Below are 46753 nucleotides of genomic sequence, written 5' to 3'. Positions count from 1 at the left end.
CCGACAGGCATTACTTCAGGTGGTCGACTGTCTCAGACCGTCGCCTGAGCACCTTCAAACCACGCGAGTTTTTCGCGCAACTGGACCACTTCACCCACGATCACCAGCGTCGGCGCATGGACCTCATGCTCCGCTACCATTCGCGGCAAATCGGCCAAGGTGCCGGTAAAGACTCGCTGACTGGAAGTGGTGCCCTGTTGAATCAACGCCGCCGGGGTATCAGCGGATCGACCGTGCTTGATCAGTTGCTCACAGATGATCGGCAGGCCGATCAGGCCCATGTAGAAAACTAGAGTCTGTGCGGGCGCTACAAGATCGCGCCACGGAAGATCACTGGTACCGTTTTTCAAGTGCCCGGTGATGAAGCGTACTGATTGCGCATGATCGCGGTGAGTCAGAGGAATACCCGCATAGGCCGCGCAACCACTGGCCGCAGTGATACCGGGTACGACCTGGAATGGAATGCCATGAGCAGCCAGTTCTTCAATCTCTTCACCGCCCCGCCCGAAGATGAACGGATCACCGCCCTTCAAACGTAGAACGCGCTTGCCCTGCTTCGCCAGATCAACCAGTTGCTGGTTGATCTGGTCTTGCGGAACCGCATGATCAGCACGGCGCTTGCCCACATAGACACGCTCGGCATCACGTCGGCACAGATCCAGGATCGCGGGCGCCACCAGACGATCGTAGAGCACCACGTCGGCTTGCTGCATCAGGCGCAGAGCACGGAACGTCAGCAAGTCCGGATCACCCGGCCCAGCGCCCACCAGATACACCTCACCGGGAGCATGCGGTGCATCGCCTTCGATCTTTGCGATCAGCAGACGCTCGGCTTCAGCGCCCTGCCCAGCCAATTGCCGGTCAGCAATCGGCCCCTGGAAAACCTCTTCCCAGAAGGCACGACGCTGCGTGACGTCCGGGAACAGGTTTTTAACCTGAGTCCGGAAACGTGCAGCCAGACCGGCCAATTGGCCGTAAGTGGAAGGAATCCAGGTTTCCAGCTTGGCGCGAATCAAGCGCGCCAGCACTGGAGCATCGCCACCACTTGACACGGCAATGACCAACGGAGAGCGGTCGACGATCGCCGGGAAGATCACGCTGCATAGAGCAGGCGCATCCACCACGTTAACCGGTACACAACGCTGCTTGGCATCCTGAGAGACCTGAGCGTTGAGCGGCTCGTCATCTGTGGCAGCGATGATCAGCACGCAGCCGTCCAGATCACTGACGTTGTAGCCACGCAAAATCAGGTGCCCGCCACTCGTCTCAACCAGTTCACGCAGTTGCGGCTCGATCTCGGGCGCAACAACGCGCAATACAGCACCGGCTTCGGCAATGAGGCGGGATTTGCGCAATGCAATCTCGCCACCGCCCACAACCAACACTTGGCTGCCACGCAGGTTATGGAACAGCGGCAGAAATTCCATTTAGCCGATGACCTCAAGCCCGCCCATGTAAGGCTTGAGCACTTCTGGAACACGGATGGAACCGTCGGCCTGCTGGTAGTTTTCCAGCACTGCAACCAGCGTCCGGCCAACGGCCAGGCCCGAGCCGTTCAGGGTATGCACCAGCTCGGGTTTGCCGGTTTCCGGGTTACGCCAGCGAGCCTGCATGCGGCGCGCCTGGAAATCACCACAGTTGGAGCACGACGAAATTTCGCGGAATTTGTCCTGGCTCGGAATCCACACTTCCAGGTCGTAGGTCTTGACCGCGCTGAAGCCCATGTCGCCGGTGCAAAGAGCCAACACGCGATAAGGCAACTCCAGCAACTGCAGAACGCGCTCAGCGTTGGCGGTCAGGCCTTCCAGGGCTTCCATGGATTTTTCAGGCTCGACGATCTGCACCATCTCGACTTTGTCGAACTGGTGCTGGCGGATCATACCGCGGGTATCACGCCCCGACGCGCCCGCTTCGCTGCGGAAGCAAGGTGTGTGAGCCACAAACTTCATCGGCATCTGTTTGGCGTCGATGATTTCACCGGAGACGATGTTGGTCAGCGACACTTCCGCGGTCGGGATCAGATACAGGTCTGCCTCGCCTTCACGGGAAATCTTGAACAAGTCTTCTTCGAACTTCGGCAACTGACCAGTGCCCTGCAGTGCAGGCGCCTGAACCAGATAAGGCGTGTAGGCCTCTTCGTAGCCATGCTCGTTGATGTGCAGGTTGATCATGAACTGCGCCAGCGCACGGTGCAGACGCGCGATAGGGCCACGCAACAAGGCGAAACGCGCACCGGACAGCTTGGCGGCGGTTTCAAAATCCAGCCAGCCGTATTTCTCGCCCAGCGCAACGTGATCCTGTACCTGAAAATCGAACGAAGCTGGTGTGCCCCAGGTACGAACTTCAACGTTGCCGTCTTCGTCAGCACCTACCGGCACCGATTCGTGAGGCAGGTTCGGCATGCTCAGCAGCATCGAGTCCAGCTCGGCCTGAATGCCGTCCAGTTCTTTCTTGCCGGTGTTGAGTTCTTCGGCCATACGGTCGATATCAGCCATCAGCGGAGCGATGTCTTCACCGCGCTGCTTGGCTTGCCCAATGGATTTGGAACGGGCATTACGCTCGGCCTGTAGCTGTTCAGTGCGGGTCTGGACGGTCTTGCGCTGGGCTTCCAGCGCTTCGATGCGGGCAACGTCCAGTGTAAAGCCACGGGAAGCCAGGCGATCCGCTACGTCCTGAAGTTGGGTACGTAACAGTTTGGAATCGAGCATATCGTTCTCTCGTTTATCAAAGTCTGGTCAGGGACAGGCCAACCCACGTAGCGAGCAGCCCGCCGAACACGCTGATACCGGCATAGCCAAGGGCTAACGGCATTTGCCCGCTTTCAAGCAGGCGCAGCGTATCCAGTGAAAAGGATGAAAAGGTCGTAAGACCGCCAACAAAGCCGACAATCAAGCCGGCCCGAATCTCAATGGGTACTTCCGGGCGCAACAGGAAAAGGCCGTAGAGGACACCGATAATCAGGCAACCGACGATATTTACCGCCAGAGTCGCCGCATAGAAATGCTTTGGCCAGTTCGCGCTGACCCAAGTGCCAGCAGCGAAGCGCAATAATGTACCAGCGATACCGGCAATCGACACCGCAAGAATGGTTTTGAGCACTACTTTCTCCGCTGACGAGGGCTGGCAGCGTCCAGCGCAGCCAGATGCTTGAGTTTTTCACCAATTTTCAGCTCCAGGCCACGGGGCACCGGCTGATAATACTGACGCGGATCCAGGTCTTCAGGGAAGTAATCTTCCCCGGCAGCATAGGCGTCCGGCTCGTCGTGAGCGTAGCGGTACTCTTCGCCATAGCCCAGTTGCTTCATCAGCTTGGTCGGCGCGTTGCGCAAATGCAGCGGGACTTCCAGCGAACCATGCTCGGTCGCTTCGCGCATCGCAGCCTTGAATCCCATGTAAACCGCGTTGCTTTTCGGCGCACAGGCCAGATAAACAATCGCCTGAGCCACAGCCAGCTCGCCTTCCGGGCTGCCCAGACGCTCCTGAACATCCCAGGCAGACATACACAGCGGCAGCGCGCGCGGATCAGCATTGCCAATATCTTCACTGGCCATACGCACCACGCGCCGGGCCAGGTACAAAGGGTCGCAACCGCCATCGATCATCCGGGCAAACCAGTACAGGGCTGCATCAGGGTTGGAGCCGCGAATGGATTTATGCAAGGCGGATATCTGGTCGTAAAACGCTTCGCCGCCCTTATCGAACCGACGACGGCTGTCCCCCATCAGGCTTTGCAGCAGCTCCAGACTGATTTCCGAGCCGTCTTCGGCCAGGTCCGACGCGTTTTCCAGCAGGTTCAGCATGCGCCGACCATCCCCGTCGGCAGCGGCCATCAGCATGGCAAAACCTTCATCGCTCAGGCTCAACTGATGCTTGCCCAGACCGCGCTCTTCGGTCAGCGCCCGATTCACCAGCTTGCGCAGCGCTGCTTCATCAAGGCTCTTGAGGACATAGACCCGGGCCCGCGACAGCAAAGCGTTGTTGAGTTCGAACGACGGGTTTTCAGTAGTGGCGCCAATGAAGATCAGCGTGCCGTCTTCGACATATGGCAGGAATGCATCCTGCTGGGACTTGTTGAAGCGGTGCACTTCGTCGACAAACAAAATGGTCCGGCGGCCGTATTGCCCGGCCTGTTGCCTGGCAACTTCTACCGCCTGACGAATCTCTTTGACCCCGGCCAGTACCGCAGAGACCGTCTCAAAGTGCGCATCCGAGACTTTCGCCAGGAGCCGGGCCAGCGTGGTCTTACCCACACCGGGAGGCCCCCAGAAAATCATCGAATGCAGAGCCCCCTGCTCCAGCGCCTCACGCAGAGGTTTGCCGTGAGCCAGCAGGTGCTCCTGACCGACGTACTCATCCAGATTGGTCGCACGCAAACGTGCGGCCAGCGGCTGAGCAATCGGTTCACTTCGAAACAGGTCCATGGACAACCGTTAAAACCTCTTATTCCTGAATGACGTCAGCGCCTTTCGGAATCTGGAACTGGAATTTGCTCGCCGGGATCGCCTCATTGGCTTTCACGCCGGTGAACAGGATATTGGTGCGCTGGCCGACGCTGTCGATCAACTGCATGTCATTGATGACGCCGTTGCGGAACGACAGGCGCAGGCTATCGAACAAGGTGTCCTTGGTTTTTGGCTTGAGGGTGAAATCAATCACGCCGCCCGCTTCCTTGGCAGTGATATCAAAACTTTCACTGATTTTGGAGACATCACCGGACAACAGCAATGCAGGGGTCTGGGTCAAACGCTGGTCGAGGGTCTTGATCGTGACCTGTTCCAGGTCCGGGTCCCACAGGGAAACCTTCTTGCCGTCGGAGACCATCAATTGCTCCTGAGGAGCATCGGTGTGCCAGTTGAACAAACCCGGACGCTGCAAAAACATCTCACCCGACGTTTCCTGCAACTGAGTACCGCCACCGTCCAGGGTCAACTGGGAGAAACGCGCGGTCAGGGTTTTGGACGTTTCCAGCAACTGGGTCAGGCGTGCGACGTCCTTGCTGTCGGCGTGCGCAGGAATCGCGGAGAAAGTCAGTGCTGTTACCAACAACATGCGGATTAGACGCATGGGAGCCCTCATAGAGTTCGGTGGAGTCCCGCCAGCATTGAAGCGCTGACGGGGCATTTATGGAAGTGCGCGATCAGTCGCGCATCGGGCCCGGCGCGATCACTTCACGCGAGCCGTTGGTGTTCATGGAGGTTACGACGCCAGCCATTTCCATCGCCTCGATCATCCGGGCGGCACGGTTGTAACCGATCTTCAGTTTACGCTGCACCGCAGAAATCGATGCGCGGCGGCTTTCCAGTACGAACTTGACCGCCTCGTCATAGAGCGCATCACTTTCGCTGTCTTCGCCCCCTTCACCGCTACCGCCTTCGAAGCCGCTACCGGCCTCCTCGACACCTGCCAGAATATCGTCGTTGTAATCCGGAGTGCCACGCAGCTTCCAGGCTTCCACCACGCGGTGTACTTCATCATCGGAAACAAAGGCGCCATGAACACGAATCGGCAAGCTGGTGCCCGGCGGCATGTACAGCATGTCACCGTGCCCCAACAGTTGTTCCGCGCCACCCTGATCGATGATGGTCCGCGAGTCGATCTTGCTCGACACCTGGAACGCCATACGCGTCGGGATGTTCGCCTTGATCAGGCCCGTGATCACATCGACCGAAGGACGCTGGGTGGCAAGAATCAAGTGGATACCTGCCGCACGTGCCTTCTGGGCAATACGCGCAATCAACTCTTCGACCTTCTTGCCGACGATCATCATCATGTCGGCAAACTCATCCACAACCACGACAATGGTCGGCAGCTTGGTCAACAGCGGTGCTTCGTCATGAATACTTTCACGCTTGTAGAGCGGGTCTGCCAGCGGCGTACCTGCGTCCTGAGCTTCCTTGACCTTCTGGTTGAAGCCGGAAAGGTTACGCACGCCCATCTTCGCCATCAGCTTGTAACGACGCTCCATCTCGGCAACGCTCCAGCGCAATGCGTTGGCAGCGTCTTTCATGTCGGTAACCACCGGGCAAAGCAGATGCGGGATGCCTTCGTAGATCGACAGTTCAAGCATCTTCGGGTCGATCATGATCAGCTTGGCGTCTTCCGGGCCGGACTTGAACAGGATCGAAAGAATCATCGCGTTAACGCCCACGGACTTACCGGAACCGGTTGTACCGGCCACCAGCAAGTGCGGCATTTTTGCCAGATCGGTGATCACCGGCTTGCCGCCGATGTCGTGCCCCAGAGCCAACGTGACGGGCGACTTTGCGTTGTCGTACTCGGGCGTCGACAGTACTTCAGAGAAACGTACGATCTGCCGGTCTTCGTTCGGAATCTCGATACCCACCGTGGTCTTGCCCGGGATGACCTCAACCACACGAACGCTCGTCACCGCCAGAGAACGTGCAAGGTCTTTGGCCAGGTTGGCAATACGACTGACCTTGACGCCGGCAGCGGGCTGAATTTCGTAACGGGTAATCACAGGGCCTGGGTGAATCGAATCCACCGACACCTCAACACCAAACTCCTTGAGCTTGATTTCCAGCAAATGGCCAACTGCGGCCAGTGATTCGGGCGAATAGTTGAGCTGTTTCTTTTCTGCCGGGTCGAGGATCGATATCGGCGGCAGCGTTCCTTCTACGGCGCTATCCACGAACAACGGCGCCTGTTTTTCCTTCATGACGCGCTTGCTGGGCTCGGGTGCCTTGGCCGGTGCAGGGGCGATAACCGCAGGAATATGCGTTTCACGCGCCGTCATGTGTTTGCTCAGCGCCTGCTCGCGCTCAATCAATCGCTCTTTGGCTTTGGCTTGCTCGCGACGATCAGTGGTGGCTGGTGCAACCACTTCGTTGACCCGCTCATCGACTTCGCGCAGTTGCGCAACCATCTGCTTGCGCTCGTTACGCGCCGCCCACCAATTGTTGACGGCATCGTAGAACAACTCGAACAAGTCGAGCGTGATCTTGCCCGTCACGTCCATGACCTTGAACCAGGACAGATCGGTAAACACCGTGAGGCCAAACAGGAACAAGGCGATGAACAGCAGCGTACTGCCCTGGATGTTCAGGGCTCTCTTGGCCATATCACCGAGAACTTCACCCAGCACACCACCTGCTGACCCCGGGAAGCCTGCCGCAAAATGGAAATGGATATGCGCCAGTGCTGCACCGGCGAGTACCAGAAACACAAGACCGATCAACCGCCACGAAAACAGCCAGCCGCTCCACTGCCACGGCTCATGGCGATGGCGGAACACCTGATACGCCTTGACCGCCAGCAACAGTGGAAAAATATAGGCAAAGTAACCCAACACCATGAACAGAATGTCGGCACAGAAGGCGCCAGCACGGCCGGCCGCGTTCTGAACCTCAACCGAACTGCTGGTATGACTCCAGCCGGGATCGTTCTGATCGTAAGTCAGCAACGCCATCATCAAATACAGGCACAGCGCGCCAAAGGCGATCAACGCACCTTCCTTGAGCCGGTAGTGCAATTGCTGCCGCCAGAGCGGAACGGTGCTGGATACTGCGGTGGATTTCTTCAAAACGCTTTTATTCCTGCGCTAGAGCGCGAACATCTGGTGATTGACTACCAACGACTGCAGTTGTGAAACCATTTGCCAAGCCATATAGCTTGAACGGCCGACTGCAAAGCGGGCATTGTACGGGTTTGTACGCCTGATGCCACGATAGCGTCCTGCCTTGTAAACCACTGGCTAGCCGGGTAGTTTCAGCCTGAATCGCAGGACTGAACTCACCCGTGGCCATTGAGCAAACCGGTACAAGCGACAAAACACTAGTCTGGCGTGGGCGAAGCCCTTCTTCAAGCACCGTCGCAAACGTTCAATTTGAGCATGCATTTTCTTTCGTGACAAAGACTTATGCCGCATCTTTAACCGAACGATCAGTTTTCGAAGGCAACCTCAGGCACTGCCCCGGCAAAGAACCGCTGCATGACGTGCCACCTGTTCAAACCCTTGGGGACATTTGCCTGTGACGGACGACCGTTTATGACCACGAGTGCCGCAGGGAGTTGCAGTAGCGCGACGCCCCCGCCCTCCCCTTCTGCAAAGTACCGACCTTATGCTGACTTGGCTAAACCGTGAAAACCTGAACTTCCCGCCATTGGAAAAAGCCTTGCGCGAACCCGACGGCCTGCTTGCTGCGGGCGGCGACCTTTCTCCAGAGCGGCTGGTTCAAGCCTATCGCCATGGCTGCTTCCCGTGGTTTCAGGATGAGCAGCCCATTCTCTGGTGGTCGCCAGACCCTAGAACCGTGATCTTCCCCGATGAGCTCCACGTTTCGCGCAGCCTGGCCAAGGTGATGCGTCAGGAACGTTTTCGCGTGACCTTCGATCAGGACTTCGCAGCAGTGATTCGCGCCTGCGCCGGACCACGCGCCTATGCAGACGGAACCTGGATTACCGGCTCGATACAGGCCGCGTATATGGAGTTGCATCAGCGTGGCTATGCTCACAGCGTTGAAGTCTGGGAGAACGACGTATTGGCAGGCGGGCTTTACGGACTGGCAATGGGTAAACTTTTTTTCGGTGAATCAATGTTCAGTCGGACCGACAACGCCTCCAAAGTCGGCTTCGCCACACTGGTCGAACGCTTGAAAGCCTGGGGCTTTGTTTTGATTGACTGCCAGATGCATACCAGCCACTTACAGAGCTTTGGTGCCCGCCCTATTCCGCGCAAGGAGTTCTCCGACTACCTGCGCCAGCATCTGGACCAGCCTAATGACGCCGACTGGCTGCCTAGGCGAGTTCAGCAGGCTGACATACACTCTTACTAAGGATTTATTTTTTGGCTACAGGGGGGGGCAATCATGACAGAGCTGGCACGGCTGAAGTTTTATGCCACTCAACCCCACTCGTGCAGCTACCTGCCGGAAGAGCAGGCTACGACGCTTTTTCTGGATCCCAGCCAGCCGATGGATGTGCAGGTTTACGCGGATCTTTCGGACATGGGATTCCGCCGCAGCGGTGATCACCTTTACCGGCCGCACTGCCAGAATTGCAGCGCCTGTGTGCCCGCGCGCGTCCCTGTCGATCTTTTTACACCCAACCGGCAGCAGAAACGCATCTTCAAACGCAATGCGGACATCGAAGTGCGCAGCGCCAAGCCGCGCTTCACTGAAGAATATTTTGACCTTTACCAGCGCTATATCGAACAAAGGCATGCCGATGGCGACATGTTCCCCCCCAGTCGCGATCAATTTTCGACTTTTTTGGTACGCGATCTTCCCTTCTGCAGATTCTATGAGTTCCGCGTGGATAAACGCCTGCTGGCGGTAGCGGTTACCGACATGCTGCCTAACGGACTTTCGGCCGTTTATACGTTCTACGAACCCGCCGAAGAGCGCCGCAGTCTGGGGCGCTACGCCATTTTGTGGCAGATCGCCGAAGCGGCACGCCTGCAACTGCACGCGGTGTATCTGGGCTACTGGATCAAGAACTGCCAAAAGATGAATTACAAGACCCAATATCGGCCCATCGAGCTGCTGACAAACCAAAGATGGATCACTCTTTATTGAAGACCTTGGCTTAACCGGCATTTTTCGGGCACAATGCACGCCGCTTTTGCCTGGCGCCACTTGCACCGGGCCACTCATTAGATACCGAGGGCTTTACTGCATGTCGAAAGAAGACAGCTTCGAAATGGAAGGCACTGTCGTCGACACCCTGCCCAACACCATGTTTCGTGTGGAGTTGGAAAACGGGCACGTCGTAACCGCGCATATCTCCGGCAAGATGCGCAAGAACTACATTCGTATTCTTACCGGTGACAAGGTGCGTGTTGAACTGACGCCCTACGACTTGAGCAAAGGGCGCATTACTTACCGCGCCCGTTAAGCAGGTCTTAACAAAAACGCCCGGCACCTGCCGGGCGTTTTTGTGTGCCCGGGTTTTGTGGAAAACTCGTCACTCTGTAGGAGCTGCCGAAGGCTGCGAAGCATTCATCCTGATACATTGCCATCGCAGCCTTCGGCAGCTCCTACAGACGTCAGACTTACCGCAAGACAGCGCGCGCCATCGACACCACCAATATGAACTCAACAAAAAACCCCGCACCTCTTTCGAGATGCGGGGCTTTTCATGAAGCGTAAGACTTAAGCCATTTCTGCGGTGGTTTCGAAGTCAAAGGTGATTTCACCATCCTTGAAGTCGATATGTACCACGCCACCATGCTCGGAGAGTTCGCCGAAGAGAATCTCCTCAGCCAGCGGACGCTTGATCTTGTCCTGAATCAAGCGCGCCATTGGACGGGCGCCCATTGCGGCATCGTAACCACTCTCGGCCAGATAACCTCTGGCGGCGTCGGTCACCTCAAGCAGCACGCGCTTGTCTTCCAACTGCGCCTGAAGCTCGGTGAGGAACTTGTCCACCACGCTTTTGATAACCTCATGGCTGAGGCGACCAAATTGAATGATGGTGTCCAGACGGTTACGGAACTCAGGCGTGAAGCTCTTCTTGATGACTTCCATCGCATCAGACGAGTGGTCCTGATGAGTGAAGCCGATCGAAGCCCGAGCCGCCGACTCAGCGCCCGCGTTAGTGGTCATGATCACGATCACGTTGCGGAAGTCCGCTTTACGCCCGTTGTTATCGGTCAGGGTACCGTGATCCATTACCTGCAACAGCAGGTTGAAGACTTCCGGATGCGCTTTCTCGATTTCATCGAGCAACAACACGCAATGTGGCTGCTTGGTGATTGCCTCGGTCAGCAGACCGCCCTGATCAAAGCCTACATAACCTGGCGGCGCACCAATCAAGCGTGAAACGGTATGCCGCTCCATGTACTCAGACATGTCGAAGCGCACCAGCTCGATCCCGAGAGCCTTGGCCAACTGACGAGCGGCTTCGGTCTTGCCGACGCCGGTAGGACCGGCGAACAAGAAGGAACCCACAGGTTTGTCAGGCGACTTCAAGCCGGCCCGGGACAATTTGATCGCAGTGGACAGCGAATCGATCGCCGCATCCTGACCAAATACCGTCAGCTTCAGGTCACGCTCCAGATTCCTCAGCAACTCCTTGTCGGAACTGTTGACGTGCTTAGGTGGAATCCGCGCGATTTTCGCCACGATGTCTTCAACCTGCGCCACCTCAATCCGTTTGACGCGCTTCTCGACAGGCTGCAGACGCTGATAAGCGCCCGCCTCGTCGATGACGTCAATGGCTTTGTCCGGCATGTGACGGTCGTTTATGTAACGCGATGCCAGCTCGGCAGCAGCGCGCAAGGCCTCATCGCTGTATTCGATACTGTGATGCTGCTCAAAGCGGCCTTTCAGGCCTCTGAGGATACCAATGGTGTCTTCAACGGACGGCTCCGACACATCAACCTTCTGGAAGCGACGTGCGAGAGCACGGTCTTTCTCGAAGATGCCGCGAAATTCCTGGAAAGTTGTCGAACCGATGCAACGAATATCGCCCGAGGACAGCAGCGGCTTGAGCAGATTCGAAGCATCCATCACGCCACCAGAAGCCGCACCGGCACCGATAATGGTGTGAATCTCGTCGATAAACAGGATAGCATGCGGACGTTTTTTCAGCTCATTGAGCAGGGCCTTGAAGCGCTTTTCGAAATCGCCACGGTATTTGGTACCTGCCAGCAATGCTCCCAGATCGAGAGAGTAAACAACGCTGCTGGCCAACAGATCAGGCACCTGATTATCGACGATACGCTTGGCCAGACCTTCGGCAATGGCGGTCTTGCCCACCCCTGCCTCGCCCACCAGAAGCGGGTTGTTCTTGCGACGACGGGCCAGAATCTGAGCAACCCGCTCAACTTCCTGCTCACGCCCGACAAGCGGATCTATGCGCCCCTGGCGTGCCAGTTCGTTAAGGTTGCTGGCATAGGCATCCAGAGGATTACCTGAAGCAGAAGACTCACCACCCTCGTCGTCCTGCATATCTTGCTCACCTTCAGAGTGATCGCCGTGCCCAGGCACCTTGGATATGCCATGAGCAATGTAGTTGACGACATCTATGCGGGCCACGCTCTGCTGCTTGAGCAGAAACACTGCCTGGCTTTCCTGCTCACTGAAAATAGCAACCAGCACGTTGGCGCCGGTCACTTCACGTTTGCCCGAGCTCTGTACATGGAAAACTGCACGTTGCAGAACGCGCTGGAAGCCCAGCGTAGGCTGGGTCTCGCGATCCTCGTCATGAACGGGGATCAACGGCGTGGTGGAGTCGATGAACTCCTGCAGATCATGCTTGAGCTTATCGAGGTTTGCGCCGCAGGCACGCAGAACAGTGGCGGCAGCCTCATTGTCCAATAGGGCCAGCAGAAGGTGCTCGACAGTCATGAACTCATGACGTTTCGAACGAGCCTCCTTGAAGGCCAGATTGAGGGTGACTTCGAGCTCACGGTTTAACATAGCTTCACCTCATACCCAAGTGGTCGGCGTTTAACCGTCCTTCTCGATCTCACAGAGTAGCGGATGCTGGCTTTCCCTGGCGTATTGGTTGACCTGCATTGCCTTGGTCTCGGCGATGTCGCGGGTAAACAATCCACATACTGCACGTCCCTCTGTATGGACGGCCAGCATGACCTTGGTCGCCAGCTCACGATTCAGGTTAAAGAACACCTCGAGCACTTCGACGACGAAATCCATCGGTGTGTAATCATCATTAAATAAAACCACCTTGTACATCGGTGGCGCCTGCAACGTCGGCTGGGCATCCTGAACCGCGATGCCCGCCGCGTCATCCTCATGGGAATCCGGATTGTCCTGACTTGATGTTAGTCGAATCTTGCTGATTGCATGCATGGAAAGAAAAGTTCGTAAAGGGGCGGATTGAATAATGAGTCGCAGTCTGACCGGTTTTCAAATGGACCGCCGCGTGACCTTGACTATCGGCTAAACGGTGTTACAAACAATAGAACCCACATTGGGTAAAAAGGGTCCGCGCAGTCAACCAAAATTTTTTTCGGTCCGGCGGATGAGGTGGATGATACTCCCAACGGAGTCCTTTGCAGAGGGATGTGACTATGCTCAGCGGTAAGGTCAAGTGGTTCAATAATGCAAAAGGTTATGGCTTTATCCTGGAAGATGGGAAAACCGAGGACCTGTTCGCCCATTTTTCTGCTATCGAAATGGATGGTTACAAGACCCTCAAGGCAGGCCAGGCGGTCATCTTCGAGATTATCCAGGGCCCTAAAGGGCTGCATGCTGTAAAAATCAAGGCGGCAACCTCGGTTGATGCAACTGCGTCGCCCACCACCGCCCGAAACTCTGCGGACGTGTCTGACAAGGTTACGGCCTGACCCGGACTGCCCCACCGCAATGCGCCAAGCTTGAAAAAACTGGCCAGCTCAGGGATCTGAGCCGGCCAGTTTTGTTTTGAGACCGAGACCGAACAATGGCTTCATCCATTGCACCAGTTGCAATTGACGCTCATTCGGCAAGCCATGGCGCCTGAAACACCGCCAGCCGCCAACCTCGACCAACGGCCAATACTCCGGATTACTTAGAACGCTTAGCATTAATGCTTAGCGCCAAGGGTTTGGTATACTCCCGCCGTGACTAACGGGTCATAGGGGCCGACCAGTCTGGAAAGAGACTTTGCGCCCTTGTATGTGTTGTGCAGCAACCGCCGCCCGACCGCTTGACGCTCGACTGATGCACCTACCATCATCATCGCGAATAAACCTCGACTCAGGCTCATGAAAGAGACTGCGAGCAAAGTGCATACCCTGCGCGCATCGAGATTTTGTGCATGCTCAGCAAAACAGAGAGTTCATACGAAATGTCCAACCGTTCGAAGATCATCTACACCTTTACCGACGAAGCTCCAGCCCTCGCCACCTACTCGCTTCTTCCTATCATCGAAGCCTTCACTGCCTCCTCTGATATCGACGTTGAAACGCGAGACATCTCTCTGGCGGGCCGCATTCTTTCCAGCTTCCCTGAATCCCTGAGCGCTGATCAGCAAATTGGCGACCACCTCGCCGAACTGGGCAAGCTGGCCACCACGCCAGAAGCCAACATCATCAAGCTGCCAAACATCAGCGCCTCGGTCCCTCAACTCAAGGCGACCATCAAAGAACTGCAAGAACTGGGTTTCAAGATCCCCGACTACCCTGAGTCGCCGAGCACAGACGCGGAAAAAGACGTCCGCGCACGCTACGACAAGACCAAAGGCAGCGCCGTGAACCCGGTTCTGCGTGAAGGCAACTCTGATCGCCGCGCGCCGTTGTCGGTCAAGAACTACGCTCGCAAGCACCCGCACAAGATGGGCGCCTGGGCTGCCGACTCGAAATCCCACATTGCCCACATGAGCAATGGCGACTTCTACGGCAGCGAAAAAGCCGCACTGATCGGCGCATCTGGCAATGTAAAAATTGAATTGATCGCCAAGGACGGTACTGCAACCGTCCTGAAAGAAAAGACCGCCGTCAAAGAAGGCGAGATCATTGACTCGTCGGTCATGAGCACCAAAGCCCTGCGCAGCTTCATCGCCTCGGCTATCGAAGATGCCAAGGCTCAAGGCGTGCTGCTTTCAGTTCACCTGAAAGCCACCATGATGAAGGTCTCGGACCCGATCATGTTCGGCCAGATCGTCGCTGAGTACTACAAGGACGCGCTGACCAAGCACGCCGATGCACTCAAGCAAGTTGGCTTCAACCTGAACAACGGTATCGGCGACCTGTACGACCGCATCAGCGCCCTGCCTGCTGAAAAACAAGCTGAAATCAAGGCTGACATCCAGGCCGTGTACGCCGAGCGCGCCCCGCTGGCGATGGTCAACTCGGACAAAGGCATCACCAACCTGCACGTGCCTAGCGACGTTATCGTCGACGCATCGATGCCGGCCATGATTCGTGACTCGGGCAAAATGTGGAACGCTGCTGGCGAACTGCAGGACACCAAGGCCGTGATCCCGGATCGTTGCTACGCAACCATCTATCAAGCTGTGATCGAAGACTGCAAGAAACACGGCGCCTTCGATCCGACCACCATGGGCAGCGTACCGAACGTCGGCCTGATGGCGCAAAAAGCCGAAGAATACGGTTCTCACGACAAGACCTTCCAGATCACGACACCTGGCGTTGTCCGCGTAACCGACAGCGACGGCAAAGTGCTGATGGAACAGAACGTCGAAGAAGGTGATATCTGGCGCATGTGCCAGGCCAAGGATGCGCCGATCCAGGACTGGGTCAAACTGGCCGTCAACCGCGCTCGCGCCAGCGATACCCCTGCCGTGTTCTGGCTGGACCCGGCTCGCGCCCATGACGCCGAGATGATCAAGAAGGTCAACAAGTACCTGGCCGATCACGACACTACCGGCCTGGACATTCGCGTCCTGTCGCCTGTGGAAGCCATGGCGTTCACCCTGGAGCGCACTCGCGCTGGCAAGGACACCATTTCGGTGACCGGCAACGTACTGCGCGACTACCTGACCGACCTGTTCCCGATCATGGAACTTGGCACAAGCGCCAAGATGCTGTCCATCGTGCCATTGATGAACGGTGGTGGCCTGTTTGAAACCGGCGCCGGTGGCTCTGCTCCGAAGCACGTTCAGCAACTGGTTGAAGAAAACTTCCTGCGCTGGGATTCCCTGGGTGAGTTCCTGGCGCTGGCCGCCTCTCTGGAGCATCTGGGCAACACCTACAACAACCCGAAAGCACTGGTTCTGTCCAAGACACTGGATCAGGCGACCGGTGAGTTCCTGGACCGCAACAAGTCGCCTTCGCGTAAAGTCGGCAACATCGACAACCGCGGCAGCCACTTCTATCTGGCGCTGTTCTGGGCTCAGGCCCTGGCTGCACAGAACGACGACGCGGCCCTCAAGGCTCAGTTCAGCCCATTGGCGAAAAACCTGGCTGACAACGAAGCAAAAATCGTTGCCGAACTGAACGCCGTACAAGGCAAGCCAGCGGAAATCGGCGGTTACTACTACCCGAACCCTGAGCTGACCAGCAAAGTCATGCGCCCAAGCGCAACCCTGAACGCAGCGATTGCTTCGCTGAACTAAGGTTTTGTGCCACACACAAACCCCGGCCTTGCGCCGGGGTTTGTGTATCTGCAACCCCAAATTCCTGTAGGAGTGAGCTTGCTCGCGATCGCGGTCCCTCATACGAAGCTTCTATTGCCTGTCAGGACGCTATCGCGAGCAAGCTCACTCCTACAGGAGAGCATTTCAAATCCCCCACCATGCAGGCCCCACCCTATGAACTGGCAAGCCCACGTCACCGTCGCCACGATCGTCGAAGATCAAGGCAAATTCCTGTTTGTAGAAGAACTCAAGGGTGGCAAAGCGGTACTCAACCAGCCTGCCGGTCATCTGGACCCAAATGAATCCCTGCAACGCGCCGCTATACGCGAAACCCTCGAAGAGACCGGCTGGGATGTCGAACTGACCAGCGTCATCGGCATCTATCTCTACACCGCGCCAAGCAACGGTGTGACCTATCAGCGCATCTGCTTTGCCGCCAAACCGCTACGCCACAATCCTGACTATCAACTGGATGACGGCATTATCGGCCCGCAATGGCTGACCCGTGACGAACTCATTGCTCAGCAGGACCGCTGGCGGAGCGAGCTGGTGCTGCGCTGCGTGGACGATTACCTGAACGGCGAACACTTCAGTCTCGACCTGCTGCGCGACAAGGCGTGAGACTCACGCGCCCGCTCCTGTTAGAATCGCGTCCTTTTCGAAGCTACCCATTGAATTCCTATGCCTGATTCAACCCTTTCCGATACTGCACAGAAGCGCGTCATCGTCGGCATGTCCGGCGGCGTAGACTCTTCGGTTTCTGCCGTTCTGCTCATGGAGCAGGGCTACCAGGTGGAAGGCCTGTTCATGAAGAACTGGGAAGAAGACGATGGAACGGAATACTGCACCGCCCGTGAAGACCTCGCCGACGCCCAGGCCGTGTGCGACAAGATCGGCATCAAACTGCATACCGCCAACTTCGCTGCTGAATACTGGGACAACGTGTTCGAGCACTTCCTGGCTGAATACAAAGCCGGTCGCACGCCGAACCCGGACATCCTGTGTAACCGCGAAATCAAGTTCAAGGCGTTTCTCGACTACGCCCTGATGCTCGGTGCCGACCTGATTGCCACCGGGCACTATGTGCGCCGTCGCGATATCGACGGCCGCACCGAACTGCTCAAGGGCCTGGACCCGAACAAAGACCAGAGCTACTTCCTGCATGCCGTCGGTGGCGATCAGATCGCGCGGACCCTGTTTCCGGTCGGTGAACTGGAGAAGCCCGAAGTGCGGGCGATTGCCGAGAAGCACGGCCTGGCGACGGCAAAAAAGAAAGACTCCACCGGCATCTGCTTCATTGGCGAGCGCCGCTTTACGGATTTCCTGCGCCAGTATCTGCCCGCTCAGCCCGGCGAGATCAAGACCACCGAAGGTGAAGTCATCGGTCGCCACAGCGGCTTGATGTATCACACCATCGGCCAGCGCCAGGGCCTGGGCATTGGTGGCCTGAAAGACGCCAGCGATGATCCGTGGTACGTGCTGGTCAAAGACCTTGAGAACAACGAGCTGATCGTGGGTCAGGGCAACGATCACCCTTGGCTGTTCTCCCGGGCCCTCGTGGCTTCGCAGATCTACTGGGTCAACCCGATCGACCTGAGCACGCCGCGTCGCCTGACAGCTAAAGTGCGCTACCGCCAAAGCGATCAGCTCTGCACGCTGGAGCAGACCGCCGACGGCTATCGCGCCACCTTCGACGAACCGCAACGCGCCGTCACACCCGGTCAGTCCGTGGTGTTTTATGACGGTGAAATCTGCCTGGGCGGCGGCGTAATTGAAGTCGCCGAAGCCTGGCACAGCAAGGACAAGCGTTGATGACCCCGATTCAGGAGCAACTGATCGCACTGGCTGGCGTGTTTCAGGCCGCCGTGCTGGTAGACCGGATCGCCAAGACCGGTCAAAGCAGCGAAGCAGTCCTGGGCTGCATGCTCGGCAGCCTGCTGGTGCAGGACCCGAAGGACACGCTTGACGTTTACGGCGGCGACGACCTGAACCTGCGTGAAGGCTACCGCGCCCTGGCCAGCGCCCTGGAACGTGACCCGTCGACATTGCAGCGCGAACCCTTGCGCTATGCCTTGTCGATGCTGGGCCTGGAACGCCAACTGGCCAAGCGCGACGACATGCTGGAAACCGTAGGCAACCGCCTGCCGCAAATCCAGTCTCAAGTCGAACACTTCGGCATCGCCCACGAAAACGTGATCGCGGCCTGTGGCGCGCTGTATCAAGACACGCTGAGCACACTACGCCAGCGCATCCAGGTGCACGGCGACATGCGCAACCTGCAGCAGCCGAGCAACGCTTCAAAAATCCGCGCCCTGCTGCTGGCCGGTATTCGCTCTGCGCGCCTGTGGCGGCAAAATGGCGGGCATCGCTGGCAGCTGGTTGTGAGTCGCCGCAAGCTATTGAAAGAACTGTACCCGCTGATGCATGGCTGATTCGCCACACATTTGCAGACACTGCTGACAAACACCGCGTGACATACGCTGGTCAGGCCGCCCCGATCCGGCCTGGTTTTAATGTATGATACGCGCCCCTTTTCGTTGCCTGACTGTCCGAGAGCACCCCATGCAGCTTTCTTCGCTCACTGCGGTTTCCCCTGTTGACGGCCGCTACGCCGGTAAAACCGAGGCCTTGCGCCCAATTTTCAGCGAATACGGCCTGATCCGTTTTCGCGTCATGGTTGAAGTACGCTGGCTCCAGCGTCTGGCCGCGCACCCTGAAATCACTGAAGTTCCGGCGTTTTCTGCCGAAGCCAACGCCATTCTCAATACCTTGGCGGAAGACTTCTCGGTGACTCACGCCGAGCGCGTGAAGGAAATCGAGCGCACCACCAACCACGACGTCAAAGCCGTGGAATACCTGCTCAAGGAGCAAGCTGCCAAGCTGCCTGAGCTGGACAAGGTCAGTGAGTTCATCCACTTCGCCTGCACCAGCGAGGACATCAACAACCTGTCCCACGCACTGATGCTGCGCGAAGGCCGCGACAACGTGATGCTGCCCCTGATGCGCAAGATCGCTGATTCGATTCGCGAGCTTGCCATCCGCTTTGCTGACGTTCCAATGCTGTCGCGCACCCACGGTCAACCAGCCTCCCCGACCACTCTGGGTAAAGAACTGGCCAACGTCGTGTACCGTCTGGAGCGTCAAATCGCCCAGATCGCTGCGGTACCGCTGCTGGGCAAGATCAACGGTGCAGTCGGCAACTACAACGCACACATCTCGGCTTATCCGTCCATCGACTGGGAAGCCAACGCGCGCGCCTTCATCGAAGACGAGCTGGGTCTGGGCTTCAACCCTTACACTACGCAGATCGAGCCGCACGACTACATCGCCGAGCTGTTCGACGCCATTGCGCGTTTCAACACCATCCTGATCGACTTCGACCGTGATATCTGGGGCTACATCTCCCTGGGTTATTTCAAGCAGCGCACAATCGCAGGCGAAATCGGTTCGTCGACCATGCCGCACAAGGTCAACCCGATCGACTTCGAAAACTCCGAAGGCAACCTGGGTATCGCTAATGCACTGTTCCAGCATCTGGCGAGCAAGCTGCCAATCTCCCGCTGGCAGCGTGACCTGACCGACTCCACCGTGCTGCGCAACCTGGGCGTCGGCTTCGCTCACAGCGTTATTGCTTACGAAGCCACCCTCAAGGGCATCAGCAAGCTGGAGCTCAACGAGCAGAAAATCGCCGCTGATCTGGACGCTTGCTGGGAAGTCCTGGCAGAGCCAATCCAGACCGTGATGCGTCGTTACAACATCGAAAACCCGTATGAGAAGCTGAAAGAACTGACACGCGGCAAGGGCATCAGCCCTGAAGCCCTGCAGACGTTCATCGACACGCTGGACATGCCTGCCGAGGCCAAGGCCGAGTTGAACAAACTCACCCCGGCCAATTACATCGGCAATGCGGTTGCTCAAGCCAAGCGCATCTGATCTGCGAAAAACCATTGCACACGCCCGGCGATGCCGGGCGTTTTTATTGCAGTCTCGAAAAGACAAACTTTCAATAGGTTACACATGAATCCTGATATTCCTCTTCAACTTCTGGGCGGCATCAGCGCGCGCGTTTTCCTGCGTGACTACTGGCAGAAAAAGCCCCTCCTGATCCGTCAGGCCCTGCCGGACTTTCAGAGCCCGATCGATCCTGACGAGCTGGCTGGCCTGGCCCTGGAAGAAGAAGTCGAATCGCGATTGGTCATCGAGAACGGCGAGCGCCCATGGGAGCTGCGTCGCGGCCCGTTCGCTGAAGACGAATTCAGCAAGCTGCCAGAAAAAGACTGGACGCTGCTGGTCCAGGCGGTTGACCAGTTCGTGCCGGAAGTCGGCGAACTGCTGGAGAACTTCCGCTTCCTGCCGAGCTGGCGCATTGACGACGTCATGGTCAGTTACGCAGCACCTGGCGGCGGTGTCGGCCCGCACTTTGATAACTACGACGTGTTCTTGCTGCAAGGTCACGGCAAGCGTCACTGGCAGATCGGTCAGATGTGCGATTCGGACAGTCCACTGCTGCAACATGCTGACCTGCGCATCCTGTCTGACTTCCAGATGACTGAAGAATGGACGCTGGAACCGGGCGATATGCTCTATCTGCCGCCGCGTCTCGCCCACTGCGGCGTCGCCGTTGATGACTGTCTGACGTACTCGGTCGGCTTCCGCGCCCCGAGCGCCGCCGAGGTGCTGACCCACTTCACCGACTTCCTCAGCCAGTTCACCCCTGACGAAGAGCGCTACACGGATGCAGACGCCCAGCCGGCCAATGATCCTCATCAGATCCAGCACGACGCTCTGGACCGCCTGAAAGCCTTGCTGGCTGAACACATGGGCGACGAGCGCCTACTGCTGACCTGGTTCGGCCAGTTCATGACCGAGCCGCGCTATCCGGAACTGGTGACAGGTCCGGAACTGGAAGAAGAAGACCTGCTGAGCAGCCTGGAACAGGGCGCAGTTCTCATTCGTAACCCAAGCGCGCGCCTGGCCTGGTCCGAAGTCGACGACGACCTGCTACTGTTCGCCAGTGGTCAAAGCCGTCTGCTGCCGGGCAGCCTGCGCGAACTGCTGAAAATGATCTGCGCCGCCGATGCCCTGCACAGTGACAACCTCGGCCAATGGTTGGCCGATGAAGAAGGACGCAACCTGCTCTGTGAGCTGGTAAAACAAGGAAGCCTGGGGTTTGCCGATGAATAGAACCAACGTGCGTGTCGCTGACTGGCACAAAGACAATGCCGATATCCGTCGCGTACGCGATGCCGTATTTGTTGCCGAACAGTCAGTGCCGCCAGAACTGGAATGGGACGCTGAAGACAGCGAAGCCATTCACTTCCTGGCGCTGGAGGGGGACTTTGCGATAGGCACAGCCCGCCTGCTGCCGGACGGTGAAATCGGTCGATTGTCTGTACTCAAGGACTGGCGCGGCATGAAAGTCGGTGAAGCGCTGCTCAGCGCCGTCATCGACGAAGCCGAGCGACGCGACCTCAAGCAGCAGAATCTCAGCGGCCAGGTCCAGGCCGTCAAGTTCTACCAGCGCTTTGGCTTTACCGTGGTCAGCGAAGAGTTTCTTGAGGCAGGCCTGCCCCACGTGAACATGACGCGCCATTCGGGCTGAACCGCCTGACTCAACGCCCTGCCCGCCTGTTTCAGCATGACTATGCTGGTACAGGCTGGCAGGGCGTTTTGCTATCCGCATACGCCTACTGTTCAACTTGTGCTCACGCAAGCCGACAAACTGGCAAACTCAGCTCATATTTAGCCGTTCCAGGAGATCAGACTCATGTTCCTGCGCCCCCTGCTCACTTCACTGCTGCTGATATGTAGTGTTTCTGCCATGGCCGCTACCGAAGTGGTACCGCTCAATTACAGAACAAGCGATGACCTGCTGCCAGTCGCCAAATCTTTTCTGGGTCCAGACGGCTCAGTCAGCGCCTACAACAACCAACTGATCGTCAATGCCGAGCCGCGCAAGATCGAAGAACTGCGAGCATTGCTCTCACAACTTGATGTCGCCGCCAAACGCTTGCTGATCAGCGTCGATACCAGCGATAGCGCTTCACGTAGCAGCAATGGCATCAATCAGAGCCGCGTCATCAACTATGGCACTGCCAGCCGCGAGGGTGGCGTGCAGCAGGTGCAAGCCAGCGAAGGCGCGCCAGCGTTGATCCAGGTGGGCCAGAGCGTGCCCGTTACAACGTCACGGACCGACAATTACGGCTATGCCCAGAGCAACACCGAATACCGCAATGTGACTCAGGGTTTTTACGTCACCGCTAGCGTGACCGGTGACCTCGTGCACCTGAATATCAGCACCAACCGCGATCGCGTAAGCCAGGAACGGTCCGACACCTTCAAGGTGCAAAGTACCGACAGCCAGGTCAGCGGGCGCCTGGGTGAATGGATCACCTTGGCGGGCGTGAGCGATCAGTCAGTTGCTGACCGTCAGGGCAATACTCAGCAGTATTCGACCCAAGGCCGTGAGGACATGACGTTACGTGTGATGGTGCAAACCCTAGACTGAACAAAGGCTCCAGTAAAACCGGGTACTACAGGGCCTTTTACTGACCGGCGGGTCGCGATAAAACAAATATGTAGTGATAACAAAAAAGCACTACAAAACGTTTGACGAGTCAAAAATGGCGAGGCATGATTGCCTCGCTCCCGCTAATCAGAGGCCCTGAAAAGAGCCTTCGGGTCGCGCTCAAATCCTACGAGCCGATTCGTGTCTGCACCGCCCACAAGGCAGTTTGATGAGGTTGCGACTGGAACGAAGTTGTCCTGAGGGACGGAAGCGTATTACGGTCCATCGGCAAAACTGCTGAGTGAAGCCGCCGGGCACCCCAAATGTCCGATTGCACGCCACAGCCACGCCTTGCGCCCGCTCTTCCCCCTCTCGAACGACCGTCCCAGCCGCCATCGCTCAAACCAGGCTCATAGCCAGACATCTGATCAGCGAGCAGCCATCCATGTGCCTTCGATATCCGGGGCGTTTTGGCGGAGCAGGACATTCCAACAAAACCTATGTGAAAGGGGTTTCGCTCATGGCACTGACACGCGAACAACAAATAGCAGCTCTCGAGAAAGACTGGGCTGAAAATCCGCGCTGGAAAAATGTGACCCGTACGTATTCCGCCGCTGACGTCGTCCGCCTGCGTGGCTCGGTTCAACCTGAACACACATTCGCCAGAAATGGCGCGGAGAAGCTCTGGAATCTGGTCACTCAAGGTGCCAAGCCTTCCTTCCGTCCTGATAAAGACTTCGTCAACTGCATGGGCGCCCTCACCGGCGGTCAGGCGGTACAACAGGTCAAGGCCGGCATTCAGGCTATTTATCTGTCTGGCTGGCAGGTAGCCGCCGACAATAACTCGGCCGAATCGATGTACCCCGATCAATCGCTGTACCCGGTGGACTCCGTACCGACCGTGGTCAAGCGCATCAATAATTCTTTCCGCCGCGCCGACCAGATTCAGTGGAAAGCCGGAAAAGGTCCGGGCGACGAAGGCTACATCGATTACTTCGCACCCATCGTAGCGGATGCCGAGGCCGGTTTTGGCGGCGTACTCAACGCCTATGAACTAATGAAAAGCATGATCGAAGCCGGTGCCGCAGGCGTGCACTTTGAGGACCAACTGGCATCGGTCAAGAAATGCGGCCACATGGGCGGCAAGGTTCTGGTCCCCACCCAGGAAGCGGTACAAAAACTGGTAGCCGCTCGCCTCGCGGCGGACGTTGCCGGTGTGCCGACGATTATTCTGGCACGTACCGACGCAAACGCTGCAGATCTGCTGACGTCCGACTGCGATCCGTATGACAAGCCGTTCGTGACGGGTACCCGTACCCATGAAGGCTTCTACAAGGTACGCGCCGGGCTGGATCAAGCGATAGCACGTGGCCTGGCCTATGCGCCTTACGCCGATCTGATCTGGTGCGAAACCGCCAAGCCGGATCTGGATGAAGCGCGCCGCTTTGCTGAAGCAATCAAGAAGGAATACCCGGATCAGTTGCTCTCTTACAACTGCTCGCCGTCCTTCAACTGGAAGAAGAACCTGGACGACGCGACCATCGCGAAATTCCAGCGTGAGCTGTCGGCCATGGGTTACAAGCATCAGTTCATCACCCTGGCGGGCATTCACAACATGTGGCACAGCATGTTCAACCTGGCGCACGACTACGCCCGCAACGACATGACTGCCTACGTGAAACTGCAGGAGCAGGAATTCGCCGATGCCGCCAAAGGTTACACCTTTGTCGCCCACCAGCAGGAAGTGGGCACCGGCTACTTCGATGACGTGACCACCGTGATTCAGGGTGGAGTGTCTTCGGTGACGGCGCTGACGGGCTCTACGGAGGAAGAGCAGTTTCATTGATGGCTGCTGATTCCACTACAGACCGTCTGCATTGGGCGGTCTATTTCGCCTGACACATCGCCATCGCGAGCAAGCTCACTCCTACAGTTAACCGCATTTCAAACTGTAGGAGTGAGCTTGCTCGCGATGACATCATTCCGGTCGCTGCAAGACCCGACTTGGCAAAGCGAAAGCAGAACGCCTACGACTTAGGTATTAGCTGAAATTCGTAACTAATTAGCAAAATAACCCACTTAACCACAACCAACAACAAATGATACTTATTATCATTTAGAAAACACTCCTTGTTCCGTAACTTTTTAGAACGAAACATAATTAGCTTAAACCCCGCCAACCCCCGCCCCGCCTGCTCCAAGCCCTCAACTGCGGCCCGTAAGTGATTAATTGCACAAATTAATTTGATATAGAAAATTTACTTGCCCTGTTTTTGCACATAAAATCACCGAAATTGATTTCGCTGCGACATATCGTCGCTGCATATACTCTTTTCAAGCTCAGAGACCATTGATCTCTGTCAAGGAATGCCAGCATGTCCGAATCGACAGGTTTGATTGCCCACAACTGGGGCTTCGCCATTTTCCTTTTGGGTGTAGTCGGCCTGTGCGCCTTCATGCTCGGTGTTTCCAGCCTGCTGGGCAGCAAAGCCTGGGGCCGCAGCAAAAACGAACCGTTTGAATCCGGCATGTTGCCTACCGGCAGCGCCCGCCTTCGCCTTTCGGCAAAATTCTATCTGGTCGCGATGCTCTTCGTGATCTTCGACATTGAAGCCCTATATCTCTTTGCCTGGTCTGTGTCCGTCCGCGAAAGCGGCTGGACCGGATTCGTCGAAGCACTCGTTTTCATAGCAATTCTGTTGGCAGGTCTTGTCTACCTATGGCGGGTTGGAGCGCTGGATTGGGCTCCTGAAGGTCGTCGTAATCGGCAAGCGAAGCTAAAACAATGAGGCTTTGGCGATGCAATACAATCTCACCAGGATCGACCCGGATGCTCCGAATGACGAGTATCCAATCGGCAAACGGGAAACTGTTTCCGACCCGCTAGAAGATCAAGTCCACAAAAACATCTATATGGGCAAGCTGGAAGACGTGCTGAATGGTGCGGTCAACTGGGGGCGTAAAAACTCCCTGTGGCCTTACAACTTCGGCTTGTCGTGCTGCTATGTGGAAATGACAACCGCCTTCACGGCGCCCCATGACATCGCCCGCTTCGGCGCCGAAGTTATCCGGGCATCGCCGCGTCAGGCGGATTTCATGGTTATTGCCGGTACTTGCTTCATCAAGATGGCGCCGATCATTCAGCGTCTCTACGAGCAAATGCTCGAACCTAAATGGGTTATTTCCATGGGTTCGTGTGCCAACTCCGGTGGTATGTACGACATTTATTCCGTGGTTCAGGGCGTGGACAAGTTCCTTCCTGTGGATGTCTATGTGCCCGGCTGCCCGCCCCGCCCCGAAGCGTTTCTGCAAGGCTTGATGCTGTTGCAGGAATCCATCGGCCAGGAGCGTCGCCCTCTTTCCTGGGTCGTCGGTGACCAAGGCGTGTATCGCGCCGAGATGCCGTCGCAAAAGGAACAGCGCCGCGAACAGCGAATCGCAGTCACCAATCTGCGCAGCCCCGACGAAGTCTGATCCAGAACTGTTCCTTTTAAAGAACGAATAGCTGGCTTCATTCTTTACGTTGACCGAAAGCGATAAAAAACCATGACTACAGGCAGTGCTCTGTACATCCCGCCTTACAAGGCAGACGACCAAGACGTCGTCGTAGAATTGAACAACCGTTTTGGCGCCGAAGCGTTCACCGCCCAATCGACCCGCACTGGCATGCCTGTGCTGTGGGTCGAGCGTGCGCGCCTGATCGAGGTGCTGACCTTCCTGCGTCAGTTGCCAAAACCTTACGTCATGCTTTATGACCTGCATGGCGTGGACGAACGTCTGCGTACCAAGCGCCATGGCTTGCCGGGCGCTGACTTCAGCGTTTTCTACCATTTGCTGTCGATCGAACGTAACAGCGATGTGATGATCAAGGTCGCGCTATCCGAAAGCGATCTCAGCCTGCCAACCGTTACCAGCATCTGGCCGAACGCCAACTGGTACGAGCGTGAAGTCTGGGACATGTTCGGTATCGACTTCCCGGGCCACCCGCACCTGAGCCGCATCATGATGCCGCCGACCTGGGAAGGTCACCCGCTGCGCAAGGACTTCCCTGCGCGCGCCACCGAATTCGATCCGTTCAGCCTGACGCTGGCCAAGCAGCAGCTGGAAGAAGAAGCCGCGCGCTTCAATCCGGAAGACTGGGGCATGAAGCGTTCCGGAACGAACGAGGACTACATGTTCCTCAACCTGGGCCCGAACCACCCTTCGGCTCACGGTGCGTTCCGTATCATTCTGCAGCTGGACGGTGAAGAGATCGTCGATTGCGTTCCGGACATTGGCTACCACCACCGTGGTGCCGAGAAAATGGCCGAGCGTCAGTCGTGGCACAGCTTCATTCCGTACACCGACCGGATCGATTATCTGGGCGGCGTGATGAACAACCTGCCGTATGTGCTCTCGGTCGAGAAACTGGCTGGCATCAAGGTGCCCGAGAAGGTCGACACCATCCGCATCATGATGGCCGAGTTCTTCCGGATCACCAGCCACCTGCTGTTCCTGGGTACTTACATCCAGGACGTGGGCGCCATGACCCCGGTGTTCTTCACGTTCACCGACCGTCAGCGCGCCTACACCGTGATCGAAGCCATCACCGGTTTCCGTCTGCACCCGGCCTGGTATCGCATCGGCGGCGTTGCCCACGACCTGCCGCGCGGTTGGGAAAAACTGGTCAAGGACTTCGTCGACTGGCTGCCTAAACGCCTGGACGAATACACCAAAGCGGCTCTGCAAAACAGCATCCTCAAAGGCCGGACTATTGGTGTCGCTGCCTATAACACCAAGGAAGCTCTGGAATGGGGTGTCACCGGTGCTGGCCTGCGTTCCACCGGTTGCGATTTCGACCTGCGTAAAGCGCGCCCTTACTCCGGCTACGAGAACTTCGAGTTTGAAGTGCCGCTGGCGGCCAATGGTGACGCCTACGACCGCTGCATGGTTCGCGTCGAAGAGATGCGCCAGAGCATCAAGATCATCGACCAGTGCATGCGCAACATGCCGGAAGGCCCGTACAAGGCGGATCACCCGCTGACTACGCCGCCACCAAAAGAGCGCACGCTGCAACACATCGAGACCTTGATCACGCACTTCCTGCAAGTTTCGTGGGGCCCGGTCATGCCGGCCAACGAATCCTTCCAGATGATTGAAGCGACCAAGGGCATCAACAGTTACTACCTGACGAGCGACGGCGGCACCATGAGCTACCGTACCCGGATCCGTACTCCGAGTTTCCCGCATCTGCAGCAGATCCCTTCGGTGATCAAAGGCAGCATGGTCGCGGACTTGATTGCGTACCTGGGTAGTATCGATTTCGTTATGGCCGACGTGGACCGCTAAGCATGAGCATGAACAGCACGCTTATCCAGACAGACCGTTTCGCCCTCAGCGAAACCGAGCGCTCGGCCATTGAGCACGAGTTGCATCACTATGAAGACCCGCGCGCGGCGTCCATCGAAGCCCTGAAGATCGTTCAGAAGGAACGCGGCTGGGTGCCGGACGGTGCGATCTACGCCATCGGCGAACTGATCGGCATCCCTGCCAGTGACGTTGAAGGTGTGGCGACGTTCTACAGCCAGATCTTCCGCCAGCCGGTTGGCCGACACATTATTCGCGTCTGCAACAGCATGGTCTGCTTCATTGCCGGTCACGAATCGGTCGTCGAAGAGATCCAGAGCTCGCTGGGCATCGCTCCGGGCCAGACTACGGCCGACGGGCGCTTTACCCTGCTGCCAGTCTGCTGCCTGGGCAACTGCGACAAAGCCCCGGCCGTGATGGTCGACGATGACACCTTTGGCGACGTGCAACCCGGCACCGTGGCCAAGATGCTGGAGGGTTACCCATGACCATCACTTCCTTCGGCCCTGCCAACCGCATTGCGCGCACGGCAGAAACCCATCCGCTGACCTGGCGTCTGCGCGATGACGGCGAACCGGTCTGGCTCGACGAGTACCAAGCCAAAGACGGTTATGCAGCGGCGCGTAAGGCATTCGCCGAGCAGTCCCCTGATGACATCGTCCAGTCGGTCAAAGACTCCGGCCTTAAAGGTCGTGGCGGCGCAGGCTTCCCCACTGGTGTGAAGTGGGGCCTGATGCCCAAAGACGAATCCATGAACATCCGCTACCTGCTGTGCAACGCGGATGAAATGGAGCCCAACACCTGGAAAGACCGGATGTTGATGGAACAGCTGCCGCACCTGTTGGTGGAAGGCATGCTGATCAGTGCTCGTGCGCTGAAAGCCTATCGCGGCTACATCTTCCTGCGCGGCGAATACGTCACTGCTGCCAAGCACCTTAATCGTGCCGTGGCAGAAGCCAAGGCAGCCGGTCTGCTGGGCAAGAACATTCTGGGTACCGGCTTTGATTTCGAGCTGTTCGTGCACACAGGCGCCGGGCGTTATATCTGCGGTGAAGAAACCGCGCTGATCAACTCCCTGGAAGGCCGTCGCGCCAACCCGCGCTCCAAGCCGCCCTTCCCGGCCGCCGTTGGTGTGTGGGGCAAGCCGACGTGCGTGAACAACGTCGAAACCCTGTGCAACGTGCCCGCCATCGTTGGCAACGGCAACGACTGGTACAAATCCATCGCCCGCGAAGGCAGCGAAGACCACGGCACCAAGCTGATGGGTTTCTCCGGCAAGGTGAAAAACCCTGGCCTGTGGGAACTGCCATTCGGCGTGCAGGCCCGCGAGCTGTTCGAAGACTACGCAGGCGGCATGCGCGACGGTTACAAGCTCAAGTGCTGGCAGCCAGGTGGCGCCGGCACTGGCTTCCTGCTACCAGAACACCTGGAAGCGCAAATGTATGCCGGTGGCATCGCCAAGGTCGGCACCCGGATGGGTACCGGATTGGCTATGGCTGTTGACGACAAGGTCAACATGGTTTCGCTGCTGCGCAACATGGAAGAGTTCTTCGCTCAGGAATCCTGCGGTTTCTGCACCCCTTGCCGTGACGGTTTGCCATGGAGCGTGAAGATTCTGCGCGCTCTGGAAAAAGGCGTCGGTCAGGCGGGAGATATCGAAACCCTGCTGGGACTCGTTGGCTTCCTCGGCCCGGGCAAGACCTTCTGTGCTCACGCACCGGGTGCCGTGGAGCCGCTGGGCAGTGCGATCAAATATTTCCGCCCGGAGTTCGAGGCCGGTATCGCGCCCACCAGCGCAGCCGTTCCCCCTCTGGCAAGACCGATCATCGTCGGCGCGTAACCGTTTACAAGGCCGGGGAATTCCCCCGGTCCATCGCGCGATGACGCCCTGAAGGCTGTTTAGAGTCGCGCGAATAACAAGATTCCATTAGCCACGCCCGCTGACACCGGGCCAACGAAGACCTTTGAACCATGGCCACTATCCACGTAGACGGCAAAGCGCTCGAAGTCGATGGGGCAGACAACCTGTTACAGGCATGTCTGTCGCTAGGCCTCGACATCCCGTATTTCTGCTGGCATCCCGCCCTTGGCAGCGTTGGCGCCTGTCGCCAATGTGCGGTCAAGCAGTACACGGACGAGAACGACACCCGTGGTCGTATCGTCATGTCCTGCATGACTCCAGCCACCGATAACACCTGGATTTCCATCGAAGATGACGAATCCAAGGCCTTCCGGGCCAGTGTCGTCGAATGGCTGATGACCAACCACCCCCACGACTGCCCGGTCTGTGAGGAAGGCGGTCACTGCCACCTGCAAGACATGACCGTGATGACCGGCCACAACGAGCGCCGTTATCGCTTCACCAAACGCACCCACCAGAATCAGGAACTCGGCCCGTTCATCGCTCACGAGATGAACCGCTGCATCGCCTGCTACCGGTGCGTACGTTTCTATAAAGATTATGCGGGCGGCACTGACCTCGGTGTGTTCGGCGCTCACGACAACGTGTACTTCGGTCGCGTTGAAGACGGCGTTCTGGAAAGCGAGTTCTCCGGCAACCTCACCGAGGTCTGCCCGACCGGTGTGTTCACCGACAAGACCCACTCCGAGCGTTACAACCGTAAGTGGGACATGCAGTTCTCGCCAAGCATCTGCCATGGTTGCTCCAGCGGTTGCAACATCAGCCCAGGCGAGCGTTACGGTGAAATCCGTCGTATCGAGAACCGTTACAACGGTTCCGTGAATCAGTATTTCCTGTGTGACCGTGGCCGTTTTGGCTATGGCTACACCAACCGCGAAGACCGCCCTCGCCAGCCGCATCTGGCCGATGGCAGCAAACTGAGCCTGGATCAGGCACTGGATAACGCTGCTGATCTGCTGCGCGGTCGCAACATCGTCGGTATCGGTTCGCCACGCGCCAGCCTGGAAAGCAACTATGCGTTGCGTGAGCTGGTCGGTGCAGAGCATTTCTATTCGGGTATCGAAGCCTCCGAGCTTGAGCGTATCCGTCTGGTGGCACAGGTGTTGAAAGACAGCCCTCTGCCGATTCCGACCCTGCGCGACATTGAAGATCACGACGCTATTTTCGTCCTCGGCGAAGACTTGACCCAGACCGCTGCTCGTCTGGCGCTGGGCCTGCGTCAAGCGGTCAAAGGCAAGGCTGAAGAAATGGCCGCGGCGATGAAAGTCCAGCCGTGGCTTGACGCTGCGGTGAAGAACATCGGTCAGCACGAGCTGAACCCGCTGTTCATCGCCAGCCTTGCTGAAACCAAACTGGATGATGTTGCAGAAGAATGCGTCCACGCAGCACCCGACGATCTGGCGCGTATCGGTTTCGCGGTCGCTCATGCGCTGGATGCCAGTGCGCCAGCCGTTGAAGGCCTTGAGCCTGAAGCCCTTGAACTGGCACAACGTATTGCCGATGCCCTGCTGGCCGCCAAGCGCCCACTGATCATCGCCGGTACTTCGCTGGGTTCCAAAGCGCTGATCGAAGCCGCCGCCAACATTGCCAAGGCGCTGAAACTGCGCGACAAGGCAGGCTCCATCAGCCTGATCGTGCCAGAAGCCAATAGCCTGGGCTTGGCCCTGCTGGGTGGCGACTCTGTCGATGCCGCGCTGCAAGCCGTAATCGATGGCAAGGCCGACGCCATTGTCGTGCTGGAAAACGATCTGTACACCCGCACTGATGCTGCCAAGGTCGATGCAGCACTGAGCGCGGCAAAAGTGGTGATCGTGGCTGATCATCAGAAAACCCCGACCGGTGATCGTGCCCATCTGGTGCTACCTGCTGCCAGCTTTGCTGAAGGCGACGGCACGTTGGTCAGCCAGGAAGGCCGCGCTCAGCGCTTCTTCCAGGTCTTCGACCCAACGTATCTGGACGCCAGCATTCTGGTTCACGAAGGCTGGCGCTGGCTGCACGCCCTGCGCGCGACCCTGCTGAACAAGCCGGTGGACTGGACGTTGCTGGACCATGTGACGGCTGCCTGCGCTGCAAGCACTCCGCAACTGGCCGCCATCGTCAACGCCGCGCCATCGGCTGCGTTCCGTATCAAAGGCTTGAAGCTGGCTCGCGAACCGCTGCGTTACAGCGGCCGTACCGCCATGCGCGCCAACATCAGTGTGCATGAGCCGCGTACTTCGCAAGACAACGACACCGCGTTCTCCTTCTCCATGGAAGGTTATTCGGGCTCTGTAGAACCACGTCAGCAAGTGCCATTTGCCTGGTCGCCGGGCTGGAACTCGCCACAAGCGTGGAACAAGTTCCAGGACGAAGTCGGCGGTCACTTGCGTGCCGGTGATCCGGGCACCCGTCTGATCGAAACCCAGGGCGATAACCTGAGCTGGTTCACCAGCGCACCTCGCGCCTTCTCCCCAGCTCAAGGGACCTGGCAAGTGGTGCCGTTCTATCACCTGTTCGGCAGTGAAGAGAACTCTTCGAAAGCCGCTCCGGTTCAAGAACGCATTCCTGCTCCGTATGTGGCTCTGGCCAAGTCGGAAGCTGATCGCCTGGGTGTCAACGACGGTGCTCTGCTCTCCTTGAACGTTGCGGGTCAGACCCTGCGCCTGCCGCTGCGTATCAATGAAGAGCTGGGCGCGGGTCTCGTGGCACTGCCTGCCGGTCTGGCCGGTATTCCGCCCGCGATTTTCGGCAAGTCCGTTGATGGTCTGCAGGAGGCAGCGCAATGAGTTGGTTCACCCCTGATGTGATCGACGCAATCATTGCTGTCGTCAAGGCCATTGTTGTGCTGCTGGCCGTTGTGGTCTGCGGCGCACTGCTGAGCTTTGTGGAACGTCGCCTGTTGGGCTGGTGGCAGGACCGTTACGGTCCAAACCGCGTTGGCCCTTTCGGCATGTTCCAGATTGCTGCCGACATGCTGAAAATGTTCTTCAAGGAAGACTGGACTCCACCGTTCGCCGACAAGGTGATTTTCACCCTGGCGCCGGTGGTTGCCATGAGCGCCCTGCTGATCGCCTTCTCCATCATCCCGATCACCCCGACCTGGGGCGTGGCGGACCTGAACATCGGTCTGCTGTTCTTCTTCGCCATGGCGGGTCTATCGGTTTACGCCGTTCTGTTTGCCGGGTGGTCGAGTAACAACAAGTTCGCCCTGCTCGGTGCACTGCGTGCTTCGGCACAAACCGTGTCCTATGAAGTGTTCATGGGCCTGGCGTTGATGGGCATCGTGGTTCAGGTTGGCTCGTTCAACATGCGGGACATCGTTGAATATCAGGCGCAGAACCTGTGGTTCATCATTCCGCAGTTCTTTGGCTTCTGTACCTTCTTCATTGCTGGCGTTGCCGTGACTCACCGTCACCCGTTCGACCAGCCGGAAGCGGAACAGGAACTGGCTGACGGTTACCACATTGAATATGCAGGCATGAAGTGGGGCATGTTCTTCGTCGGCGAGTACATCGGCATCGTGCTGATTTCCGCGCTGCTGGTGACCTTGTTCTTCGGTGGCTGGCACGGTCCGTTCGATATCCTGCCTTCGCTGTCGTTCTTCTGGTTCGCCATCAAAACTGCATTCTTCATCATGCTGTTCATCCTGCTGCGTGCATCCATCCCGCGCCCACGCTATGACCAGGTCATGGATTTCAGCTGGAAATTCTGTCTGCCGCTGACCCTGATCAATTTGCTGGTGACTGCTGCGGTTGTGTTGTTGAACACGCCAGCAGGCACGGTTCAGTGAGGATTTGACCCATGTTCAAATATATTGGCGACATCGTTAAGGGTACTGGTACCCAATTGCGAAGCCTGGTGATGGTATTCGGTCACGGCTTCCGCAAACGCGACACCCTGCAATACCCGGAAGAAGCGGTCTACTTGCCGCCGCGCTATCGCGGTCGTATCGTGTTGACCCGCGACCCTGATGGTGAGGAACGCTGCGTAGCCTGCAACCTGTGCGCGGTGGCCTGCCCGGTCGGCTGCATCTCGCTGCAGAAAGCCGAAACCGATGACGGCCGTTGGTATCCAGAGTTCTTCCGCATCAACTTCTCGCGTTGCATTTTCTGCGGCCTGTGCGAAGAAGCCTGCCCGACCACCGCAATCCAGCTGACACCGGATTTCGAAATGGCCGAGTTCAAGCGTCAGGATCTGGTTTACGAGAAAGAAGATCTGTTGATCTCCGGCCCCGGCAAGAACCCTGACTACAACTTCTATCGCGTCGCCGGTATGGCCGTCGCTGGCAAGCCCAAGGGCTCTGCACAGAACGAAGCCGAACCGATCAACGTCAAGAGCTTGCTGCCTTAAGGAAGTAAAGATGGAATTCGCTTTCTATTTCGCATCCGGCATCGCTGTAGTGTCCACCCTTCGGGTGATCACTAACACGAACCCGGTGCACGCCCTGCTCTACCTGATCATTTCGCTGATCGCCGTGGCGATGACTTTTTTCAGCCTTGGCGCTCCGTTCGCCGGGGTTCTGGAAGTCATCGCTTACGCGGGCGCAATTATGGTCCTGTTCGTTTTCGTGGTGATGATGCTCAACCTGGGCCCGGCCTCGGTTCAGCAGGAACGCACCTGGCTCACACCCGGTATCTGGGTCGGCCCGGTTATTCTGGGCGCCCTGCTGTTGGCTGAATTGCTGTACGTGCTGTTCGCCAACCAGACAGGCGCCGCTATCGGTCACACCACCGTCGACGCCAAGGCAGTCGGCATCAGCCTGTTCGGGCCTTACCTGCTGGTCGTCGAGCTGGCCTCGATGCTGTTGCTGGCGGCAGCGGTGACGGCATTCCATCTGGGCCGCAACGAAGCGAAGGAGCCAAGCCAATGAATGCTATCCCTCTGGAGCACGGTCTGGCGGTTGCCGGGGTCCTGTTCGTTCTCGGCCTGGTCGGTCTGATAGTGCGCCGTAACATTCTTTTTGTGTTGATGAGCCTGGAGATCATGATGAACGCATCAGCTCTGGCGTTCGTCGTTGCCGGTAGCCGCTGGGCTCAGCCGGATGGACAAGTGATGTTCATCCTGGTGATCACCCTCGCTGCTGCCGAGGCCAGTATTGGCCTGGCGATCCTGATGCAGCTGTATCGCCGCTTCCACACTCTCGATATCGACGCTGCCAGCGAGATGCGCGGATGAACCTACTCTTTCTGACTTTCGTATTTCCCCTGATCGGTTTTCTGCTGCTGTCGTTCTCCCGTGGGCGCATCTCGGAAAACCTCGCGGCACTGATCGGCGTCGGCTCTATCGGCCTGTCAGCCATCGTTACTGCGTGGGTTATCTGGCAGTTCAACGTTGCGCCGCCTGAAGGCGGTCACTACACCCAGGTGTTGTGGCGCTGGATGGCCGTGGACGGTTTCGAACCCAACTTCGCACTGTATCTGGACGGCCTGTCCGTGACGATGCTCGGCGTAGTGGTCGGCGTCGGCTTCCTGATCCACCTGTTCGCCTCCTGGTACATGCGTGGCGAAGCCGGTTACTCGCGCTTCTTCGCGTACACCAACCTGTTCATCGCCAGCATGCTTTTCCTGATCCTCGGCGATAACCTGTTGTTCCTGTACTTCGGTTGGGAAGGTGTAGGTCTGTGCAGTTACTTGTTGATCGGTTTCTACTACAGCAACCGCAACAACGGTAACGCGGCACTCAAAGCCTTCATCGTGACCCGTATCGGCGACGTGTTCATGGCCATCGGCCTGTTCATCCTGTTCCAGCAACTGGGCACGTTGAACGTCCAGGAACTGCTGGTGCGTGCGCCAGAGCACTTCAAGGTCGGCGACTTCTGGATCGTGCTGGCTACCCTGCTGTTGCTCGGTGGTGCTGTGGGTAAATCGGCACAACTGCCACTGCAAACCTGGCTTGCGGATGCAATGGCTGGTCCTACTCCGGTTTCGGCACTGATCCACGCCGCAACCATGGTGACCGCAGGTGTTTACCTGATCGCCCGTACTCACGGCCTGTTCGCCCTGGCGCCGGACATCCTGCACCTGGTAGGCATCGTCGGCGGCGTGACACTGGTTCTGGCGGGTTTCGCGGCACTGGTACAGACCGACATCAAACGTATCCTCGCCTATTCGACCATGAGCCAGATTGGCTACATGTTCCTGGCGCTGGGCGTAGGCGCCTGGGAGGGCGCGATCTTCCACCTGATGACTCACGCGTTCTTCAAGGCGCTGCTGTTCCTTGCGTCCGGTGCGGTCATCGTTGCCTGCCACCACGAGCAGAACATCTTCAAGATGGGCGGGCTGTGGAAGAAACTGCCTTTGGCCTACGCCAGCTTCATCGTCGGCGGCGCGGCACTTGCGGCCTTGCCGTTGCTGACGGCGGGCTTCTACTCCAAGGACGAAATTCTTTGGGAGGCTTTCGCCAGCGGCAACAACGGTCTGCTGTACGCAGGTCTGGTCGGCGCGTTCATGACTTCGCTGTACACCTTCCGCCTGATCTTCATCACCTTCCACGGTGAAGCCAAGACTGAAGCGCACGCCGGTCACGGTATCGCCCACTGGTTGCCATTGAGCGTGCTGATCGTGCTGTCGACCTTCGTTGGCGCGCTGATCACTCCTCCGTTGGCGGGTGTACTGCCGCAAAGCGTCGGTCACGCCGGTGGCGATGCCAAGCACAGCCTGGAAATCGCCTCGGGGGCTATCGCTCTGGCCGGTATCCTGCTGGCTGCGTTGCTGTTCCTGGGCAAGCGCCGCTTGGTGACCTCCATCGCCAACAGCGCTCCAGGTCGTTTCCTGTCAGCCTGGTGGTTCGCTGCATGGGGCTTCGATTGGGTGTACGACAAGCTGTTCGTCAAGCCGTATCTGGCTATCTGCCAGTTGCTGCGTAGCGACCCACTGGACCACACCATTGGTTTGATCCCACGTCTGGTCAAGGCAGGTCATGGCAGCATGACCCGTACCGAAACCGGTCAACTGCGCTGGTATGCCGCTTCGATCGCTGTAGGTGCCGTGCTGGTACTCGGCGCCGTCGTTGTGGTTGCGGTCTGACATGAACCTTGCGAATTTGCGAAAGGAATTGAGCCCGTCATGATTCTGCCTTGGCTAATCCTGATCCCCTTTATCGGTGGCCTGCTGTGCTGGCAAGGTGAGCGCTTCGGCCCTACCCTGCCGCGCTGGATCGCGCTGCTGACCATGTCCCTCGAACTGGCCCTGGGCCTCTGGTTGTGGAGTACTGGCAACTACAGTTACGCACCAGCGCCTGGCGTCGACCCAACCTGGGCCATCGAATTCAAGCACTTGTGGATCGCTCGCTTCGGCATCAGCGTCCACCTGGCACTCGATGGTCTTTCGTTGCTGATGATCCTGCTGACCGGCCTGCTCGGTGTGCTGTCGGTGTTGTGTTCGTGGAAAGAAATCCAGCGTAACGTTGGTTTCTTCCACCTCAACCTGATGTGGATCCTCGGTGGTGTGATTGGCGTGTTCCTGGCCATCGACCTGTTCATGTTCTTCTTCTTCTGGGAAATGATGCTGGTGCCGATGTATTTCCTTATCGCGCTCTGGGGTCACAGCTCGGCGGACGGCAAGAAGACACGAATCTACGCCGCGACCAAGTTCTTCATCTTCACTCAGGCCAGCGGCTTGATCATGTTGGTGGCGATCCTCGGTCTGGTCCTGGTCAACTTCAATCAGACTGGAGTGATCACGTTCGATTACGCCACGCTGCTGAAGACCCAACTGGCACCGGGCACCGAATACATCCTGATGCTGGGCTTCTTTATTGCCTTCGCGGTGAAGCTGCCAGTCGTGCCCTTCCACTCCTGGCTACCGGATGCTCACGCCCAGGCGCCGACAGCAGGCTCGGTCGATCTGGCCGGTATCCTGTTGAAAACCGCTGCTTATGGCCTGCTGCGCTTCGCTCTACCGATGTTCCCGAACGCATCGGCCGAGTTCGCGCCAATTGCCATGATTCTGGGCCTGATCGGTATTTTCTACGGGGCATTCCTGGCGTTCGCACAGACCGACATCAAGCGTCTGATCGCTTACTCCAGTGTCTCGCACATGGGCTTCGTGCTGATCGGTATCTACTCCGGCAGCCAGCAAGCGCTGCAAGGCGTCGTGATCCAGATGATCGCTCACGGTCTGTCGGCTGCTGCGCTGTTTATCCTCAGCGGCCAGTTGTACGAGCGCCTGCATACACGTGACATGCGTGAAATGGGTGGTTTGTGGTCGCGCATCGCGTACCTGCCAGCGATCAGCCTGTTCTTCGCGGCGGCTTCTCTGGGTCTGCCAGGTACCGGTAACTTTGTGGGTGAGTTCCTGATCCTGCTGGGCAGCTTTGTCAGTGCGCCATGGATCACCGCAATTGCCACGTCCGGTCTGGTGTTTGGCTCTGTCTACTCGCTGATCATGATCCACCGCGCCTACTTCGGCCCGGCAAAATCCGACGAGCCTCTCAAGGGCATGGACGGACGGGAAATGATCATGGTGCTCGGCCTGGCCGTGTTGCTGGTACTGCTCGGGGTTTACCCGCAGCCGTTCCTCGATACGTCGGCAGCGACCATGCACGGCGTGCAGCAATGGCTCGGCACCGCCTTCACTCAACTCGCTTCGGCCCGGTAAGAGCGCTATGGACCTGACGATTCAACATTTTATTGCGCTTGCCCCACTGCTGATTACTAGCCTCACCATTGTTGTGGTGATGCTGGCGATCGCATGGCGCCGCAATCACTCGCAAACATTCCTGCTCAGCGTGGCCGGGCTTAACCTTGCCCTGCTGTCGATCTACCCGGCATTGAAAGTCGCTCCGCTGGTAGTGACGCCGCTGCTGCAGATCGACAGCTTCGCTTGCCTGTACATGGCGCTGATCCTGGCGTCGACCTTGGCTTGCGTGACCATGGCTCACGCCTATCTCGGCGACGGTAAAGCTGGCTACCCTGGCAATCGTGAAGAACTCTACCTGCTGATCCTGCTGGCGGCAGCTGGCGGTCTGGTATTGGTCAGCGCTCAGCATCTGGCAGGCCTGTTCATCGGTCTGGAGTTACTGTCGGTGCCGGTCTACGGTCTGGTTGCCTATGCGTTCTTCAACAAGCGCTCGCTGGAAGCCGGTATCAAGTACATGGTGCTCTCGGCAGCCGGTTCCGCTTTCCTGCTGTTCGGCATGGCGCTGTTGTATGCCGAAGCTGGCACGCTGGGCTTCGAAGGTATCGGCAAGGCACTGGCCGCAAGCGGTCTGCCGAGCCCGATCGCAAGTCTGGGTCTGGGCATGATGCTGGTGGGTCTGGCATTCAAACTGTCGCTGGTCCCGTTCCACCTGTGGACGCCAGACGTGTACGAGGGTGCCCCGGCCCCGGTAGCGGCTTTCCTGGCCACCGCCAGCAAGGTTGCAGTGTTCGCAGTGCTGGTGCGTCTGTTCCAGATTTCCCCCGCTGCCAGCAGCGGTGTACTGCATGACGTATTGGCGGTCATCGCCGTTGCGTCAATCATCGTCGGTAACCTGTTGGCGCTGATGCAGAACAACTTGAAGCGCCTGCTGGGTTACTCATCCATCGCACACTTCGGCTACCTGATGATCGCCCTCGTGGCGAGCAAAGGCATGGCGGTTGAAGCTATTGGCGTGTATCTGGCCACCTATGTGCTGACCAGCCTGGGCAGCTTCGGTGTGATCACCATGATGTCGTCGCCATACAGCGGCCGTGATACCGATGCGATGTTCGAATACCGCGGTCTGTTCTGGCGTCGTCCGTACCTGACAGCGGTAATGACCCTGATGATGCTGTCTCTGGCGGGCATCCCGCTGACCGCTGGCTTCATCGGTAAGTTCTACATCATCGCGACCGGTGTTGAGTCGAAGCTATGGTGGCTTATCGGTGCACTGATCATCGGTAGCGCCATCGGTGTGTTCTACTACCTGCGCGTGATGGTCACCCTGTATCTGGTGGACTCCAAGCTGCCACGCCACGATGCGGCCTTCAACTGGGCGCAACGTACCGGCGGCGTGATGCTGTTGGCGATTGCCATTCTGACCTTCGTACTGGGTGTCTATCCGCAGCCGCTGCTGGATCTGGTCCAGCATGCAGGTCTGATGGGCTGATGGGCTGATGGGCTGATGGGCTGATGGGCTGATCGCTCAAGGATCAGGCACGACGCATAAAAAAACCTGCTCAGTTGAGCAGGTTTTTTTTCGCCTGAAGAATCTAGCCGGGCAGACGTACCGTCTTCTTGGCACTGACGAACAAGCCCCAGGTGGACATGAACAGCGCAGCGACCATCGGACCAATCACAAAGCCATTAAGGCCGAATACCGACATCCCCCCCAGCGTAGAAATCAGGATCAGGTAGTCGGGCATCTTCGTGTCTTTGCCGACCAGAACAGGCCGTAGCACGTTGTCCACCAGGCCAATAACAAAGACGCCGAACAATGCGAGCACAACGCCCTGCCAGATCATCCCGCTCAACAGGAAGTAGACCGCTACGGGCGCCCAGACGATCCCCGCCCCTACTGCTGGCAGCAACGACAGGAAAGCCATAATGACCGCCCAGAGCAGCGCACTGGGGATGTCCAGACACCAGAAAATGAAACCGCCCAGAGCGCCTTGAGTGATCGCGACGACAATGTTGCCTTTGACCGTGGCACGCACGACCCGCGTGAACTTCAGCTGCAAACGACGCTTCTGCGGCTCGGCCAGCGGCACCGCGATACGCATCTTGCGCACCAGTTCCTGGCCATCGCGCAGGAAGAAAAACAACAGGTACAGCATGATGAAGAAACCCACTACGAAGTCGAAGGTGCCCTGACCGAAGCTGAATGCCTGCGTCGCCAGGTACTGACTGCCCTGCATCGCGCCTTTGGCGATCTTGTCGCGCAGACCGTTGAGATCGCCCATACCCAAGCGATCTAGCCAGCCCTGAACGTAAGGCGGCAACAAGCCTTTGAACTCGGCCAGATAGCTGGCGATGTCGAGCTGACCGCTTTCCACGTTCTTGTAGAGTGTGGCGCCTTCCTGAACCAGCAATGCACTGATGACGATGACCGGCAGAATCGCGATCACCAGACAGATCACCAAGGTGCAGAGCGACGTCAGATTACGCGTCCAGCCAAAGCGCAGCAGCAAACGACGCTGGATCGGCGCAAAGATGATGCCGAGGATCACCGCCCAGAAAACCGCCCCGTAGAACGGCAGTAGAATCCATATGAACGCGATGGTCACAAGCACCAACAGCATGATCAGGGTTTTGTATTGCAGCGTGGTTTCGTTCATGTCCTTTCCATGTCAGTAGGCAAGCAACTCGCTTGACCTGATCCTTAGTCAGCCAATAGACGGACGAGTGCAATCATTCTGCTTTTCATGCAGATGATGGCTCTGGAAAGGGTAGTACAGCAGAGAATGCGTCTGGCCGTAGGGTTGGCAGGAAATCGCACAGGGTCATTACACCGCTCTGTCTGACGCCAGACATTTGATCTGTAGGAACTGCCGAAGGCTGCGATAGCGGTGTGTCAGGATGAATGCTTGGCAGCCTTCGGCAGCGCTCATCAAACATGAAATAACTATCTGAGTTAAATGCTTATTCTGTAGGAGTGAGCTTGCTCGCGATAGCGTCAGGTCAGACGCTATCCTCTTAACCGATCTACCGCTATCGCGTGCAAGCTCACTCCTACAGGGTCAATGTTTACTACGCGACAGCGCGGCGCGTCGGACGACGAGGGCGCTCCTGCAGGTCAACCATTCGTAGCGCACTTCTCACATGAGTTAAACCCGGAATTGCCCAACCAGTGCGCCAAGGCGCTGGCCAAGATCGTTCAGGCTGCGCGTCGTTTGCGCGCTCTGCCGGGTTTCGTCTGCAACGGTGTCTACAGCAGAAGCAATCTGGTGCACGCTGCGGTTGATCTCCTCGGCAACAGCCGTTTGCTCTTCTGCCGCACTGGCGATCTGCGCGTTCATGGTGTTGATGGTCGTGATCAGCTCGCCAATAGCATCCAGCGAAGACCCCGCCTGATTGGCCTGCACGGAGGTGCCATCACCCGCCTCACTGGAGCGACGCATGGCGTCCACGGCGGTCTGGGTACCTTTCTGCAGTCGATCAATCATGCCCTGAATTTCCTGAGTACTCTGCTGAGTACGACTCGCCAGCGCACGCACCTCGTCAGCCACTACCGCAAAACCTCGACCAGCCTCCCCGGCCCGAGCGGCTTCAATAGCAGCATTGAGGGCTAGCAGGTTGGTCTGCTCAGCGATGGAGCGAATCACCCCAAGCACGCTGACAATAGAAGAGACGTCCTGCTGCAGGCTGTCCAGCGACGAGCCGCTGTTGCGGATATCTTCGACCAACGCGTGAATCAGTTTGATGCTGCCATCAACGACACGTTTGGCCGACTGCCCCTCTTCATCTGTCTGCTGTGCGGCGACCGAGGCGCCCTGCGCACTCTTTGCCACTTCCTGCGCGGCAGCAGACATCTCGTTGATTGCAGTGGCGACCTGATCGGTCTCATGCCGCTGACGCTCCATGGCTTGTTCAGAGCGCTGCGCCTGGCTGGAAACCTCACTCACGAGGCCAGTCAGTTGCCCGGTCATTCCGGATATCTGGCTAACGAGGCTATGGATCTTGTCGACGAAACGGTTGAAGGAACCCGCCAGATCACCCAACTCATCCTGACTGGTCACGGCCAGACGACGGGTCAGATCGCCCTCACCGGCCGCGATGTCGTCCAGGTTGTCTTTCATCAGGCGCAATGGACGAAGCAACGTACCGGCCAGCACCACGCCAATAATGCTGATAATGACAAGAACAAGTAAGGCGACCCCGACGATGCTCAGCAACATTTCCTGCAGACGAGCTTCAACGTCACGTTCGACCAATGCAACCTGGGCGTCGATACCGTCAAGATTGACAGACGAACCGACCGCCAGGTCCCATTTGGGTAAATACTCGGTGTAGCCCAGCTTTGGCAACAATTCGGTTTTGCCAGGTAGCGGGGAGGAGTACAGCAGATAATGCGTACCCGCTTTAGCTACAGCCACCAGTTCATTGTTGACATATACGCCGTTCGGATCGCGTGCATCTTTGAAGCTCTTCCCGACGCCATCAGGACTGTTTGCTTTGAACAAGCGTATAGATTGCGAATCGTAGCCGAAGAAATAGCCGTCCTTGCCATAGGAAATGCCGGAAAGCAGTTTTATGGCCTGCGCTCGTGCGGCCTCATCGCCAGCGGGCGAAGCGTCATAAATCGGTTTGATAGCAGTCATACCGATGGCGACATAATTTTGCAGCGTCGCCTTGGCTTCATTCAGGAGCCGTTCGCGCGTTTGGCTGACCTCCTGTCTCGCCTGCTCGCGGAGCATGATGACGGTAGTCGCGCTAATGATCAGCGCGAATATGAGCACCGGCAGAATTGCCAGTGAAAGTACTTTGGCTTTCAGGCTAATGCGCATAGAACCCCAGATATCAATTTGTTGTTTTTAAATTTTGATCTTGGCTCTGTAACGGCAATCAGACTGGAAAGTTGAGAGGGATGCGCTTTTTTGTCAGAAAAGCAGAAGCGAAACGCAGGCGCATCGATAACGTAGTTAAGGACTTAGTGACTAACGAATCGATTGTTGGAGGGTTATACACCAACAGAGCGGTCAGGCAGGTCGATGCGCACGCGAAGTCCACCTGAGTGGCTAGCCTCCAGTTGCAGATTACCGCCCCACGCCTGGACGATATCGCGAACGATGCCGAGGCCCAACCCGTGACCGGTAATCTGCTCATCAAGACGCGCACCGCGACTGAAGACCTCCTCGCGCATAGCCTCAGGAATGCCGGGGCCATCGTCCTCTACGAGGATACAAAAGCTGGTCTCCTGCCGGGTAATGATCAGCAGTACTTCGCTATCAGCCCATTTGCATGCGTTATCCAGCAAGTTACCCAATAGCTCCAGGATATCCTCTCTATCCCAAGGGAGAGACAAACCCGGCTGGACTTGCATCCCGAGGTTTAGATGCTCACCGTGGATCATGCGTAATGTAGCGAACAATCCACTCAACTCGACATCGCAGTCGAAATGCGCACCGGGCAACGCATCACCCGACAGCCGCGCGCGATTCAACTCGCGCGCAAGGCGCTGCTGAATTTGCTCAAGCTGTTCACGGAGAATATTACGCAGCTCTGGATGGGCATCAAACTGGGGACTGGCGATAGCGCTGAAGAGGACAGCCAGCGGAGTTTTCAGCGCGTGCCCAAGATTGCCGAGGGCGTTGCGTGAGCGCCTCAAGCTGTCTTCGGTATGCTCCAATAGATGATTGATTTGCGAAACAAGGGGTTCCAGCTCTACGGGTACCTGCTCATCAAGCTGGGATCGCTTCCCCTGTTGAAGCTGAACCAGCTGTTCACGGGCACGATCCAGTGGGCGCAAGGCCCGGCGAACCGTAACTCGCTGCAATGCGAGGATCAGCAAGAGAGCGGCCACGCCCAGACCGAGACCAATCTGCTGCACCCGAAGAAAACTTGCCCTTACCGGCGTGTAGTCTTGAGCGACAGTAATTGAGATGTCCTGACCAAACTTGCGGTAATCAACTTTGTGCAGCAGCAAGGATTGCCCGGTCTGGCCCAGCTCGTAGCTGGAATGCAGCCCGCTTGAGCCGGGATCAGGAATTTCCAGATCCCATAACGATCTTGAGCGCCAGTGGCCATCCGGGAAATCAATTCGGAAGTAGTGCCCGGAATAAGGCCGCTGATAAGCGGGTGACAGACGATGTTCGTCCAGTTGCACACCATTCTTCCCGCGCACCAGAGCCACCAACAGGCTTTCGCTTTCATTTCGCAGCCCGGCTTCCAGATACCGCTGCAAGCCCAGTTCAAACAGCCAAAGGCTGGTTTGAGCCAAGACCACGCATACCAGCACCATCACACTGATAAGCCCGAGACTCAGGCGTCGCTGTATAGACTTCAAGCAGCAGGCTCTCCGCCAAACCGATAGCCCTGGCCCCTTCGAGTCTCGACGACCGCTTTACCCAGCTTGCGTCGGAGGTGGTTCACATGCACTTCAATAACGTTGGAATCACGCTCGTTTTCCCCGTCATAGAGGTGCTCGGCCAAATGGCTTTTTGAAAGAATTTGTTCCGGGTGCAGCATGAAGTAACGCAACAACCTGAATTCAGCAGAAGTCAGCTGGATATCAACACCATTCTGATTAACGCATTGCCGCCCCTCGTCTAGATGCAAACCCGCGGACTCAAGGCGTGGTTGGTTGGCCAGCCCTTTGGAACGACGCAGTAGTGCCTGAATGCGCAGTTGCAACTCTTCCGGGTGGAACGGCTTGGTCAGGTAGTCGTCAGCCCCGGCCTTGAGTCCTTCGATACGCTCAGACCAGGAGCCTCGTGCAGTCAGGACAAGAACCGGGGTCGCTAACCCGGCGGTACGCCATTGTTCCAATACTTCAAGACCCGGAAGCCCAGGCAAGCCGAGGTCCAGGATAATCAAATCGTAAGGCTCGGTTACCCCTTGGTGTACAGCGTCACGACCGTCCGCAAGCCAATCAACTGCGTAGCCCTGCCTGCCCAGCCCCGCGAGTAGCTCATCAGCAAGCGGAACATGGTCCTCTACCAATAACAGCCGCATCAGTCTTCCTCATCCTTCAATAATCGACTGTCCCGAGCGTCATACTTCAACTCGCGAACGACCCCTTCCGAGGTCAGAATCTCAAACTCATAGACGTACACGCCATGCTTCTCTTCAAGTTCAGCCTCAAGCAGTTTGGCACCGGGATGCCTGGCCAGAGCCATCTCCATCAACTGTTCAAGGGGAAGAATAGTACCGAGCTGACGCAAGTTCAGCGCTTCATCCTGATCCAGGTCCCTGGCCTGCACAGTGACGCACACCAGCACTAGGCAGAGAAGAGTGCCACGACGCTTATGTAAGTTCATTATCGGTCCTGATGGTCCTTGAGTACTTTCCCGGTTGCGGCATCAACATCCACGTCCCATTCAATACCTTGAGTGTCAGTAAGCTCAACCTGATAAATATGTTTGCCGTATTTTTCATCAAGCTCGGTATCGTTTATGGTCGCGCCAGGGTGCCTGGCTAATGCCACAGCGTCGAGCTGCTCTGAACTTTGAATAACGCCGGCGGCGCGCAATGTAACAGCTTCGTCGGCAGAGATGTCGCGAGCGCTGACTACACCGCTGGTCAACATCAGTAAGGCAGAGGCAAAAAAAGCAGTCAGGGGGTTCACTATCAATCTCCGTTGAAAATGTTTATTTCCTACTGACTCAGGATAAACAACCGAACTTAACTCAAGCTGAATCTGTCTGGCTAGATGCCATCAGTGGGTAACGATCTGGCTGCTTTTAGCGCCAAGGCCAAACCATTACTGATAAACTCTTGGCCTGCATGCGTCGCTGCAACGATCGCCATTTTTAGAGTTGAAGATTGTGGAAATTTTTAAAGAATTTACGTTTGAGTCGGCCCACTTCCTACCTAATGTTCCCGAGGGGCATAAATGTGGACGGCTGCACGGCCACTCCTTCCGCATCGCTATCCACCTTGAAGGTGAAGTTGATCCCCATATCGGCTGGATACGTGACTTCTCCGAAATCAAAGCGATCTTCAAGCCCTTGTATGAAAGGCTCGATCACCACTACCTGAATGACATCCCAGGCCTGGAAAATCCTACTAGCGAAAACCTCGCCAAATGGATCTTTGCAGAGCTCAAGCCTCTGTTGCCGGAGCTGTCTGCTATTCGTATCCATGAGACCTGTACCAGTGGTTGCATCTATCGCGGTGAATAATCGCCGATAGTGAAAAAGCCCTCCTTGTTCGCAAGGGGGGCTTTTTTGTGTCTGGGAGAGTGTCGTAGATGCTCACTGTATCGCAAGAAACACGGAGCCCGTGGACAGGATTTATCAGGGAAGGCGCTATATTAGGCGATGGATATGCAGCGTCTGTACCAGCCTCCTCCCGAATGAATTCGGTCCTACCCGATAGCGGTGAACCGGTAGGAGCTGCCGAAGGCTGCGAGGCAGTGTGTCAGGCTAAAAGCGTGGG

Annotated in this window: 41 protein-coding genes and 1 pseudogene; 27 read left to right on the top strand and 15 right to left on the bottom strand. The window is 57.4% G+C overall.

Translation table 11 applies throughout. From position 1 onward, the window contains the following. Positions 1–32 precede the first annotated feature (32 nt). The 6 genes from cysG to ftsK all read right to left on the bottom strand — a co-directional run bounded on the left by cysG (position 33) and on the right by ftsK (position 7540). Complete coding sequence (gene cysG, locus AUC61_RS25150; RefSeq protein WP_243248939.1) at positions 33–1427, bottom strand: siroheme synthase CysG; 1395 nt, start codon at positions 1425–1427, stop codon at positions 33–35. After that, the gene (serS, locus tag AUC61_RS25145) at positions 1428–2708 is read right to left on the bottom strand and encodes a serine--tRNA ligase (protein WP_243248938.1); all 1281 of its coding nucleotides are present in this window, start codon (positions 2706–2708) and stop codon (positions 1428–1430) included. Positions 2709–2724: 16 nt separating this feature from the next. Next, a complete protein-coding gene (crcB, locus tag AUC61_RS25140; protein ID WP_027899218.1) occupies positions 2725–3099 on the bottom strand; it encodes a fluoride efflux transporter CrcB in 375 nt (124 codons plus the stop codon). Further along, positions 3099–4421, bottom strand: coding sequence for a replication-associated recombination protein A (locus tag AUC61_RS25135; protein WP_243248937.1), 1323 nt, complete (start codon positions 4419–4421; stop codon positions 3099–3101). The genes crcB and AUC61_RS25135 overlap by 1 nt, the downstream gene beginning before the upstream one ends. 19 nt (positions 4422–4440) lie before the next feature. Continuing rightward, positions 4441–5064: an outer membrane lipoprotein periplasmic chaperone LolA gene (gene lolA, locus AUC61_RS25130; RefSeq protein ID WP_243248936.1), complete on the bottom strand. Its 624-nt coding sequence runs from the start codon at positions 5062–5064 to the stop codon at positions 4441–4443. Positions 5065–5137: 73 nt separating this feature from the next. Continuing rightward, complete coding sequence (gene ftsK, locus AUC61_RS25125; protein ID WP_243248935.1) at positions 5138–7540, bottom strand: DNA translocase FtsK; 2403 nt, start codon at positions 7538–7540, stop codon at positions 5138–5140. A gap of 538 nt (positions 7541–8078) precedes the next feature. Here ftsK and aat point away from each other — a divergent pair. The 3 genes from aat to infA all read left to right on the top strand — a co-directional run bounded on the left by aat (position 8079) and on the right by infA (position 9852). Then, entirely contained in the window at positions 8079–8792 is a 714-nt protein-coding gene (gene aat, locus AUC61_RS25120; RefSeq protein ID WP_243248934.1) for a leucyl/phenylalanyl-tRNA--protein transferase, read from the top strand. A 33-nt stretch (positions 8793–8825) separates the two neighbouring features. Next, positions 8826–9533 carry an arginyltransferase gene (locus tag AUC61_RS25115; protein ID WP_243248933.1) on the top strand — a complete coding sequence of 236 codons (708 nt, stop codon included), beginning with the start codon at positions 8826–8828 and terminating at the stop codon, positions 9531–9533. A 100-nt stretch (positions 9534–9633) separates the two neighbouring features. Next, entirely contained in the window at positions 9634–9852 is a 219-nt protein-coding gene (gene infA / locus AUC61_RS25110) for a translation initiation factor IF-1 (RefSeq protein WP_002553999.1), read from the top strand. A 257-nt stretch (positions 9853–10109) separates the two neighbouring features. Here infA and clpA read toward each other — a convergent pair whose 3' ends face one another. Both clpA and clpS read right to left on the bottom strand, forming a co-directional pair. After that, positions 10110–12380 carry an ATP-dependent Clp protease ATP-binding subunit ClpA gene (clpA, locus tag AUC61_RS25105; RefSeq protein ID WP_122666254.1) on the bottom strand — a complete coding sequence of 757 codons (2271 nt, stop codon included), beginning with the start codon at positions 12378–12380 and terminating at the stop codon, positions 10110–10112. 30 nt (positions 12381–12410) lie between these two features. Beyond that, positions 12411–12773 (bottom strand): ATP-dependent Clp protease adapter ClpS, encoded by a 363-nt coding sequence (gene clpS / locus AUC61_RS25100; protein ID WP_122666255.1) that lies wholly within the window; start codon positions 12771–12773, stop codon positions 12411–12413. 221 nt (positions 12774–12994) lie between these two features. Between clpS and cspD the strand changes: the two genes are divergently transcribed. The 23 genes from cspD (at position 12995) to nuoN (ending at position 39824) form a co-directional block, all read left to right on the top strand. Then, positions 12995–13270, top strand: coding sequence for a cold shock domain-containing protein CspD (gene cspD, locus AUC61_RS25095; protein ID WP_243248932.1), 276 nt, complete (start codon positions 12995–12997; stop codon positions 13268–13270). A 482-nt stretch (positions 13271–13752) separates the two neighbouring features. Continuing rightward, positions 13753–15981: an NADP-dependent isocitrate dehydrogenase gene (locus tag AUC61_RS25090; RefSeq protein WP_243248931.1), complete on the top strand. Its 2229-nt coding sequence runs from the start codon at positions 13753–13755 to the stop codon at positions 15979–15981. Positions 15982–16176: 195 nt separating this feature from the next. Beyond that, positions 16177–16623 (top strand): NUDIX hydrolase, encoded by a 447-nt coding sequence (locus tag AUC61_RS25085; protein WP_243248930.1) that lies wholly within the window; start codon positions 16177–16179, stop codon positions 16621–16623. 60 nt (positions 16624–16683) lie between these two features. Further along, complete coding sequence (gene mnmA, locus AUC61_RS25080) at positions 16684–17814, top strand: tRNA 2-thiouridine(34) synthase MnmA (protein ID WP_243248929.1); 1131 nt, start codon at positions 16684–16686, stop codon at positions 17812–17814. Beyond that, positions 17814–18434 (top strand): high frequency lysogenization protein HflD, encoded by a 621-nt coding sequence (gene hflD, locus AUC61_RS25075; RefSeq protein ID WP_243248928.1) that lies wholly within the window; start codon positions 17814–17816, stop codon positions 18432–18434. Before mnmA ends, hflD begins: the two co-directional genes overlap by 1 nt. Positions 18435–18564: 130 nt before the next feature. After that, a complete protein-coding gene (gene purB, locus AUC61_RS25070) occupies positions 18565–19935 on the top strand; it encodes an adenylosuccinate lyase (protein WP_243248927.1) in 1371 nt (456 codons plus the stop codon). 84 nt (positions 19936–20019) lie between these two features. After that, positions 20020–21186, top strand: coding sequence for a ribosomal protein uL16 3-hydroxylase (locus AUC61_RS25065; protein ID WP_087265257.1), 1167 nt, complete (start codon positions 20020–20022; stop codon positions 21184–21186). Continuing rightward, positions 21179–21604: a GNAT family N-acetyltransferase gene (locus AUC61_RS25060; protein WP_243248926.1), complete on the top strand. Its 426-nt coding sequence runs from the start codon at positions 21179–21181 to the stop codon at positions 21602–21604. The genes AUC61_RS25065 and AUC61_RS25060 overlap by 8 nt, the downstream gene beginning before the upstream one ends. Before the next feature lie 165 nt (positions 21605–21769). Further along, on the top strand, positions 21770–22510 hold the full coding sequence (locus AUC61_RS25055) for a secretin N-terminal domain-containing protein (RefSeq protein ID WP_243248925.1): 741 nt from the start codon (positions 21770–21772) through the stop codon (positions 22508–22510). Positions 22511–23030: 520 nt separating this feature from the next. Then, positions 23031–24356 (top strand): isocitrate lyase, encoded by a 1326-nt coding sequence (gene aceA, locus AUC61_RS25050; protein ID WP_027899399.1) that lies wholly within the window; start codon positions 23031–23033, stop codon positions 24354–24356. Positions 24357–24885: 529 nt separating this feature from the next. Next, positions 24886–25299 carry an NADH-quinone oxidoreductase subunit A gene (locus AUC61_RS25045; protein ID WP_027899398.1) on the top strand — a complete coding sequence of 138 codons (414 nt, stop codon included), beginning with the start codon at positions 24886–24888 and terminating at the stop codon, positions 25297–25299. Positions 25300–25309: 10 nt separating this feature from the next. Then, the gene (locus tag AUC61_RS25040; protein WP_032627858.1) at positions 25310–25984 is read left to right on the top strand and encodes a NuoB/complex I 20 kDa subunit family protein; all 675 of its coding nucleotides are present in this window, start codon (positions 25310–25312) and stop codon (positions 25982–25984) included. 72 nt (positions 25985–26056) lie between these two features. Continuing rightward, positions 26057–27838 carry an NADH-quinone oxidoreductase subunit C/D gene (gene nuoC, locus AUC61_RS25035; RefSeq protein WP_243248924.1) on the top strand — a complete coding sequence of 594 codons (1782 nt, stop codon included), beginning with the start codon at positions 26057–26059 and terminating at the stop codon, positions 27836–27838. An 8-nt stretch (positions 27839–27846) separates the two neighbouring features. After that, the gene (gene nuoE / locus AUC61_RS25030) at positions 27847–28344 is read left to right on the top strand and encodes an NADH-quinone oxidoreductase subunit NuoE (RefSeq protein WP_032627860.1); all 498 of its coding nucleotides are present in this window, start codon (positions 27847–27849) and stop codon (positions 28342–28344) included. Further along, positions 28341–29696 carry an NADH-quinone oxidoreductase subunit NuoF gene (nuoF, locus tag AUC61_RS25025; protein WP_243248923.1) on the top strand — a complete coding sequence of 452 codons (1356 nt, stop codon included), beginning with the start codon at positions 28341–28343 and terminating at the stop codon, positions 29694–29696. The genes nuoE and nuoF overlap by 4 nt, the downstream gene beginning before the upstream one ends. Before the next feature lie 131 nt (positions 29697–29827). Next, the gene (nuoG, locus tag AUC61_RS25020; protein WP_243248922.1) at positions 29828–32542 is read left to right on the top strand and encodes an NADH-quinone oxidoreductase subunit NuoG; all 2715 of its coding nucleotides are present in this window, start codon (positions 29828–29830) and stop codon (positions 32540–32542) included. Beyond that, the gene (nuoH, locus tag AUC61_RS25015; RefSeq protein WP_243248921.1) at positions 32539–33546 is read left to right on the top strand and encodes an NADH-quinone oxidoreductase subunit NuoH; all 1008 of its coding nucleotides are present in this window, start codon (positions 32539–32541) and stop codon (positions 33544–33546) included. The genes nuoG and nuoH overlap by 4 nt, the downstream gene beginning before the upstream one ends. Positions 33547–33557: 11 nt before the next feature. Then, a complete protein-coding gene (gene nuoI, locus AUC61_RS25010; RefSeq protein WP_017123831.1) occupies positions 33558–34106 on the top strand; it encodes an NADH-quinone oxidoreductase subunit NuoI in 549 nt (182 codons plus the stop codon). A 10-nt stretch (positions 34107–34116) separates the two neighbouring features. Continuing rightward, the gene (gene nuoJ, locus AUC61_RS25005) at positions 34117–34626 is read left to right on the top strand and encodes an NADH-quinone oxidoreductase subunit J (RefSeq protein WP_027899391.1); all 510 of its coding nucleotides are present in this window, start codon (positions 34117–34119) and stop codon (positions 34624–34626) included. Beyond that, the gene (gene nuoK, locus AUC61_RS25000; protein ID WP_027899390.1) at positions 34623–34931 is read left to right on the top strand and encodes an NADH-quinone oxidoreductase subunit NuoK; all 309 of its coding nucleotides are present in this window, start codon (positions 34623–34625) and stop codon (positions 34929–34931) included. The genes nuoJ and nuoK overlap by 4 nt, the downstream gene beginning before the upstream one ends. Next, the gene (gene nuoL, locus AUC61_RS24995; RefSeq protein WP_243248920.1) at positions 34928–36781 is read left to right on the top strand and encodes an NADH-quinone oxidoreductase subunit L; all 1854 of its coding nucleotides are present in this window, start codon (positions 34928–34930) and stop codon (positions 36779–36781) included. Before nuoK ends, nuoL begins: the two co-directional genes overlap by 4 nt. A 39-nt stretch (positions 36782–36820) precedes the next feature. Further along, complete coding sequence (gene nuoM, locus AUC61_RS24990) at positions 36821–38353, top strand: NADH-quinone oxidoreductase subunit M (RefSeq protein ID WP_243248919.1); 1533 nt, start codon at positions 36821–36823, stop codon at positions 38351–38353. Between the two features lie 7 nt (positions 38354–38360). Further along, on the top strand, positions 38361–39824 hold the full coding sequence (gene nuoN, locus AUC61_RS24985) for an NADH-quinone oxidoreductase subunit NuoN (RefSeq protein WP_243248918.1): 1464 nt from the start codon (positions 38361–38363) through the stop codon (positions 39822–39824). A gap of 103 nt (positions 39825–39927) precedes the next feature. Here the strand turns inward: nuoN and AUC61_RS24980 are convergent, their stop codons facing one another. The 7 genes and pseudogenes from AUC61_RS24980 to AUC61_RS24955 form a co-directional block, all read right to left on the bottom strand. Then, on the bottom strand, positions 39928–40992 hold the full coding sequence (locus AUC61_RS24980; protein ID WP_243248917.1) for an AI-2E family transporter: 1065 nt from the start codon (positions 40990–40992) through the stop codon (positions 39928–39930). A gap of 489 nt (positions 40993–41481) precedes the next feature. Then, the gene (locus AUC61_RS26805; RefSeq protein ID WP_422765717.1) at positions 41482–42237 is read right to left on the bottom strand and encodes a methyl-accepting chemotaxis protein; all 756 of its coding nucleotides are present in this window, start codon (positions 42235–42237) and stop codon (positions 41482–41484) included. Positions 42238–42339: 102 nt separating this feature from the next. Next, positions 42340–43071, bottom strand: a pseudogene (locus AUC61_RS26800) (cache domain-containing protein); the annotation flags it as partial. Positions 43072–43334: 263 nt separating this feature from the next. Continuing rightward, on the bottom strand, positions 43335–44660 hold the full coding sequence (locus AUC61_RS24970) for a sensor histidine kinase (RefSeq protein WP_243248915.1): 1326 nt from the start codon (positions 44658–44660) through the stop codon (positions 43335–43337). Beyond that, positions 44657–45328, bottom strand: coding sequence for a response regulator transcription factor (locus tag AUC61_RS24965; RefSeq protein WP_243248914.1), 672 nt, complete (start codon positions 45326–45328; stop codon positions 44657–44659). Before AUC61_RS24965 ends, AUC61_RS24970 begins: the two co-directional genes overlap by 4 nt. After that, a complete protein-coding gene (locus AUC61_RS24960; protein WP_243248913.1) occupies positions 45328–45633 on the bottom strand; it encodes a PepSY domain-containing protein in 306 nt (101 codons plus the stop codon). Before AUC61_RS24960 ends, AUC61_RS24965 begins: the two co-directional genes overlap by 1 nt. Beyond that, positions 45633–45941 carry a PepSY domain-containing protein gene (locus tag AUC61_RS24955; protein WP_243248912.1) on the bottom strand — a complete coding sequence of 103 codons (309 nt, stop codon included), beginning with the start codon at positions 45939–45941 and terminating at the stop codon, positions 45633–45635. The genes AUC61_RS24960 and AUC61_RS24955 overlap by 1 nt, the downstream gene beginning before the upstream one ends. Positions 45942–46140: 199 nt before the next feature. Between AUC61_RS24955 and queD the strand changes: the two genes are divergently transcribed. Next, on the top strand, positions 46141–46497 hold the full coding sequence (queD, locus tag AUC61_RS24950) for a 6-carboxytetrahydropterin synthase QueD (protein ID WP_243248911.1): 357 nt from the start codon (positions 46141–46143) through the stop codon (positions 46495–46497). Positions 46498–46753: the final 256 nt, after the last annotated feature.

This window comes from Pseudomonas maioricensis (assembly GCF_022790535.1).
GTDB lineage: Bacteria > Pseudomonadota > Gammaproteobacteria > Pseudomonadales > Pseudomonadaceae > Aquipseudomonas > Aquipseudomonas maioricensis.
This window is presented reverse-complemented; position numbering and strand designations above follow the sequence as displayed.

Bases quoted from the DNA above. Each gene is read 5' to 3' on its own strand.
- AUC61_RS25135 (WP_243248937.1), bottom strand. From the start codon at position 4,421: ATGGACCTGTTTCGAAGTGAACCGATTGCTCAGCCGCTGGCCGCACGT.
- nuoM (WP_243248919.1), top strand. From the start codon at position 36,821: ATGATTCTGCCTTGGCTAATCCTGATCCCCTTTATCGGTGGCCTGCTG.
- AUC61_RS25065 (WP_087265257.1), top strand. From the start codon at position 20,020: ATGAATCCTGATATTCCTCTTCAACTTCTGGGCGGCATCAGCGCGCGC.
- nuoC (WP_243248924.1), top strand. From the start codon at position 26,057: ATGACTACAGGCAGTGCTCTGTACATCCCGCCTTACAAGGCAGACGAC.
- nuoH (WP_243248921.1), top strand. From the start codon at position 32,539: ATGAGTTGGTTCACCCCTGATGTGATCGACGCAATCATTGCTGTCGTC.
- AUC61_RS25060 (WP_243248926.1), top strand. From the start codon at position 21,179: ATGAATAGAACCAACGTGCGTGTCGCTGACTGGCACAAAGACAATGCC.
- nuoE (WP_032627860.1), top strand. From the start codon at position 27,847: ATGAACAGCACGCTTATCCAGACAGACCGTTTCGCCCTCAGCGAAACC.
- hflD (WP_243248928.1), top strand. From the start codon at position 17,814: ATGACCCCGATTCAGGAGCAACTGATCGCACTGGCTGGCGTGTTTCAG.
- nuoI (WP_017123831.1), top strand. From the start codon at position 33,558: ATGTTCAAATATATTGGCGACATCGTTAAGGGTACTGGTACCCAATTG.
- nuoN (WP_243248918.1), top strand. From the start codon at position 38,361: ATGGACCTGACGATTCAACATTTTATTGCGCTTGCCCCACTGCTGATT.
- lolA (WP_243248936.1), bottom strand. From the start codon at position 5,064: ATGCGTCTAATCCGCATGTTGTTGGTAACAGCACTGACTTTCTCCGCG.
- cspD (WP_243248932.1), top strand. From the start codon at position 12,995: ATGCTCAGCGGTAAGGTCAAGTGGTTCAATAATGCAAAAGGTTATGGC.
- AUC61_RS25085 (WP_243248930.1), top strand. From the start codon at position 16,177: ATGAACTGGCAAGCCCACGTCACCGTCGCCACGATCGTCGAAGATCAA.
- AUC61_RS25055 (WP_243248925.1), top strand. From the start codon at position 21,770: ATGTTCCTGCGCCCCCTGCTCACTTCACTGCTGCTGATATGTAGTGTT.
- nuoF (WP_243248923.1), top strand. From the start codon at position 28,341: ATGACCATCACTTCCTTCGGCCCTGCCAACCGCATTGCGCGCACGGCA.
- AUC61_RS24960 (WP_243248913.1), bottom strand. From the start codon at position 45,633: ATGAACTTACATAAGCGTCGTGGCACTCTTCTCTGCCTAGTGCTGGTG.
- AUC61_RS24965 (WP_243248914.1), bottom strand. From the start codon at position 45,328: ATGCGGCTGTTATTGGTAGAGGACCATGTTCCGCTTGCTGATGAGCTA.
- cysG (WP_243248939.1), bottom strand. From the start codon at position 1,427: ATGGAATTTCTGCCGCTGTTCCATAACCTGCGTGGCAGCCAAGTGTTG.
- AUC61_RS24980 (WP_243248917.1), bottom strand. From the start codon at position 40,992: ATGAACGAAACCACGCTGCAATACAAAACCCTGATCATGCTGTTGGTG.
- AUC61_RS25115 (WP_243248933.1), top strand. From the start codon at position 8,826: ATGACAGAGCTGGCACGGCTGAAGTTTTATGCCACTCAACCCCACTCG.
- clpS (WP_122666255.1), bottom strand. From the start codon at position 12,773: ATGCATGCAATCAGCAAGATTCGACTAACATCAAGTCAGGACAATCCG.
- serS (WP_243248938.1), bottom strand. From the start codon at position 2,708: ATGCTCGATTCCAAACTGTTACGTACCCAACTTCAGGACGTAGCGGAT.
- nuoG (WP_243248922.1), top strand. From the start codon at position 29,828: ATGGCCACTATCCACGTAGACGGCAAAGCGCTCGAAGTCGATGGGGCA.
- aat (WP_243248934.1), top strand. From the start codon at position 8,079: ATGCTGACTTGGCTAAACCGTGAAAACCTGAACTTCCCGCCATTGGAA.
- AUC61_RS25040 (WP_032627858.1), top strand. From the start codon at position 25,310: ATGCAATACAATCTCACCAGGATCGACCCGGATGCTCCGAATGACGAG.
- clpA (WP_122666254.1), bottom strand. From the start codon at position 12,380: ATGTTAAACCGTGAGCTCGAAGTCACCCTCAATCTGGCCTTCAAGGAG.
- AUC61_RS25045 (WP_027899398.1), top strand. From the start codon at position 24,886: ATGTCCGAATCGACAGGTTTGATTGCCCACAACTGGGGCTTCGCCATT.
- mnmA (WP_243248929.1), top strand. From the start codon at position 16,684: ATGCCTGATTCAACCCTTTCCGATACTGCACAGAAGCGCGTCATCGTC.
- infA (WP_002553999.1), top strand. From the start codon at position 9,634: ATGTCGAAAGAAGACAGCTTCGAAATGGAAGGCACTGTCGTCGACACC.
- nuoL (WP_243248920.1), top strand. From the start codon at position 34,928: ATGAACCTACTCTTTCTGACTTTCGTATTTCCCCTGATCGGTTTTCTG.
- aceA (WP_027899399.1), top strand. From the start codon at position 23,031: ATGGCACTGACACGCGAACAACAAATAGCAGCTCTCGAGAAAGACTGG.
- purB (WP_243248927.1), top strand. From the start codon at position 18,565: ATGCAGCTTTCTTCGCTCACTGCGGTTTCCCCTGTTGACGGCCGCTAC.
- nuoK (WP_027899390.1), top strand. From the start codon at position 34,623: ATGAATGCTATCCCTCTGGAGCACGGTCTGGCGGTTGCCGGGGTCCTG.
- AUC61_RS26805 (WP_422765717.1), bottom strand. From the start codon at position 42,237: ATGGAGCGTCAGCGGCATGAGACCGATCAGGTCGCCACTGCAATCAAC.
- AUC61_RS25090 (WP_243248931.1), top strand. From the start codon at position 13,753: ATGTCCAACCGTTCGAAGATCATCTACACCTTTACCGACGAAGCTCCA.
- nuoJ (WP_027899391.1), top strand. From the start codon at position 34,117: ATGGAATTCGCTTTCTATTTCGCATCCGGCATCGCTGTAGTGTCCACC.